Source organism: Colwellia marinimaniae (assembly GCF_002207865.1).
Classification (GTDB): Bacteria; Pseudomonadota; Gammaproteobacteria; order Enterobacterales; family Alteromonadaceae; genus Colwellia; species Colwellia marinimaniae.
Genome location: NZ_BDQM01000005.1, coordinates 1 through 57,671 on the forward strand (window position 1 = coordinate 1; position 57,671 = coordinate 57,671).

The 57,671-nt window shown below is 39.8% G+C and carries 46 protein-coding genes and 1 tRNA gene (1 of these 47 running past the window's edge); 22 read left to right on the forward strand and 25 right to left on the reverse strand.

From position 1 onward, the window contains the following. Nucleotides 1-71, forward strand: a tRNA-Met gene (locus MTCD1_RS04495). Between the two features lie 303 nt (nt 72-374). Here MTCD1_RS04495 and MTCD1_RS04500 read toward each other — a convergent pair. Further along, on the reverse strand, nt 375-1,568 hold the full coding sequence (locus MTCD1_RS04500; protein ID WP_057181567.1) for an FAD-dependent oxidoreductase: 1,194 nt from the start codon (nt 1,566-1,568) through the stop codon (nt 375-377). A gap of 482 nt (nt 1,569-2,050) precedes the next feature. Here MTCD1_RS04500 and MTCD1_RS04505 point away from each other — a divergent pair, with 482 nt between their 5' ends. The 7 genes from MTCD1_RS04505 to lnt all read left to right on the forward strand — a co-directional run bounded on the left by MTCD1_RS04505 (nt 2,051) and on the right by lnt (nt 11,084). Continuing rightward, complete coding sequence (locus MTCD1_RS04505) at nt 2,051-2,530, forward strand: hypothetical protein (RefSeq protein WP_057181568.1); 480 nt, start codon at nt 2,051-2,053, stop codon at nt 2,528-2,530. Then, nucleotides 2,493-5,294, forward strand: a complete 2,802-nt coding sequence (locus tag MTCD1_RS04510) for a ligand-binding sensor domain-containing protein (RefSeq protein ID WP_231733050.1) — start codon at nt 2,493-2,495, stop codon at nt 5,292-5,294. The genes MTCD1_RS04505 and MTCD1_RS04510 overlap by 38 nt, the downstream gene beginning before the upstream one ends. 161 nt (nt 5,295-5,455) lie before the next feature. Beyond that, nucleotides 5,456-6,898 carry a tRNA (N6-isopentenyl adenosine(37)-C2)-methylthiotransferase MiaB gene (gene miaB / locus MTCD1_RS04515; RefSeq protein WP_057181569.1) on the forward strand — a complete coding sequence of 481 codons (1,443 nt, stop codon included), beginning with the start codon at nt 5,456-5,458 and terminating at the stop codon, nt 6,896-6,898. A 45-nt stretch (nt 6,899-6,943) separates the two neighbouring features. Then, complete coding sequence (locus MTCD1_RS04520; protein WP_057181570.1) at nt 6,944-8,059, forward strand: PhoH family protein; 1,116 nt, start codon at nt 6,944-6,946, stop codon at nt 8,057-8,059. Further along, on the forward strand, nt 8,059-8,517 hold the full coding sequence (gene ybeY, locus MTCD1_RS04525) for an rRNA maturation RNase YbeY (protein ID WP_057181571.1): 459 nt from the start codon (nt 8,059-8,061) through the stop codon (nt 8,515-8,517). The genes MTCD1_RS04520 and ybeY overlap by 1 nt, the downstream gene beginning before the upstream one ends. Nucleotides 8,518-8,614: 97 nt before the next feature. Then, nucleotides 8,615-9,493 (forward strand): CorC family transporter, encoded by an 879-nt coding sequence (locus MTCD1_RS04530; protein ID WP_057181572.1) that lies wholly within the window; start codon nt 8,615-8,617, stop codon nt 9,491-9,493. Beyond that, entirely contained in the window at nt 9,486-11,084 is a 1,599-nt protein-coding gene (gene lnt, locus MTCD1_RS04535; RefSeq protein ID WP_057181573.1) for an apolipoprotein N-acyltransferase, read from the forward strand. The genes MTCD1_RS04530 and lnt overlap by 8 nt, the downstream gene beginning before the upstream one ends. 41 nt (nt 11,085-11,125) lie before the next feature. Here the strand turns inward: lnt and MTCD1_RS04540 are convergent, their stop codons facing one another. Both MTCD1_RS04540 and MTCD1_RS04545 read right to left on the reverse strand, forming a co-directional pair. Then, the gene (locus MTCD1_RS04540; RefSeq protein ID WP_057181574.1) at nt 11,126-12,094 is read right to left on the reverse strand and encodes a GGDEF domain-containing protein; all 969 of its coding nucleotides are present in this window, start codon (nt 12,092-12,094) and stop codon (nt 11,126-11,128) included. Between the two features lie 89 nt (nt 12,095-12,183). Continuing rightward, a complete protein-coding gene (locus MTCD1_RS04545) occupies nt 12,184-13,299 on the reverse strand; it encodes a response regulator (RefSeq protein ID WP_057181575.1) in 1,116 nt (371 codons plus the stop codon). A 172-nt stretch (nt 13,300-13,471) separates the two neighbouring features. On the opposite strand from MTCD1_RS04545, the gene tpx reads away from it, so the two are divergent. After that, entirely contained in the window at nt 13,472-14,143 is a 672-nt protein-coding gene (gene tpx, locus MTCD1_RS04550) for a thiol peroxidase (protein ID WP_057181576.1), read from the forward strand. Nucleotides 14,144-14,433: 290 nt separating this feature from the next. After that, a complete protein-coding gene (locus tag MTCD1_RS04555) occupies nt 14,434-14,904 on the forward strand; it encodes an Hsp20 family protein (RefSeq protein WP_057181577.1) in 471 nt (156 codons plus the stop codon). Between the two features lie 89 nt (nt 14,905-14,993). On the opposite strand, the gene MTCD1_RS04560 is transcribed toward MTCD1_RS04555, so the two are convergent. Continuing rightward, complete coding sequence (locus tag MTCD1_RS04560) at nt 14,994-15,347, reverse strand: MGMT family protein (protein WP_057181578.1); 354 nt, start codon at nt 15,345-15,347, stop codon at nt 14,994-14,996. A 107-nt stretch (nt 15,348-15,454) separates the two neighbouring features. Between MTCD1_RS04560 and MTCD1_RS04565 the strand changes: the two genes are divergently transcribed. Next, nucleotides 15,455-15,910 (forward strand): YaiI/YqxD family protein, encoded by a 456-nt coding sequence (locus MTCD1_RS04565; protein WP_057181579.1) that lies wholly within the window; start codon nt 15,455-15,457, stop codon nt 15,908-15,910. A 103-nt stretch (nt 15,911-16,013) separates the two neighbouring features. On the opposite strand, the gene MTCD1_RS04570 is transcribed toward MTCD1_RS04565, so the two are convergent. Next, the gene (locus MTCD1_RS04570; RefSeq protein ID WP_057181580.1) at nt 16,014-16,838 is read right to left on the reverse strand and encodes an ion transporter; all 825 of its coding nucleotides are present in this window, start codon (nt 16,836-16,838) and stop codon (nt 16,014-16,016) included. After that, the gene (locus tag MTCD1_RS04575) at nt 16,835-17,497 is read right to left on the reverse strand and encodes an MBL fold metallo-hydrolase (RefSeq protein ID WP_057181711.1); all 663 of its coding nucleotides are present in this window, start codon (nt 17,495-17,497) and stop codon (nt 16,835-16,837) included. The genes MTCD1_RS04570 and MTCD1_RS04575 overlap by 4 nt, the downstream gene beginning before the upstream one ends. 166 nt (nt 17,498-17,663) lie before the next feature. Between MTCD1_RS04575 and MTCD1_RS04580 the strand changes: the two genes are divergently transcribed. Beyond that, the gene (locus tag MTCD1_RS04580) at nt 17,664-19,001 is read left to right on the forward strand and encodes a sodium-dependent transporter (RefSeq protein ID WP_057181712.1); all 1,338 of its coding nucleotides are present in this window, start codon (nt 17,664-17,666) and stop codon (nt 18,999-19,001) included. Nucleotides 19,002-19,211: 210 nt separating this feature from the next. Here the strand turns inward: MTCD1_RS04580 and MTCD1_RS04585 are convergent, their stop codons facing one another. Both MTCD1_RS04585 and MTCD1_RS04590 read right to left on the reverse strand, forming a co-directional pair. Further along, nucleotides 19,212-20,528 (reverse strand): DNA recombination protein RmuC, encoded by a 1,317-nt coding sequence (locus MTCD1_RS04585; RefSeq protein WP_057181581.1) that lies wholly within the window; start codon nt 20,526-20,528, stop codon nt 19,212-19,214. A gap of 380 nt (nt 20,529-20,908) precedes the next feature. Continuing rightward, on the reverse strand, nt 20,909-22,357 hold the full coding sequence (locus tag MTCD1_RS04590) for a hypothetical protein (protein ID WP_057181582.1): 1,449 nt from the start codon (nt 22,355-22,357) through the stop codon (nt 20,909-20,911). Nucleotides 22,358-23,038: 681 nt separating this feature from the next. Here MTCD1_RS04590 and MTCD1_RS04595 point away from each other — a divergent pair. Beyond that, nucleotides 23,039-23,314, forward strand: coding sequence for a hypothetical protein (locus MTCD1_RS04595; protein ID WP_231733051.1), 276 nt, complete (start codon nt 23,039-23,041; stop codon nt 23,312-23,314). Between the two features lie 232 nt (nt 23,315-23,546). Here the strand turns inward: MTCD1_RS04595 and nudC are convergent, their stop codons facing one another. The 11 genes from nudC to MTCD1_RS04650 all read right to left on the reverse strand — a co-directional run bounded on the left by nudC (nt 23,547) and on the right by MTCD1_RS04650 (nt 36,354). Beyond that, nucleotides 23,547-24,539 carry an NAD(+) diphosphatase gene (gene nudC / locus MTCD1_RS04600; RefSeq protein WP_057181583.1) on the reverse strand — a complete coding sequence of 331 codons (993 nt, stop codon included), beginning with the start codon at nt 24,537-24,539 and terminating at the stop codon, nt 23,547-23,549. Nucleotides 24,540-24,695: 156 nt separating this feature from the next. Beyond that, a complete protein-coding gene (locus tag MTCD1_RS21675; protein WP_231733052.1) occupies nt 24,696-24,875 on the reverse strand; it encodes a hypothetical protein in 180 nt (59 codons plus the stop codon). A 142-nt stretch (nt 24,876-25,017) separates the two neighbouring features. Further along, complete coding sequence (locus MTCD1_RS04610) at nt 25,018-26,997, reverse strand: PAS domain-containing sensor histidine kinase (protein ID WP_057181584.1); 1,980 nt, start codon at nt 26,995-26,997, stop codon at nt 25,018-25,020. Between the two features lie 48 nt (nt 26,998-27,045). Then, on the reverse strand, nt 27,046-27,654 hold the full coding sequence (locus MTCD1_RS04615; protein ID WP_057181585.1) for a hypothetical protein: 609 nt from the start codon (nt 27,652-27,654) through the stop codon (nt 27,046-27,048). Between the two features lies 1 nt (nt 27,655). Beyond that, entirely contained in the window at nt 27,656-28,657 is a 1,002-nt protein-coding gene (locus MTCD1_RS04620) for a putative porin (protein ID WP_057181586.1), read from the reverse strand. A 53-nt stretch (nt 28,658-28,710) separates the two neighbouring features. Beyond that, on the reverse strand, nt 28,711-29,679 hold the full coding sequence (locus MTCD1_RS04625) for a response regulator (RefSeq protein WP_231733053.1): 969 nt from the start codon (nt 29,677-29,679) through the stop codon (nt 28,711-28,713). Between the two features lie 334 nt (nt 29,680-30,013). Further along, complete coding sequence (locus tag MTCD1_RS04630; protein WP_057181587.1) at nt 30,014-30,727, reverse strand: glutamine amidotransferase-related protein; 714 nt, start codon at nt 30,725-30,727, stop codon at nt 30,014-30,016. Between the two features lie 78 nt (nt 30,728-30,805). Further along, a complete protein-coding gene (locus MTCD1_RS04635; protein WP_197410282.1) occupies nt 30,806-32,029 on the reverse strand; it encodes an iron-containing alcohol dehydrogenase in 1,224 nt (407 codons plus the stop codon). After that, entirely contained in the window at nt 32,029-33,426 is a 1,398-nt protein-coding gene (locus MTCD1_RS04640) for an aldehyde dehydrogenase family protein (RefSeq protein ID WP_057181588.1), read from the reverse strand. Before MTCD1_RS04640 ends, MTCD1_RS04635 begins: the two co-directional genes overlap by 1 nt. A gap of 76 nt (nt 33,427-33,502) precedes the next feature. After that, a complete protein-coding gene (locus tag MTCD1_RS04645) occupies nt 33,503-34,873 on the reverse strand; it encodes a glutamine synthetase family protein (protein WP_057181589.1) in 1,371 nt (456 codons plus the stop codon). A 272-nt stretch (nt 34,874-35,145) separates the two neighbouring features. Then, the gene (locus MTCD1_RS04650; protein WP_082606543.1) at nt 35,146-36,354 is read right to left on the reverse strand and encodes an MFS transporter; all 1,209 of its coding nucleotides are present in this window, start codon (nt 36,352-36,354) and stop codon (nt 35,146-35,148) included. A gap of 164 nt (nt 36,355-36,518) precedes the next feature. Between MTCD1_RS04650 and MTCD1_RS21680 the strand changes: the two genes are divergently transcribed. The 3 genes from MTCD1_RS21680 to MTCD1_RS21690 all read left to right on the forward strand — a co-directional run bounded on the left by MTCD1_RS21680 (nt 36,519) and on the right by MTCD1_RS21690 (nt 37,324). Further along, a complete protein-coding gene (locus tag MTCD1_RS21680) occupies nt 36,519-36,752 on the forward strand; it encodes a cupin domain-containing protein (RefSeq protein ID WP_231733054.1) in 234 nt (77 codons plus the stop codon). Between the two features lie 75 nt (nt 36,753-36,827). Next, nucleotides 36,828-37,037: a hypothetical protein gene (locus MTCD1_RS21685; RefSeq protein ID WP_231733055.1), complete on the forward strand. Its 210-nt coding sequence runs from the start codon at nt 36,828-36,830 to the stop codon at nt 37,035-37,037. Beyond that, nucleotides 37,001-37,324 (forward strand): helix-turn-helix domain-containing protein, encoded by a 324-nt coding sequence (locus tag MTCD1_RS21690; protein ID WP_231733056.1) that lies wholly within the window; start codon nt 37,001-37,003, stop codon nt 37,322-37,324. The genes MTCD1_RS21685 and MTCD1_RS21690 overlap by 37 nt, the downstream gene beginning before the upstream one ends. Before the next feature lie 51 nt (nt 37,325-37,375). On the opposite strand, the gene MTCD1_RS04660 is transcribed toward MTCD1_RS21690, so the two are convergent. Both MTCD1_RS04660 and MTCD1_RS22105 read right to left on the reverse strand, forming a co-directional pair. Beyond that, entirely contained in the window at nt 37,376-39,070 is a 1,695-nt protein-coding gene (locus MTCD1_RS04660; protein WP_057181590.1) for a methyl-accepting chemotaxis protein, read from the reverse strand. Nucleotides 39,071-39,384: 314 nt separating this feature from the next. Next, on the reverse strand, nt 39,385-39,516 hold the full coding sequence (locus MTCD1_RS22105; RefSeq protein WP_268807344.1) for a hypothetical protein: 132 nt from the start codon (nt 39,514-39,516) through the stop codon (nt 39,385-39,387). Nucleotides 39,517-39,653: 137 nt separating this feature from the next. Here MTCD1_RS22105 and MTCD1_RS04665 point away from each other — a divergent pair, with 137 nt between their 5' ends. Then, nucleotides 39,654-40,571, forward strand: coding sequence for a glutaminase (locus MTCD1_RS04665; RefSeq protein WP_197410283.1), 918 nt, complete (start codon nt 39,654-39,656; stop codon nt 40,569-40,571). Between the two features lie 227 nt (nt 40,572-40,798). Here MTCD1_RS04665 and MTCD1_RS04670 read toward each other — a convergent pair whose 3' ends face one another. After that, nucleotides 40,799-43,168, reverse strand: coding sequence for a S8 family serine peptidase (locus MTCD1_RS04670; protein ID WP_057181592.1), 2,370 nt, complete (start codon nt 43,166-43,168; stop codon nt 40,799-40,801). Between the two features lie 675 nt (nt 43,169-43,843). Here MTCD1_RS04670 and MTCD1_RS04680 point away from each other — a divergent pair. Further along, nucleotides 43,844-44,776 (forward strand): cation transporter, encoded by a 933-nt coding sequence (locus MTCD1_RS04680; RefSeq protein ID WP_057181594.1) that lies wholly within the window; start codon nt 43,844-43,846, stop codon nt 44,774-44,776. 63 nt (nt 44,777-44,839) lie between these two features. Here the strand turns inward: MTCD1_RS04680 and MTCD1_RS04685 are convergent, their stop codons facing one another. Further along, nucleotides 44,840-46,363, reverse strand: coding sequence for a fumarate hydratase (locus tag MTCD1_RS04685; protein ID WP_057181595.1), 1,524 nt, complete (start codon nt 46,361-46,363; stop codon nt 44,840-44,842). A 376-nt stretch (nt 46,364-46,739) separates the two neighbouring features. Between MTCD1_RS04685 and pabB the strand changes: the two genes are divergently transcribed. The 3 genes from pabB to MTCD1_RS04700 all read left to right on the forward strand — a co-directional run bounded on the left by pabB (nt 46,740) and on the right by MTCD1_RS04700 (nt 50,497). Beyond that, nucleotides 46,740-48,137 carry an aminodeoxychorismate synthase component I gene (pabB, locus tag MTCD1_RS04690; protein WP_231733066.1) on the forward strand — a complete coding sequence of 466 codons (1,398 nt, stop codon included), beginning with the start codon at nt 46,740-46,742 and terminating at the stop codon, nt 48,135-48,137. 94 nt (nt 48,138-48,231) lie between these two features. Next, nucleotides 48,232-48,801 (forward strand): CoA pyrophosphatase, encoded by a 570-nt coding sequence (locus tag MTCD1_RS04695; protein ID WP_057181596.1) that lies wholly within the window; start codon nt 48,232-48,234, stop codon nt 48,799-48,801. Nucleotides 48,802-49,120: 319 nt separating this feature from the next. Continuing rightward, entirely contained in the window at nt 49,121-50,497 is a 1,377-nt protein-coding gene (locus MTCD1_RS04700; protein ID WP_057181597.1) for an L-serine ammonia-lyase, read from the forward strand. A 125-nt stretch (nt 50,498-50,622) separates the two neighbouring features. Here the strand turns inward: MTCD1_RS04700 and MTCD1_RS04705 are convergent, their stop codons facing one another. Beyond that, the gene (locus MTCD1_RS04705; protein WP_057181598.1) at nt 50,623-52,812 is read right to left on the reverse strand and encodes a TonB-dependent receptor family protein; all 2,190 of its coding nucleotides are present in this window, start codon (nt 52,810-52,812) and stop codon (nt 50,623-50,625) included. Between the two features lie 315 nt (nt 52,813-53,127). Between MTCD1_RS04705 and MTCD1_RS04710 the strand changes: the two genes are divergently transcribed. Then, nucleotides 53,128-54,906: a hypothetical protein gene (locus MTCD1_RS04710; RefSeq protein ID WP_057181599.1), complete on the forward strand. Its 1,779-nt coding sequence runs from the start codon at nt 53,128-53,130 to the stop codon at nt 54,904-54,906. Between the two features lie 735 nt (nt 54,907-55,641). On the opposite strand, the gene MTCD1_RS04715 is transcribed toward MTCD1_RS04710, so the two are convergent. Beyond that, on the reverse strand, nt 55,642-57,671 hold the 3' portion of the coding sequence (locus MTCD1_RS04715) for a cobaltochelatase subunit CobN (RefSeq protein WP_082606545.1). It continues 2,122 nt past the right edge of the window; 2,030 of the gene's 4,152 nt are visible here — the last part of the coding sequence; its start codon lies off the right edge, out of view — the gene reads right to left on this strand; the stop codon is at nt 55,642-55,644.

A 57,671-nucleotide genomic window follows, 5' to 3' on the forward strand; every position in this document is an offset into this window, starting at 1 on the left:
ATAGCTCAGTTGGTTAGAGCACATCACTCATAATGATGGGGTCCCAGGTTCAAATCCCGGTGTAGCCACCATTTTACCGCGATAAAAATGAGAATTTCTTATTGCTGTAAGAAAGTAAATAAATATCCTACCCTTTAGAAAAATTCTCTATATTTAAATTCCTACTGCACTATCCTTTGACAAATAACCTCTAACTTTAAAATAAAAATTTCATCGTGTTGTAGCCTAATATCTGCCGTCTACTATGGTACTCTTTTGAGTCTCTATCACCGTTTACCCGTATGTTATTTTCGACCTCATTAATGTGAGGGTTCAACTCCCCCCCTCGAAAGAAATAGAGAAAGAGTTAAACCTTTAACTGTCAATCACAGCCGCTATAAACCACAAGCATAAGCCAAGGCTTTATTTTTTATCGTGCTGTTGAGGAAGGGCACTTTATTAACGGCGAGTAGTGCTAAATTACGTGCCGCCTTAATCACTGGCGAAGGATGGCTAAAGCCTGCATATAAGGCATCCATGGTTGTCATCATCAGTAAGTTCTCTTTGCGCCGTTTTTTCTCATATCGAGCTAACACAGCTTCATCATGCCAAGTTTCACCATTAGCAATAGCGTCAGCAATAACGTGTTGTAAAGCAATAACGTCTTTAAAGCCTAAATTGACTCCCTGCCCTGCCATGGGGTTAATAGTATGGGCAGCATCGCCTAATAACAGCACCCGCTTATGTTGATAAGTATTAGCATGCCTGCGTGTTAGCGGAAAAGCACCTTTAGCAAGTACTTTGATTTCACCTAAGCGTTTAGGGAAATGTTTAAGAATTTCTTGTTGTAACAGGCTATTGGATAACGATGCTAAGCGAGTGATCTCATCACGTTGGTGATACCAAACTAATGCAGCATAACCACCTAACGAACTTTCTCCGGCTAAGGGTAATAAAGCGACCGGGCCCGTTGGGAAAAATTGTTGCCAAGTAATATCTTGTTGACTCTGTGAGGTTTCAATATTAATCAACATGGCAGACTGTTGATAATCCCAGCCAGTCACACCAATAGCTGACATTTCCCTAACTTTTGATTGTGCGCCATCAGCGCCAATGACGAGTGTTGCCGTTAATGCGCTATTGGTGAGTGTTAAGCTTGCCTTGTCGTGCTCTTGGGTTAAAGAGACTAAACTATCAGGGCAAAAAGTACGGATATTACTCATAGCACTAATTTCCTGCCAGAGCGCCAGTTGAATTAATCGATTTTCAACGATATGACCTAGGTGCGTTTGTTTAATGTCTTGAGCATTAAACTCAGTATAAGCACTTTCATGCTCCCAAACACCGAGGCGTTTATATGGACAGACACGCCACTGCTTAATTTGTTGCCATGCTCCCAGCTGATTAAGTAAATTTTCAGAGGCCAGCGATATAGCCGATACACGTAAATCAAGCGCTTGTTGAACAGCATAATTCTTGGGCTGGTACTGTTCAACCAACGCTACTTTTAAACCAAGTTGAGCTAAGGACAGTGCACTTGCTGCACCAACCATACCACCACCAATAACTACACAATCAAAATGTTCCATGCTTAAAAATTCACAACAATATTGTAATATACCTTTATTTTACCCAAGCCTAGCGCTATTTTCGACTGCTTTATTACATTAAACACCCATGTTCATCACTTTAACCCTCTCCACTTAGGCGAAGTAGCGAGTTGCTGGCCTAAAATATTCAACAAAGGCGGTAAATAAAGTGTTAATAGTGCACGAATACTAGATTCACCCGCAAATTTGTTGAACATAAATAGGGGTGTCCTGATGTTACTAAAGGAAGCAGCGAGGGGTACTAACATAAGCTGAAAATGCAATGCTTTTGATCTCATGGTAGTTAGACAAAGCTTGTTTGTCAGTAAAATTCAGTTATAGTGAATTGTCGACTTTGGCGGTTCATGGGGAATATGTGCCGTCTAATTAAGGCAAGAATTACTTAAAAATTAAGTTGTTGCCGTTAAAGGTATATTATGAGTAATAATAAAAACTATATAACTGAATGATAAGGATGCACTATGTCAGCATTAGCAAAAACAAACATCTCAGGACAAAATACTGAAGAAAAACGACTCGCGAAAGATATCAATTTAATTTATGATTTTACTGAAAAACCTAACCGCACTCAGTTAAAAGCAAAGAGCGATCGCGCCGTTGTTGCCAAACTAAGAGCAGATTTAGTTTTACCGAACAACAAAATATTAACTGTTGATATAGATTTTGATAGTACAAGCGGATACCATAACAACACTATGTTGGTTATGGATGACTTTGGTGTTGACATGCTAGTCACCGCTTTCGCAGTAAAGTACGGACAGTCATTTGCTGATAAAATAACTAAAGCTTGGGCAGAAAAGAAACAACACGATGACCCTAGAAAACCCACTTACTTGTTGGTACAAAAACCCATTAGGGATGGCGATCTGCCAAAAGTATTTGCCGCCTGCGGTGATAAAATACATGACAATGACAACAAAACACCACAAAGTATCGTTTAGTATTTTCTCTGCTAAAGTATTTCAGGCTAAGTGCTATTCACTAATAGCGCTTAGCCTGTTGATTTTCAGTTTTGCCAGCCACGCCGATAATATCGCCTCGATAAATACCCTCAGTAATGTCACAAAAATGCTGCAAGATAAACATGGTTTTATCTGGTTATCGAGTCAACAAGGGCTAACTCGGCTTGATGGCAGCAATAACATCACTTTCTCGCTCAATAACCAAGAGTGGCCGCTGCCCTACTCTTGGATCAATGATATAAGTCTCATTGATGATAAGCTATTAATCGCCTCAGAAAGGGATGGTTTATGGCTCTTTGATACCAATAACGGTGTCGCTAAAAAGCTAGCCGTTGATATTCCAAGGCAAAGCCACTATCACTCAGTGTGGTTTAAAGACCAGTATTATATCAATGCACCCAATAAGCTTTATCGTTTCAATCCAAGTACAAAAACAACCCAGTTGCTTGATGACAATATCGCCATCAAGCACCTTGTTCATAATAAAGAGCAGCTTTATGTCGCAAACAGTGACGGCTTATATCAATTACAAGATGACCAACTTCAACAGATCCTTAGTGAGCCTATCACTGCCTTAACCGCCCTGTCTGATGCGGTAATAGCCATTACGGCCAATAAAATCTACCGTTTAAGTAATGAGGGTGATATATCAAGTATCAAACATAATGAAAAACTTTATGCCTTAACAAAAGCCTTTGCTAGTGATAACTTTTTTACCGTCAGCAATGCCGGTAAGATAAGTAAATATAATGGTACAAGCTTATTGCCACTGTCGCACAATTATGGCAGTAGTACTCCGGTACGCCTAACCTCACTGTTTCACGATGCATCAGGTGGATTATGGTTAATCAGCAGCCATGGCGTTGAACAGCTTAATGAGACTTACGTTACCAATCATAAAGTTATTTTTGATATTCCAATCAATGCCAATGAAATAACATTATTTGATAATGAAATTATTATTGGCAGCTATGGGGCGGGTTTACAAAATTTCTTAAAACCGGTATTTAAGCAAGATATTAATAGCGCTTTCACTAAAAATGGCTTGAAGATATTTGACCTGCTAGAGATAAATAAAGACCTATACATCGCCAGTTATGATGGTTTATGGCGCTATGATAACAGCACAAAACAAGTGGAAAAACTTGATGTTGTTGCTGATAAACTGATTTTAAAGCTAGAACATAAAAACAACTTACTTTATATCGCCACTAATTATTACGGCCTCTATATCTATGATTTGAGTGCTAACAAAATAATTAAACATCTTGATATTATTGATGGTTTACCCAGCACGGAAATTATTGATGTACTGCCTTTAGACTCAGGAAAACTATGGATAGCATCGAGTAATAACATTAGCATTTATCAGCCAACCCTTAATAAACTCATCACCTTAACCACGCCAAATAAGAGTAAAGTGATCTCTTTTGTTTATGCCGATAACAAAATTTTTGCTTCAACCTTAGGTGATGGGATTTTGGTTTTTAATCAACAAGGTGGCTTATTAGCCCAACTTTCTAAAGGTCATAGTTTCACCGAAATGTTATTGATTAATGACACCATATGGGCCTCAGGTAAACCTGGGTTATATCGAATATCACCAAAAAACTATCAAGTAACCATGATAGAGAATAGCCAGCAGTATTCTTTTGTCAGCAGCATGTTAGTCAAAGATGACACGCTATATGCCATCCATTACAGTGGCGTACTGGCACTCAATTTATCTGCAAAAAAACAATTTAACCCCAATGTTATTATTAGTAAAACCACCATCTCAGGTAAAGCCTATTTACTCAATAAAACCATCGAAATAGCAAGTGGTAACGATGTTATCACCCTTGATTTAGCCAGTTTAGACTATCGTCCTGGCCTAGCAAAAGAGTATCAATATCGTATTAACAACAACCAATGGCAGAAAATAAATAATAACCAGTTAACCTTAACAGGACTAGCTTCTGGTCGTTACAATATTGAAATCATGGCCACCAATAGTTTAGGGCAATGGAGTGATATCATAGCGTATACCGAGATTGATGTTGCCTATCCGTGGTACTGGACAATAGAGCTGAGAATCTTCTATGCAGTATTGGTTTTATTTATCGTGTTATTGACCTCATGGCTACTTTTTTTACGGACAAAGTCAATTAAACATATTCACACCTTGCTCAAAGATGATATGCGAAATTACGGTAGGCTGATGAATACTTTGCAACGCAATTTACAACTAACCGCGACATCATTAGCAAATAATGATGTAGAGCAAGGTAAGCAACTCATTGAGAAGAGTATATTAGTACTTAAAGATAACATTAATAGCCAAGAGCCTGACAACCTTGCCGGAAAAACCTTAGCCCTGGCAATTCCCTTTTTAGCGGACTATGTCCAGAGCAAGTACGAAGTTAAATTGCACTTCACCTTAGATGATAAGGTGGATAAGCTTAAATATGAACTAAGGGCCGATATCTACAAAGTGATATTTGAAGCCATTATGTCAGCTATATTCAAGAGTGAAGCACAAAATTTCAGTCTGAGCTTAAAAGAGGTTAAACAAAAATTATGGCTTACTGTTAATAGCGATAAAAACTCTTTTAGCCAACTTAATAGTAAAATTAACTTTGACCTCGCTAGCTATACTATTCGTCAGATCACCACTAAACATCAAGCGTCACTTAATATTTTTGCTAATGATGACGGCAGTAGTCAGTTGGTAATTAGCGTGCCATTAATGGCCTTAAATTAGTTTATAATTTACCCAGCTAGCAAAAAAAATACAGACATTTACAACTAGTTGTCTTATTCATTCGAAATTAGTCCTTAATTGGTATAAAATATGCCTCCTTTTATCTTTACTGGCTTTGCTTAGGTAAATTCCAGTGAAATTTGTGTGTGAAGAGTGAAGTAATGAGTAAGAAGCTATATATCAAAACTTGGGGCTGTCAGATGAACGAGTATGACTCGCAAAAGATGGCAGAATTGTTGGACTCAACCCATGGTTATACCTTGGTTGATGAAGCGGAACAAGCCGATGTTATTTTGCTTAATACTTGCTCTATACGCGAAAAAGCACAAGAGAAAGTCTTTCATCAATTAGGTCGTTGGAAACGTTTAAAAGAGACTAAGCCTGATTTACTTATTGGTGTTGGTGGCTGTGTTGCCTCACAAGAAGGTGATGCTATACGTAAACGTGCACCTTTTGTCGATATGATTTTTGGTCCACAAACCCTACACCGCTTACCTGAAATGATTAATCAAGTACAGAAGACAAAGAGTCCGGTTGTTGATGTCAGCTTTCCAGAGATTGAAAAGTTTGATCGCCTACCTGAGCCTAAAGCTGATGGTGCCAGTGCTTTTGTTTCTATTATGGAAGGTTGTAGTAAATATTGTACTTTCTGCGTAGTGCCCTACACCCGTGGTGAAGAAGTTAGCCGTCCCCTTGATGATGTGCTCTATGAAATTGCCCAACTTGCTAAGCAAGGCGTACGTGAAGTAAACCTACTGGGTCAAAATGTTAATGCTTATCGTGGTCCAACCCACGATGGCAGCATTTGTCGCTTTGCTGATCTGCTACGTTTGGTCGCTACTATAGATGGCATCGATCGTATTCGTTATACCACCTCACATCCAGTTGAATTTACTGATGATCTTATCGAAGTTTATGCGGATGTACCTGAACTAGTAAACCACCTGCATCTGCCGGTACAAAGTGGCTCCGATCGCATTCTAACGCAAATGAAACGTGGTCATACAGTGCTTGAATATAAGTCTAAAATTCGCCGTTTGAAGAAAGTTCGCCCTGACTTGAGCATGTCTTCAGACTTTATTATCGGTTTTCCCGGTGAAACCGATGAAGACTTTATGGCAACCATGGACTTAATTAAGGCCATTGATTTTGATTTAAGCTTCAGCTTTATCTACAGTGCTCGCCCTGGTACACCGGCAGCCGATTTACCCGATAATATTAGCGATGAAACCAAGAAAAAACGCTTAAAGCTGTTACAAGACCGTATTACCCAACAAGCATTACGTATTGCCAGACAAATGTTAAATACCGAGCAGCGCGTTCTCGTTGAAGGCCCTTCGAGGAAAAACCCAATGGAATTACGGGGTAAAACAGAAAATAACCGTACGGTTAACTTTGTTGCCCCACATACCGTTATTGGCCAATTTGTCGATATCAAAATTACTGATGTAGTTGCCAACTCTTTACGCGGCGAATTAGTAAGAGAAGAAAAAGACATGGGTATGCGCATTGCCCATTCACCAGCAGATATTTTAGCCAATAATCACCACACGGCCACGCCAAGTAACCTTGACGATATAGGTGTAAGTACTTTTACCCCATAGCAGCCCTTTGGGCAGTATTAAGCACTTTAATTTAACAAAGCGGAAATGAATTTGACCACATCAACGACTAAGTCACTTAAGTTAACCCGAAAAGTTTTCAGTTTAACGCCTGTAGACAACCATAGGCAGGCAAACTTATGTGGCCCTATGGACGATAACTTAAAGACTATCGAACGCCGTCTAGGCGTAGAAATAAGTTACCGAGGCCAAGAGTTTACTATCATGGGTAAGCCGTCAAATTGCCAAGCAGTGGTTAAAGTTTTACAAGAGCTATATCTTGAAAGCCAAGAAGTTAAGGGCAAAAGTAAGATAATCTCCCCTGAAATGGTGCATTTAGCTATTTTAGAGTCTGGCTGTCTTGAGCAAGAACAGCCACAAGCAAACAGTCAAATAGCCTCAGAGTTAGGTAATCAATTAGATAAAAAATACGATGATATCGTCACCATAAAAACCAAACGTGGGGTCGTAAAACCGCGTAATGGTAACCAACAATCCTATGTACAAAATATAAGGACAAACGATATCAGCTTTGGTGTCGGTGTGGCGGGTACAGGTAAAACCTATTTAGCTGTCGCCTGTGCGATAGAGGCATTAGAGCGCCAAGAAGTGCGTCGTATTATACTGACCAGACCAGCAGTAGAAGCGGGGGAAAAGCTAGGTTTTTTACCCGGGGATTTATCACAAAAAATAGACCCTTATTTAAGGCCACTTTATGACGCGCTTTTTGAAATGCTTGGCTTTGAAAGGGTCGAGAAACTTATCGAACGCAAAGTCATTGAAGTTGCGCCACTTGCTTATATGCGTGGCAGAACCTTGAATGATGCCTTCATCATATTAGATGAAAGTCAAAATACTACGGTTGAACAAATGAAGATGTTTTTAACCCGTATTGGCTTTAATTCTCGTGCTGTGATCACCGGTGATATAACCCAAGTTGACTTACCTCGTCATCAAATGTCAGGGCTACGCCATGGTATTGAAGTGCTGCAAGATATCCCGGGCATTAGTTTCAATTTCTTTCAGTCTAAGGATGTTGTTCGCCATCCCGTTGTCGCCAGAATTGTTGACGCTTATGATAATCATGAACAAAAAACAAACCGAGAAAAACAAGAAAAAAAGCAGGCACAACAAAAAAACAATGATAAGAGCACGCTAAGCTAATGGCTCATGTCATCGATCTACAAATTGCTTGTAAAGCAACCGAATTACCCACTAAAGCGCAATTTCAACTATGGGTTGATACGGCTTTGGCAGAAGTCACTAGTAAGCCAGAGCAGGAATTTGAACTCACCATTCGCTTAGTTAATAGTGACGAAAGCCAGCAACTAAATAGTCAATATAGAGGCCAAGATAAAGCAACGAATGTGTTATCTTTTCCTTTTGAGGTACCTGACGGCATAGAGCTTAACTTATTAGGCGACTTAATTATTTGCATAGAAGTCATGAAGCTAGAAGCACAAGCACAAAACAAAGCCCTCTTTGATCATTGGGCACATCTTGTTATACATGGTTGCTTGCATTTAGTTGGTTTTGATCATATAAGTGACAGTGATGCTGTTGAAATGGAAACTATCGAGATTGCCATTTTAGCGAAATTAGGCATTAGCAACCCTTATTGATAGCCGTACCCCTGTGATATGCAGGATTTCACTGGCAGTTAACATGGGTTAACAAATAACATTTTCAATAACATAATAAAGGAAGAATAATAGCTCTATGAGCGATGACACCCCCCACTCTAGAACCGGTTCAGCCAATAAGTCTTTTTTTCATAAAGTTATGCAAATACTAATACCTGAGCCGAAAAACAAAAATCAATTGGTAGATGCATTAGATAATGCGCAAGAAATAGACTTGATCAATCCTGAAACTAAACAAATGCTCAAAGGTGTTTTAGACGTTTCTAAATTGCGCGTTCGAGAAATAATGATCCCACGCTCGCAAATGGTTACTATCGATATTAACCATAGTCTTGACGAATTCCTGCCTATTATCCTAGAGTCTGGTCATTCACGTTTTCCCGTTGTTAATGAAAATATTGATCACATTGAGGGTATTTTATTAGCAAAAGATCTACTCGCCTTTGGTTTTAGCTCTCAAAAGGATGATTTTAGCCTAAGGGATATCATTCGCCCTGCCATTATTATCCCCGAAAGTAAAAAAGTTGAACCCTTATTAAAAGAGTTTCGTTCTAATCGCTATCATATGGCTATTGTTGTTGATGAGTATGGCGGTGTTTCAGGTGTTATCACCATTGAAGATATTTTAGAACAAATTGTCGGTGAAATAGAAGATGAAACCGATGATGAAAACGAAGACGAAATCAAGAGATTAGCCGGCAATGTCTACTTAGTAAAAGCGCTTACTGAGCTGAGTAACTTTAATCACTACTTTAATTGCAACTTTAATGAAAGCGATGCGGTTACCATTGGCGGCATTGTTTTACGTCAGTTTAACCACTTGCCACAAAAAGATGAACTTATAAACATAGGGAATTTTGAATTTAAAGTACTGGCTGCTGATAATAGACGCATACAAGTGCTACAAGTCAGTGTTGACAAAGGTCATGAAATTAACGGTAGAATGAGTGACTAATATCACCAAGGGCGTTATTTTTTCAGCGATATTAAGCAAACTCACAAACAAACAAAATTGGCTGTGCTTTTTTAGTGGCTTTTTCTTGGTGTTTGCTTATGCGCCATTTTCCTATTGGTGGCTAGCATTAATTTTACCTAGCATAATACTACACCAAGTCAGCCATGCTTCGCCTAAACTAGCCGCTAAAAAAATGGCTCTGTTTGCCTTTGGTTGGTTTAGTAGTGGTATTAGCTGGGTCCATGTCAGTATTGATCAATTTGGTGGTTTGCCACTGATAGTGTCTTTACTGTTAATGCTAGCTTTATGTTCCTACCTCGCACTATTTCCGGCACTTGCCGGCTATTTAACCGCTCTTTTATCTAAAAACAAACAAGTTAACTTGTGGTTATTACCCTCTATTTGGCTTTTTTGTGAATATTTACGTTCAGTAGTGCTGACCGGATTTCCTTGGCTATCACTTGGCTATAGTCAAATTGACAGCCCCTTAGCTAACTTTGCCCCGGTTATTGGTGAAGTCGGGCTAACGGCTATTATCCTGTTAGTAAACATTTGCTGGGTCAAAATATATAATATCTTGTCGGCCTTATTTAAAAATAAGAACCAAGACACTAATACACACATATCTAGCAAAGACTTAATATTCCCTATGGCTTTAGCAGCAAGTATTCTTGTTACTAGTTTGGCTTTAAGTCTGGTTAGTTGGACTGAGTTAACGGGAAAAAGCGCTAAAGTTGCCCTTATCCAAGGTAATATTGCCCAGTCGATCAAATGGCAACCCGAGCAAGAATGGCCAACGATGCTTAAATACCTCGACTTAACACGGGTAAACTATGATGCCGACTTAATTGTTTGGCCTGAATCAGCTATTCCGGCACTGGAGCCAGCAGTTCAGGACTTTTTAAGCACAGTGAACCGTTCAGCCATTTTAAATAACAGCGCTGTTATTACCGGGATAATTAATTATAACTTTGAAAGTAAAGAGTATTATAATGCCTTATTGGTTTTAGGTAAGAAAACCACAGAGGATGAACAAGGCTATTATTACAATCACAGCAATAGGTATTATAAAAGCCACTTACTACCCATTGGTGAATTTATTCCCTTTCAAGAATGGTTGCGTCCTCTAGCCCCCTTATTTAACTTACCTATGTCGTCCTTCACCGCAGGTAATTATGTCCAACCAAATTTAGTGGCCAATAATTTTCATATTTTACCGCTAAACTGCTTCGAGGTTGCTTTCCCACTCCAGGTAGCCGCCAATTTTACCGATAAAACAGAATTGCTACTGACCGTCAGTAATGATGCCTGGTTTGGCGACTCTCATGGTCCACATCAGCATTTTGAAATTGCCCGAATGCGCGCGTTAGAATTTGGCCGGCCCTTAATACGCTCAACAAATAATGGTGTTACCGGCATTGTTAATCATTTGGGTGAAATTACTGCCATAGCACCACAATTCGTAGAAGTGGTACTTAGAGGTAAGATTGAGTTGGTCAGTGGTTATACGCCATACAGCCAATGGCCGAATTTAATATTGTTTTTGATGGTATTCATGCCATTGGTTTTGTTGAAACTTTTTAAGTTTTAACAGTCAATAAAAAGTGGCCTGAACAGCCACTGTTCTATAAATCACTTTGTTTGCTTGGGGTGTAGAGACGTTTTATTACGACCCGTTTCTTTGGAACGATACAAGGCAGCATCGGCGCATTCAATCCATACTTCATGGGTTTCAATACTTTCATCAACTTCAGCTATGCCCATACTAATGGTGTACTTAACATTGATATCGTTATAAGTGACAATAGCCTCACTGACCTCTTTACGCAGTCGTTCAGCAAAAATGAAGGCATTTTCAAGATTAGTATCCGACAATAAAATAGCGAATTCCTCACCACCATAACGACCACAAACATCGGTTTCCCTGACATGATGGCGAATTAAGCCGGAAATGTGACGAATGACTTTATCACCTACAACATGACCATAACTATCGTTAATATTCTTAAAATGGTCAATATCAATCATCACTAAAGAACTTGGGTTCTGGCTACGACTCCAGCGCTTATGCTCGGCTAATAAACATTGCTCCCAGTGGCTACGATTAAATAATTGGGTTAAGCCATCGGTTTGACTTAATAGGGCTAATTCTGCGTTAGCTTTTTTCAAGCTTAGTTTATGCACTGCTGTATCGGTGACATCATAAACAATTAAACATAAATGGCTTACTTCACCCGTTGCAGAGAGCAGCGGAATAAAAGTAGTATTTTGATACATCAATTCTTCACTACCCGTTACCGGACGATAACTATCGAACTTGAACAAGTAAGGTCTTTGCTCCCATATAGTAAAGGCTTTATTTTTCAGTAAAAAGACTGATTCAGCTTTACGGGTAAACCACTCTCTAGGTATCTCTGGAAACAGATCAAATATCAGCTTACCTTTTACCTCACGGGGAAATAAACCGCTATGATTTTCCATAAAACCATTAAATATTTGTATAGTGAACTCTTTATCGAGCACAACGAGACCAACGTCGATGTTGTGCAACATTTCCATTATCCAATGCAGTTCATGTAATTGTGATTTTTCTAACGTCATAAACCATTCCTGTCATCACTTTCCAGCGCGAACTTGTGTCACTTGTTAATAACAACAAGCTAATGTATTAACTGCGATTAACTCAGTAATTAATCCATCAAATAAGCCAACTTATTGTTAAGTGTTTTCATTGATTTTTCAGTGAAAAGCAACAACAAATCACACTTAATTGGGTAGTTTTCTATGCCATAGCTTATTTCAATGGCTAAGGTTCTTTTCCATTTATTGGCATTATTAGCAATTAAATCAGATATTTTTCTATGTTGTCCCAATACCTCAGGATGTCCTTGGCTGAACTGGATATCAAGTTGCTCTGCCACCCCTTTTAAGCAAGCACCAATAAGTACATTAGCCAAATCCATTAATAACTCTAATTCAGTGCCCATATCAGCATCATATTGATAGTTCATCAGTGAGGCGACATCTTTAAAGCTTGAATCATTTAGAATTAATAAAGCCTCTCCTGAAATACCTGCGCTAATAAAACCTTGGCAAATACCTGAAGTACTTTCATGATTTTCAATATCTTTTAACGCCATGCGAAGTTCACTCACTTCAATGAAGTTAACATTCGGAATCGGTAACACCACAAAAACATTGAGTAAACGTGCCAGTAAATCACCCGCCCGCCCCATAGCAACATTGGCGAGTTCTTGATAACAATCACGCATTTCAGCCGATAAAGTCATCTCTGGTTCAGCAGTCAAAGGGGTACTGTCAACGGTAGAGACATCAAGCTGGCTAGAAAGGCGATCTTCCTGGCTATCAAATTCTGCCACAGGAAGTTTAATCGGCGCAACTTTTATCGCTGCTGCTGGCTCAGTGGTAGCGACTTCCTTTGAGAATACGCCATAAGACGATAATACCTTGGTAAGAATATCTTTATTAACGGGTTTTTGAATAAAATCTAGCGCACCTAAACGAGTAACACGTTGATGAGCTTCGGGTTGAATATCACCCGATATCACTATGGTAAGTGTGGGTAAATCTTCTGCTAAAATGGTTTCAAGCACTTGATAACCATCCATCTCTGGCATATTAAGATCAAGTAAAAGCACATCGCCTTTGCCTGCCTTTATCGCCTCAATACATTCTAAACCATTGGCCGCAAAACTTATTTCTACATCCCAACCATCGGGTAATGAACGCGCCACCTGTTTTCGCGCCATATTAGAATCATCACAAATTAATAATTTAGTGGTCATATTAATCTTGGGCCTTACATAAACGATAACAACGGCCGGGTAAAAACATCTCTAGCCTCTATTGATAACCATAGAGTATCCAATATAAAACACAATGATAAAGTTCTATTTATAGAACTTTTATCGCTAAACGGCTAATATCGGTTCACCTTAACCATTATTTTAATACTTCATGAAATTTCCTACTTCAAACATCACCTTATGTGCTTTCTTTATCGCCAGTTTTACCCTGGCTTTTAACTGTCAGGCTTACTCTTTTGATCTGGATAAGCTAAAACAAAGCAATAATCTGGTTAAAGCTGGCGACAAATATGTCACCCTTTTAGGGCAACAAGTTAAGGTTGGCGAACAAGCGCCGCCGTTTACAGTGGTTGATAAAAACTTCGCGCCAGTATCACTGAAAGACTTCCAAGGGCAAACCTTACTTATTTCTGTTGTACCTAGTTTAGATACGGGCGTTTGCTCTATTCAAACCAAACGTTTTAATGAAGAAGCGGCCAAGTTACCTAAAAACATCACTGTTTTAACTATCAGTAATGATCTGCCATTTGCCCAAAAGCGTTTTTGTGATGTTGAAAAAATCGATAGTATTAAAGTACTATCAGATTCAGTGTGGCGTGAGTTTGGTACTAACTATGGTCTATTAATTAAAGATATGGGCTTGCTTACCCGAGCGATATTCGTCATTGATAATCAAGGCAAGATTGTTTACAAAGAGCTTGTTGCCAACATATCACAGCAGCCTAATTATGATAAAGCGTTAGCAAAGGTAAGATATACGGCCCCCGTTATTGTTGTTAATGCGGTAGCAGCTAAAGAAGCAGCTAAAAAAACAGAAAAATAATCAACTTAAAACACCAATAAAAACAAAGAACTAACAATTAAACTTTAACTTATTGCAATTATATTCTTGAAAAACAAATAAACAATCCCATCTCTAATTGTGTAGTCGCCGCAAGGGGCTACACCAAGAAATTGCCTGTTCATTGTGAAAGGCAGCATTATTTAAAATGACCCGCGTATTCGCGCAGTAATTTACTAGGCAATATTGCTTTGCTAGTGAGTTGCTCAATAGCTGAACGCCAACATTGAAAATAATAATCATTTTATTGCTATATATTAGGATAACTTATTATGCGTAACTCTACCGATTTCAGTCCACTATACCGCTCTTTTATTGGCTTTGACCACTTAGCTGGTTTAATCGATAAAGCCTCACGAGCTGACAAACAATCATCATACCCGCCTTTTAACATCGAGTTATTAGCGGAAGATCAATACCGCATTACCATGGCTGTGGCTGGGTTTAGCGAAGACGATATTGATATCGAATCAAAAGAAAGTAGCTTAACGATTGTTGGCACCAAGCAAGTCAGAGATAAACCAAAAGTTGAGGCAGGTAAAACTCCCCGACAGTTTCTCCACCAAGGCATTGCCGAACGCAATTTTGAGCGAAAGTTCCAACTTGGCGAGCACGTAAAAGTTATTGGCGCCTTTATGGAAAACGGCTTATTGCACGTTGATTTAGAAAGAGAGGTTCCTGAAGCATTAAAACCTCGTAAGATAGCCATTAACGGCAAAAGTTTATTACCTAGTAACGCTTAATTCTTAACTGTTTCTCCCTTTGTTTTTGCCCTGTCTTTGACTGGGCTTTTTTGTTTTAATGAAGCAAGTTAAATGTCTGCCCACACCTATTAAAACTCCAGTGAAAACAATATTTCTGCTAAATCTGGTTGCCATTGAAAATCGTTTAGCTGTACTCGGCTACCAAGCACCACTATCTGTTCATCTTGTAAATGCTGCTTTTGCTTAACAAAATATTCACTGCCGAGCGGAAAAGATATTTTTCCTTGTGAATTAATAACTCGAAACCATGGCACACGTCGCCCTTGCCATCCCTCTTTTGGCACCTTACCTAACGCTTTACCCACCAGACGAGCACGACCAGGCAACCCGGCAAAATCAGCAATTTGTCCATAACAAGCAACTCGGCCATGAGGAATTAACTGCACTGTTTGCCATATTTGTTGGTAATGTGGGTATATCATTTTTCTACGTCCTGCGCTATCAAGCGTTGATTAGCCCATTTTTTATTGACCAGTGAATACGCTATCATAGCAGCACAAACATCAATTACACTATGCTAAGGAAAAACATGAAAATTTGGGTGGATGCTGATGCCTGTCCAGTGGTAATTAAAGATATTTTATTTAAAGCCGCTGATAGAGCCAAAATAGCCACGACCTTGATAGCAAACCATAATATTCGAATACCGCCATCACCTTTTATCAAATTTATACAGGTAAGCAGTGGCTTTGATATTGCTGACGATGAGATCGTTAAACGTGTTGAGCCCCATGACTTGGTTATTACCAGTGATATTCCACTGGCGGATGAAGTAATAACAAAGTCTGGTATTGCCCTTAGCCCCCGCGGCGAACTTTTTACCAAAGAGAATATTAAATCACGGCTCAATATTCGTGATTTTATGGACACTATGCGTGCTAGTGGTGTGCACACTGGTGGGCCACCGGCATTAAATCAAACCGATAGACAAAACTTCGCCAATCACCTTGACCGTATTATTACTCAGTTTAAAAAATCTCAATAAACAGTGCCAACATACGACTCAATAAACCCAAAGAGGCCGATACTCAAACGAGTATCGGCCTCTTTTCTCTCAACTGGCTTATTTTTAAATTACGTTCTTTCAGCTACTTATTTTCAAGTAAAAGCACTTTAATTTCTTGCAACTGTTTTTCTAAGTTATCTATTTGCGCACGACTTGCTGGTTCACCACCTTCTGCACTTTCACCGTGTTGCTCAGCACGAAATTTTTCATGCTCTTGGCTCATCACTTCTAATACCGTACCTACCATCATATTTAAAAAGATAAAAGCGGTTAAGAAAATAAAGGTCAAATAGTAAATCCAACTTAATGGATACACAATCATTGTTTCGTACATCACATCGGTCCAATCTTCAAAGGTGGCGATACGAAATAAGGTCAACATTGAAATAGATACATCGCCCCATAATACTTCATTAATTTCATGGAAAAACATACTACCTACGGCAGCGTAAATGTAGAAGATAACAAACATCAGTAGCGCGATATAGCCCATACGAGGTATGGCTTTAAGTAAGGCATTAATCAACAAACGCAGCTCTGGCACTATAGATATTAAGCGTAAAACACGAAACACCCTTAATAAACGAGCCAATAAAATCCCTGACCCGCCCGATGGCACTAGGCTACCAATGACAATGACAGTATCAAAAATATTCCAGCCACTTTTGAAAAAGTATTTTTTTTCAGGGCAAGCAAAAAAACGAATAGATAATTCTATGGCAAAAAACACCGTAACCGCTACATCCATAAGTAATAATACTGCAATAGCATTAGCGGACAAGTTATGAGTTTTAGCGCCAATCAATAACGCGGATAATAAAATAACGGCAATAACAATGCCTTGAAAAATTTTACTATCGTCTATGTTACTTAATTGGCGCTGAGCACTTAAGATCAAACGACTCATTTACTCACGCCCATCACAGCATCACTGACATGCTGATTGCTGCGACGCTCTTGTCCAAAAGTGCTCATTGGACCATGACCCGGAATAAATCGCACATCATCTCCGAGTGGAAAAAGAGTGTTACGAATAGAATGAATTAAGGTGGCGTGATCGCCACGGGGAAAATCAGTACGGCCAATGGAACCGCTAAATAAAACATCACCCACTTGGGCAAGTTTTGACTCTCGATGAAAAAACACTATATGACCTGGGGTATGACCGGGGCAAAAATAAACTTCTAAGGTAATATTGCCAAAACTTACGCTATCGTTTTGTTGTAAAAAACGCGTAGGTGTGAATTTTTCTGCATAGTTAAATGCCTCACCAAACATTTGCTTTTGCTGTTCGAGAGCATCTATCCAAAACTGATCTTCTTTATGTGGACCTTCAATAATAACATCATAATCTATCGCTAAGGCGTGGGTCGCACCGGCATGGTCAAGATGAGCATGAGTAATTAATATTTTTGCTAACGTTAAGCCATGTTTAGTGATAGCCGCTTTGATTTTGTCAATATCACCACCGGGATCAACTACCGCAGCCTGTTGGGTTTCACTGCACCAAAATAGCGTACAGTTTTGCTCAAAAGGCGTTACCGGGATAATTTCATGTTTTAACATAACTCGCTCTTCAATCATTACTATTTACAAAATGGCGGCATTATATCATAAGTTCCAAGGGTATATTGATGACAAAAAGGTAACAAAAGCCATGAATAACACTTCCCCTAAGCGTGTTAACTCGGTAAGCTTTGCGCAACTAATATTAACGATTAACTATCTCTCTATGACCACCGTTTCTTCCCGTGATTCCTTTCATTCTCGTCTTGGTTTTGTTTTAGCTGCAGCAGGTGCTGCCATAGGGTTAGGCAATATTTGGGGATTTCCCACACAAGTGGCAAATAACGGTGGTGGCGCCTTTTTAGTAGTCTACTTAATTGTAACTTTTTTACTCGCCCTGCCGGCTCTTTATGCAGAAGTTTACATCGGCAATCAAGCACAAACGAACCCTGTAGCCGCATTAGCATCGGCTTGTGGTAAACGCTTTAAAAAACTCGGTCATATCGCCGGCATTATTGGCATTATTGGCGCCATGATGATGTTAAGTTTTTATACCATAGTGGCAGGTTGGATGTTGGCTCATGCGCTGGCATCTTTGGCTGAATTAGTTGGTTTAATGTCATTATCGCAATGGTTATCCACGTCAAGCACCTGGCGCAACGTTATTTTCACCCCTATTTTCATCGTACTTGGCGCAGCCATAGTACACCAAGGTGTGCACAGCGGCATTGAACGTTGGTCGGCACGCTTAATGCCAATGTTACTCGTTATGCTAGGTGGTTTAGTTATTTATATCCTGCAACAAGATGGCGCTATGGAAGGATTAACGCTTTATTTAGTCCCTGATTTTTCACAAGTGACCGAGCCCAAACTTATTATTTCAGCCATGGGACAAGCATTTTTCTCACTGGCCATAGGTGTTGGTGCCATGATGGCTTATGGCTCGTATATGCCTAAAGGAGAGAGTGTTGGCAAGTTAGTACTTTCGATAACCTTACTTGATACCTTTATTGCTTTTATCGCCGGCTTACTTATTATCCCAGCACTTTTTGTTGCCCAACATGCAGGACAAGAAGTATTTATTGACGGTCATTTAATTGGTGAAGGTCAGCTTATTTTTAACATTCTGCCAACCCTATTTAGCTCCATGGGCACTGTCGGTTTAATTGTCTCTTTTGCTTTTTTTGCGCTGCTTTCAATTGCTGCCCTCACCTCAACCATTTCTTCAACAGAAGTCCCTGTGGCTTATTTAATTGAAGATAAAGCCATGACACGAAAAAATGCTACCTGGTTAGTATCTGGATTAGTTTTAGTTGCCAGCATGTTACTTATTGCCTTTTTTGAGCAACTCTTTGCTTTAGTCATCCAATTACTCACTACTGTGCTGCAACCACTGATGTCGCTGTTTTATTTTATTGTTATAGGATGGTTGTGGAAGCGTGGTAATCAACTAACCGACATAGCAACATTAGCGCAAGATAAATCATTAAGACTGCTTGGTTTTTACTTACGCTTTATTTGCCCAGCATTGTTATTGGTCGTCTTTGTTAATGTGGCCTTTTAAAACCCTTAGTTAAACAACTCGCTAATTAGCCAGAGCCTGCTTACCACCCGTAGGCTCTGACTAATGCTGTTGTGATATAAAAACAGCAGGCCATAATGACCTTATCAATGACCTGTCATCTTAATAGCTGAACTACTAAATGGGCATAGCCTTTAGCCGTAAAGAGGCTGTTGGCATTTGATGTTAAGCTACTCTCCGCCACCACCAACTTTATTTATCCAGTAACGCCACATCTTCCTCAGTCAAGTCCACTTGCTCTATTTTCTCAAAACGTATTGATATTTTATCTGCCGAGGTATGAATTTGTTTAACATCGGTTGCCGCTTGGTCTATATGTTTGGCAAGGTTAGCAAAACGGCCTTTAAAGCGATTAAAGTCTTGTGCTAAGTCAGACAAATGTGCCTGAATGATATGGATTTGCTGACGAGTCGCTTCATCTTTAAGGACCGAGCGCGCGGTTGTTAATATCGCCATCAAGGTGGTGGGTGATGCCAACCAAACACGTTTCCTATGAGCATATTCAACTAAGTCACTTTGATGCCCATGGATCTCAGCAAAAACAGCTTCCGCTGGAATAAACATAATAGCGCCGTCGGCAGTTTCGTTATCAATGAGGTACTTATCACTAATATCATTAATATGTTTTTTAATATCGATTTTGAACTGACGCATAGCTGATTTCCTCTCAGATTCAGGGGCTTCAAAGTCCATCATTTTACGGTAATTTTCTAAGGGAAATTTTGAATCTACTACAACATTACCGGTCGGTTTAGGTAAAAACAGTATACAATCGGCTATTTTTCCGTTTGATAAGGTATGCTGCAGTTTAAAGCTTTGCTCTGGTAGCACATTTCTGATCAGGCTATTTAATTGCACTTCGCCAAAGGCCCCTCGTGAGCGCTTATCATTAAGTATGGCTTGTAAGCTGACCACGTTGGTAGATAACTCGGTGATTTTCTTCTGAGCATCATCTATTAATGCCAAACGCTGTAAGATATCACTAAAGGTTTTAGTGGTTTTTTCAAAGCCTTCGCTCAGACGCCTTTCGACCTGACCACTGATCTCTTGTAAACGTTTATCGGTAGAGTCCGTTAAAGCATCAATACGCTTGGTCATTTGATCGCTGCTTTGCGCTAATGTTTTCGACAACTCCTCCCGATTGCTAAAGGCCGTGGCATTTAAATGTTTAATAAGTTGATCGAGTGACTGATTTTGATTTTGATTTAATTGCGCTTGCAGCTCATTAAATTGCCTTAATAATTTAATCCGTAAATCAGCCATTTGCTGCTCAAAGCTATTAGCTAACTGCAATTGCTGCTTTTCTTGTAATTGGCTAAGCTGCTGTAAAAATTGTTGCTCAGTTTGTTTTGCTAACTGACTAAACAAGTCAATATTGTGTACTTGTAAACGTTTTTCTTGCTTTGCTAACCGCACTAGCACCAGTATTAATAGCAAGGCCAACACCACAAAAGCCAGTACAGGCAACCAAGTCGATAGCAACTGCTGTTGCTCTAGGGTAAAAGTCATTTTCTCAATCTCAATAAGGTGCCAAACGCACTACACTGTAAATATTACCAGTATCTTTCTGAAAGGCAAGCACAAAGGCAAGAACTGTGGCTTTGTGTGGGTTCCAGTTTATTTCTAAATTTTGTCCAGAGTGATTAAACTCTGTAACAGGGCCGTTTATTAAATAATGATAAAGATAAAGATAACCCTAGGATATAGAGTTAATTTAATAAGCTGAGTAATCACCTATAAATAGGCTTAGATGTGAGAATTAGGTCTATTTATACCACATTGCTGACATTAGCATTTAACCTGTAGTGTAGATTTGGATTAGATTTTGTATCGATAACGCCTCGTTAAAAGGACAAAAGCCAACTGTTTTTGTCCTTTTAAACGATTTGTTAGCTTTCAGTGTCGATTGCTCTATTTTCTTGTTCTTCTTTAATTTCAGTATCTCTTTCGTAATCAGGAATGTAGTCATTTCCATATACCAGCTTATATGCTTCTTTAAATTCAATAGTTTCACGAAAGAACCTAAATACCGGCCATGTTCGAAGCCCTTCTTTTCCTACACTTGATTTGATTTCTTCACTCTGCATTAACTGGGCTGCTTCACTGTACTCTTCCCTTATTACATGAATTGAAAGGGCATATTTAGTGTGAAATACCTGCCAAGGGTCCTGCGATAAACCTTTTTCGAAATCCTTATCTTGAAATTTTTGGGATACAGCTCTATTAATTTTTGCAAAATATAAGTATTCGGAATCAGTGGACCGCAGTTTACTTGGTATAGCAATATCAAAATCAGTTATGATTTCAGCTAAGGAGTATTCTGCTAAATTCATAAATTTAACTGCAATATTATTTAATGCTTGATCAGCTGATTTCAACTCATTAGTAAATATTCTTCTATATGATGCTTGTCCTATGCGTAAGCCTATTTCAAAGTAAGTCAAAAAAGCTTTATTAAAATATTCACTATCGGAAGTTAACTGTTCATTTACTGCATAGGGTACTTTACATCCAAATCCATTACATTTATCTATGTACTGATTTGAAACAACGCCTCCTGTGTGAACGAAAAGGTTGCGTCTTTCAGCTACCTCTAAAAACTCATTTAATTTTGTGAAATTTGATTCAATTCCAATTTTTAATTTTTCATCAATATACTGAATCTGTTTTTCATGAGAATCTCGAAGGAGATCTTCAACTTCTTTGTAGATGATACCTTCAATTGCTTTGTCTAACGACTTGAGTGCAATAAGATCTTTATATGTAATAGTCTTATCTGATGAAATTACCCATTCAGGGTTTTGCTCTAGAACTAACTTTAGAACCTGACCTAAAAACTCATCAAACCTAGAAACCAATGTAACAATCAATTGTTTTTCAAAAAGTTTTTCGGCTTTTTCCATTTTTTTAAAATTTGCGACTAAATAGTCCATATCTATAGTTTTAAATTTTAGTGTTAGTTTCTTTTTATTTTCTTTATCTTCTAAAGATGATTCAGCATCTGATTCAGCATCTGATTCAGCATCTGATTTAGCATCTGATTCAGCATCTGATTTAGCATCTGATTCAGCATCTGATTTAGCCGCTGATTCAGCATCTGATTCAGCCTCTGATTCAGCATCTGATTTAGCCGCTGATTCAGCCTCTCCTATAGCTAGTTTGATAATTTTATCTAATTCATCTTTTCTTTGTTTATCTTGATCTTGTAAAAAAGGAACTACACTAGAGTGCATCTCTCTCAAGCATTCCAGATCGACTAAATACTCATCAATTATTGATAGTAGAAGTTTATGTTTTGGTTTGTCTTTTGCTTTTCCTGTGTTTTTTTTATTCGACATCTAGAGATACTTTTCCTATTGAAAGATAATGCTTATTATGGAGACTTCTCAATAATGCATGTCCCATAACTCTAATTTAATTCGTATTAATATCCCATACTTTCAGTATCTTATAAACTAAAAATATTACATTTCTGTTAGGACTGAGGTATTACTGAGACTTCTCAGTAATACATCACCAATGATTCATTATAAAATATATAGAAAACTTCGTATAGCTAACGTCAGCAAAGCGCACTAAGTGATCTTTAGCTCTAATTCATTTAAAGACCGCTTTAGGCTCCTAGTTTCCCCTAGTAACTCAAAAAAAATGTCTGTTTTGAGGTACCAGTTAACATACTGGCCTAATAAAAACCGCATGATTAAATTGTATGACTTTTGCTCGTTTTAGCTTCCGTGAAAATCCACCATGTTCTGATATTCTTCAATAATGAGCCCTAGAGCTGCCTATATAATTGAGATATTCAATTCCCATGAAATGCCAATTTCATGTTAACGCGATTTTATCCGCTCAATTTACCGTTAATATGAATTTAAAAAAAAAGACTATCAGGATTTCGACCTCTAAGCTTTTGATTTCATTATGCCGCCAATTTCACTTTAAACTGGATCTCACATAACTGCACTTATAACAATCCATGTCTATACTCAATTTACTTTCTAATTGTCAGAGCCATTAACATGAAGAAAAATACTAACCCTTTGCATAAAACAATGAATATTATTTCTTATTTAGCCTTACCTTTAATGGTCATAACATTAGTCAGTTGCTCTAAAGCACCGCCAGTAGCCGTAAGTGAATGTAGCACTGTGGTCAGTCATGTGAAAAAAGTATTAAAAGACCATGCCCCGAGTAAGACCAAAATGCTTAAACAGTGCAAAGCCGCTACAGATGAAGCTAGGGGTTGTATCATGGCCGCAGATAAACCGATGAAAATACTGCAATGTGACTTTTAGTTTTTTAGCCAAAAACTATTTCAGCGGAAAAATTGATAATGCTGGCATATATAACTGTCAGCAAGGGCTGTTTCATCGTTTGTACTACCGTAAGAAATACTACTACATAACGTTGTTAGCACATACTCTATGCCAGCAAGCACAGAAAACATTTAAGCGAAAAAAGGGGCCAACGAATCAATGGTTAGCTGGCCCCTTTTGATTTTATGCCTTTTTACTTTATCACTTATAATTAATACTGCCCTATTTCCTTATTCAACCACGCGGTGATTAAATAAGAAGAAATAGAGTCGCTACTACTCATTCTATATTGCAGAGTCTCAGGGTTAGCCGCCACATCAGTCACGGAACTATTCAAGGCAAACTTACTCAGTTGCTCACGTGAAAACCACTGAGCATCTTCTAAATCATCTTGGCTAATATCAATTTGCTCAGAAGTGGCAATAGCGGTAAAAGCTAACATTATCGAGGCGGGAAAGGGCCAGGGTTGAGACGCTATATATTGTGGTTTTTCCACGACAATAGCGGTTTCCTCCACCACCTCTCTGCTCACCGCTTGCTCAAGAGTCTCACCTGGGTCAACAAAGCCCGCTAGCGTTGAATACATACCTTTAGCCCAACTAGCCTGCCGACCTAACAAGCAACGTGGAGTACCATCAGCAAACATTTTTTCTACCAGCATAATGACCGCAGGATCGGTGCGTGGAAAACTCATATTTCGACAATCTGAGCAGCGTCGGGCATGCCCGGCTTCAACAGCACCATTAGCATTGCCACAATGGCCACAAAATTGATGACTTATATGCCAATGCACTAACCCCTTAGCTAACGCTAAGATTGACGCATCAATAGCTGATAAATTAGCGGTGACTTGTCTAATCCCTTGCCATTGCCCCAGCTCAGTTAACGCTTGCTGAGTAGAAAAACGCAATTTATTATAATCGATAGCAAAGATGGCAGCAGTTGCGGGCTGATTTTTTCCACCACCCTGATGTTCTGCTCTGCCTTTCCCTAAGTATATACAGCTATTAAGATTAACCGTTGGCAGTTGTGTTTTATTAAGATAAATGGGAATAAATTCGGCCGCCTTTTCAAAAAGACTCATGCCTTCATGAATGACACAAAACAAAGTATCTTGGTGGTTAAACTCAGCCACTAACCAGCGTTTATTCTTTCGCTGGTTAGTGCCTCTATCTAACGGCATACTGCCATAGGCTAATATCATATTTTGCTTTCGTCCTTAAGTGCTGGTGTCCACTGAGCAGACCAACATCCAAAGGAGAAATAATTTAAAATAAGTCTACGCCTTGGGAGGATAATTGATAACCACTTTTTTGGCTGTCAATAAGCTGCAGTGTTTTGAGTTCTTTTAATCGAGTATTTAACAAGGTAGGGAGAATTTTTCACAGCGTTGTTGCAACGCTCTAAATGTTGCTGGGCCAGTACGTAAATGCCAAATAATACCTAATGCCCATGTTCGCCCAAGTAAATCGAGTAAAGCCATACTAGGCTTACCGGTTGCAGAGCCGCGTACTTGTCTGCCAGGTAGTGGCAGTGTCATAATTACAAGATAAAATGCAATGATAAAAGCACCATGATAAAAGCACCATGCTACATTATTGGTAGCGCAGATACTATAGCAAGCCGCCCTGCAAGAGCAAGAGAGTAACGCTCACTGCCAATGAGTATTTAGCAGTTAAGTGTTAACTAATTAATTGCTTAACACTTAATTTCTTTGCCGCTAATTCATCATAATGAATAGGTAAAAAAATATCAAATTTACTGCCTTGACCTACCTTTGAGCTGACCTCAATACGGCCATGATGATCTTCAATAATAGACCTGACAATATGAAGCCCTAAACCTGTGCCCTTACCCACTGGCTTAGTGGTAAAAAAGGGGTCAAAAATATTTTTCAAGTTCTCTTGGCTAATACCAGCGCCATCATCTTCGAAACGGACATTAATTTCTTGTTCAACGACATGTGACGAAATACAAATACAGCCTTTAGTTTCAATGGCATGAGAGGCATTTACCAATATATTAATAAACACTTGTAATAACTTTTGCGGAAACCCGATAACATTAACATTGGCTGCAAGGTCTTTGCTTATTTCAACTTTGTATTTAAGCTCATTAGCGACTAAGGTAAGGCTTTTTTCAATTAATTCATCAATGGCTATCGCTTCAGGAAGTTTTTCGTCAATATGAGCATAATTACCTAAATCTGTGATGATTTTACTGACTCTGGCAGCTCCTTCCAACGTTGAAGCGATTAAAGGTTCAATATCCTCAAGAATAAAATCTAAATCCTCTCGTTGATATAACTCTTGTGCAGCTTTTTTATTAGCAGAATTTTTAGTTAGATCTACATTTGTTAATGCTATATAAGCAAGCAGTGGCTTAAAATAGTCATTAAGTACATCCAAATTACTGCGAATATAACCAACGGGGTTATTAATTTCATGAGCTATACCTGCAGATAGTTGGCCAATAGAGGCAAGCTTTTCTGCCTGTATTAACTGTTCATTTAATGAAGACAAGGCCTTTTGGCTATGTTTTCTTTCATTAATATCATTTAAGGTGATTAAATAATTAATGGCTCCCATAATAACTATTTTCCGGCCGGTAAATTCAATATGTGGATTTTCAAAACCGGGGGCAAGTAAAGATTCTTCCATATTTTTTAACGCTATATCCTTATCGAACTGACCATCTAAGGTTGCCAAAGCAGGGACAAAATTAGCTACTGGTTTATCGATGATATGCTCTTTATCTCTTAGTAATAATTTTTCAGTTTCTATATTGCACTCTTTTATCAGCCCTTGTTCGTCTACTAAGAGTACCGAACAAGGTATGGTATCCATAATGATATTGGCTTTGTCATTTGCTCGAATAACATTGCAGCGCTCTTGCTCTGCTCGCTGTTTTTCAATGGTAATATGTTGAGTAAACTGCTGAATAGCAATTGATAAGTCAATTATTTCAGTGGCAGCCCTCGTTTGTATAAACTCAACACTAGCCCCTGCGGATGTCCGCTGCAGAGCTAAGGCGGTAATATTTTCAATGGGCTTTACTATGTATTTACTAAAGAAACTGACCGTGCATAAAATAAAACCTAAATAGAGAGAAACCACCAAAAATGACAGTTTAGTAAAGTTGCTTTTAGATCTCTTAGCCTGCTCACTCCAGAAATGATTATCACGCATAACTTGAGCCGATAATTGCTCTAAGTTACTGACATACATTGTTGTTATCTGGTCAGAGTCAGCAATCCTAGCTTGCCAATAGGTGTTTTTTCGTCTTGAAATCTGGGAGAATAAATTGACAATAACATCATTTTGTTCAGTCGCGACAATGAGTTTTAACACCAGATCATTACCGTCCTTATTGACTAGTTTTCCTTTAACACTCATCAGGGTTTGCCTGAGTTGTGCTGATTGCTCATTAATCCCTTTTGCTAAATACGTTTGCCGACCAGAAAAGAGTAAATCTTGTGTGGTTAGCCAAAGCTGCGACATAGTAAATACATGCTCAATGGTTTGTACTAATAAACGTGACTGATAATGTATCCGTGATATCTGCTCAACCTTTTGGTATTGATGCCAAAGGCTGGCAAAAATAACTACTCCAGAAAGTAACGTCGATATTGCTAATAGCAGATTATAATTAGAAATTTTCATAATTAATTCGCCATTTTTTTGTCAGGGATATGAAAAGCGTTACCATAACTATAGCTTTGCCAATTCATCTCCCCATAATATTTCAGTGAGTAACAGGGTTTTCAATGCACACCTTAATACCACATTGGCTAACTCAGCCGCACCTTGGGCATGACTCAATACGCTTGGCTTCGCCGTAATACCATCAGCACTTAATTGTTGCTTCAATTCTTGATAATTTTTGCCAATAAAAATGTCCTTAAAATCGCTATGTTGAGCAATTTTCTTTTTAGGACTGCGACAGCGTTGAAAAACAAAGTCTCTTATTCTTAAGTCTTTATCAATTGCCCACACTATTTCTACCAAGCCCCAAGCACTTTGCTCTGATCTTACATGGACATAACCTAGAACCTCCTGACCTTTCATCGCGATATACAAGGTATGTCGACCGAGTTCACTAAAGTGTAAGTCATTACTGGGCAGTGCAATTTGCACTTGCGCCCGAATATTATCATCGACCGTTTTAACAATTGAAAGCTGATTAGTTTTTTGTGGATAAAGCTGTGCTATTTGCGCAACGGGATCACGTAAGGAGCAGTAAGCGACTGCATTAACATTGCCAGGTAGCAATAGCAGCATAGCTAAAGTCAGTATTAAGATGATAAAGCGTATGGTCATATCAGTACCTAACCCTTATTTGAACTCTAGCCAATTGCTGTTTTTTACCACTTGCTGGGCTGTTAATTTGTTTTACGCCAGACATACTTAACTCTAACTGGTTATTAAATTGATAACTAAAGCCAATATTTACTAACTTATCCGTACTTGCGTGATCTGTTCTAGCTCTAATAATGAACTGGCTATATAATTTTAATTGCTCATTTATTGAGGTTTTGTTTAGCTCAACTAGGCTGTATTTTTCTTTTTGCCAGCCCTGGTGCTGATTATTATCTTCACCTAGGGCTAACTCCCCTAATATCCCCCATGTTCCCCAATAGTATTGCCAATCAATGGCTAACCTTTTTCGTGAAACCTCATCAATCTTGCCATCAAAAAAAGACAAGCCAAGGACAAAGTCTAGATGACTTAATGAGCCTATTCTCCCAGTGAGGGCGTATGAGCCAGCAAGCGATTTTGCCTGATCTTTCCCCCCTAGGGTGTAACTAACGTTATATTCTATTTGTCTTAGTACTTTGTTAAAGCTAAGCCCCCAATCCAACTTTGTGCCTAAATTTTTTCCATGATAGTAATCAAGTAAGCGGCCATTGGTATCAATGTTTTCTTCTAAGCCAAAAGGTAAGGTAAAATGCCCTACTCGAACATTAGGCAGCCAATTGGGCCCAGCAGTATAATTGAGGTGCGCCTCTCTAATAATAAACTCACTATCATCTTTCGAACTAAATAAGAACGGCACTGGCATATGGTTTACTAACTTGGTGAAATACACCTGTCCTACACCATAACCAATATCCCCAGAAGAATTAGTAAAAACTTTATGAGTATCAATGCCTAAAGCATAAATAGCACTGGTATTATCTAAGGCTTTATTATCATTCAACCGAGCACTGCCATCGATGCTCCATCTGAGATTTTTGCTGAAATTGCCATAACAAGACTCTGAAACAAACACGAAGACAACGCTGATAAAGACTAGTGAAAAAATATAAAGCCAAGGTTTCATTATTCCCCCTACGGGTAAAGTAAGTCTTACCAGTAACATATATAAATAAACCTTTATAAATTGACCGCCAACCTATTAAGGACTAATTCTCCAGTACAGACAGAAGCCGCTAATGAATATTCGGCATTGATAATTAAATCATCGGTAAGTGTATCTTCTAAGTTGGCGATACCTATATTAGGGCGTAACAGGCGAGGACTTTTTTGAGCTAACCAAATGATACGTTTGGCAAGTAAAACGGCATCATCGGCACAGGTTTCAATCAGTAAAATAGCAAAGGTATGCTCAGCCCACTTTATCAAAGGATCAGATGCTCGGCGCTTTAGTAGCGTTATCACTTCCAAGTCTCGGCTTTTAACCCCTTGCTTGTCATCTATTGAGTCAATTTTTACTAAGAGAAAACTTAACGGGTGTTGATAACGCTTAGCTCTGGCAATTTCATAATTTAGCCAACTTTCGACAAAGTAGTTTTTCGATAACACGCCATCACTTTCAGCATAGGAGACAGTTCCCATAGCACCTTGTTTAAATAAGCCTCTTTCAATACGAATAAGTAAGGTTTTTATATCAAAGGGCTTTATGACGTAATCATCTGCGCCCGAGAGTAAACCGGCACTTTCCTCCGCTATTTCACAGGTCAGCATAATGATCATGGTGGCGGCAAATTTGCTATCACTCCTTAAAATACGGCAGGCTTTTAACCCGTCCATGACTGGCATACGTATATCCATAATAATTAAATCCGGAGGGAATCTATGTGCTAACGCTATCGCTTCTTCACCATTAGCGGCCTCGCTAATAGAGACTCGTTGATTGCCTTTATTAAATTGACGGTGAATACCCCTTTTCAAGGTCTCTCTAACACCAGCTTCATCATCAACAATGAGGACACTTTTTTCGCATAACATACGCTCTCCTTGCCCGGTAAATATAAAAGTAAGAAATAAATAGCCGCTTGCTCTTTGGCATAAAGCCGCATAAACACTAAGTAATAATTGAAGTGCAATTGATGTACCAGACATCAAAATAACACCGAAGTTTTTTAAAGCCCTTAGTGCTCTAGGTCATGGTAAGAGTTGGTGTTTTTAGCAAGGTAATGAAGTGGTAATGGGGTATTATCAAAATGACAGTATTTGCAAAATGCAACGCAGGGAAATAATAGCTCGGTTGGCAAGTCTTAGCTTGATATCAAATAAGGTATTATTGGTTAAAGGGTTATGAAACATACCTAAAAAGCCAATATGCTACTGGCTTGAACTTATGCCCAATAAAGAAGAGTCTATTTGGTTTGTTTATCACAAAGAATTAAAGCACAGCGTCCGTATTCAGTGCTGTTATCAGTTTTTAAAAGCGGCACTATCTGGCAATAACCTGCTGTATAAAATTAATAAGCCAGCGCATGACTAATTCCCCATCGCCTTGTTGTGACAATGACTGAAGACCCTGAGTGAAGTTTTTCTCAGCAATAATAGTTTTTCGGTTTTGCATTATCGCCTTAGCATAAGCTCGGCTAAATTCAGGGTGACCTTGTAAACCAATAAAATTATTGCCCACTTGTATCATGGCATAAGGACAAAAGTCATTAGCCATTAATACTTCAGCGTCAGCTGGTAACTGCTCTACTTGCTCTTGATGGCTAACCACGAGTTTAATTTGTTTTTTATGCGGTTGCATCCAAGGTTTATGGCAGTGTACTTTTGTTGTCGCCACGCCCACGCCCCAACCTTTAGCAGAGTAAGCAACTTTACCGCCCAGTATTTTGGCTATAAGTTGATGGCCAAAACATATACCGACAAAGGGCTTCCCCCCGACAAACAATTGCCAAACAAAACGCTCTAACCTAGTAATCCAAGGTAAGTCATCATTTACACTGGCTTTGCTACCACTAGTCATATAAGCATCACAAACATCAATATTGTCAGGGAATTCGCCATCAACAACCCAATAATAATGCAATTCAATGGTACTATCACATTGGCTTAACAACTGAGTAAACATATGGTCAAGGTCAGCAAATTCCTCTTGCAGCGCAGGTTGCACATGGTCACAAAGCAAAATCCCTAACTTCATAATAATACCCCCTCATTAGCATGCAATATCAGCCCATATCAACTCAATAACAATGTTATAGCAAAAATAACTAACTCGTTAACACTCTCCGTGCACTGCTTTTTTGAATATATCGCTATATTGCTGAGCGCTAAAGGCGATAGGGTTGCCGCTGGCACTAGGGTCATTAAATGCCATCATGCCAATTTCATCGGCTCTGCGGGTATCTATGGCTATTTCTTGCAATGAATGAGGAATAGCTAGTTGTTTTCTCAAGGCTAAAATCCAATAAAAAAAACCGTCAAATGTTTGCTGCTCAAGGGCTAAATAACGGCTTAGTCGAGTGATTTTTTTTGCTATAACCTTTTTATTTGCTTTGAGTACATAAGGCATCAATATGGCATTAAGTAAACCATGATGACTATCATAAAGTGCCCCAAGGGGATGTGCTAAGGCGTGCATAGCGCCAAGACCGCGCTGAAAAGCTGTTGCTCCCATAGTGGCAGCGGCCATCACCTGTGCTCGTGCCTCGAGATCATGGCCATTAGCCGTCGCTCTAGGTAAATACTCTTTTATTAAGCGGATGGCCTCAAGAGCAATACCTGCCGCCATGGGATGAAAAGAAGGGGCACAATACGCTTCCAGCGCGTGCGATAATGCGTCCATGCCAGTGGCAGCGGTTAACCCAGCAGGTAAACTAACCGTCAGCTGGGCATCTAAAATCACAATATCCGGTAACATTGCCGGGTGAAAAATAATACGCTTAATATGCGCTTGCTCATCGGTGATAACCGATGCACGCCCTACTTCAGCGCCTGTTCCCGATGTGGTTGGGATAGCAATGACTTTCGCCATTTTATCTGTGTTTACTCGGTGAAAATTGCTCCCTGAATCTTCAAAGTCCCATAAGGGTCTCGTTTGACCAGCCATGAGCGCGATTGCTTTGCCGGCATCTAGGGCTGAGCCACCGCCAAATGCTATAACCCCATCGTGCTTGCCGTGCAAAAAGGCAGTAACACCATCGGTTATATTTTTCTCGCAGGGGTTAGTTTTAATGGCAGAAAAAACCTGACAGTGAATACCTTGTCCAGCAAGATGTGACACCGCTTGTTTTACCATTGGCAGTGCCGCCAAGTCAGCATCTGTGACCAGTAAAGGCGCGTTAAAACTAAGTTCCTGACACGCTGAGGGTAATTCATTGATGCGGCCAATGCCGGCACGAATCGAGGTAGGATAATGCCAATTTCCATAAAATTGCTTCAGCTTTGTCACCGATAACCGCCTTGGTTTTTCAAGTTGAGTTAAGTCAAATTTACCAGTCATTATTCACTGTTAGTCATTTTAATATGAAATGATTTAGCTCGGCTAAGGGCCTGATAACCTAAGCTAGATAAGGTACAGCCTCGCCCTGAATTTTTAACCCCAGTCCAGGGTAAAGCTGGGTCGAGGTAATCACAGCGATTAATAAAAAAGGTGCCGGTAGCTAATTGTTCACCCAGAGCGATGCCTTGCTTAATATTGCGAGTAAAGACGGTCGAGGTTAAACCAAACATTGAGTCATTTATCAAGCTAACGGCCTGTTGATCATCGCTCACTTTCATAATGCCAACCACAGGGCCAAAACTTTCCTCCGTCATTAGTGACATACTGTGGTCAACGTTGGTTAACACTTGCGGCGCGAGATAAGCACTACCTGGCTTATCTAAGGGAAAGTGATGACTGGCAAGGTGTGTTTTGGCGCCAGCAGCAAGTGCTTCGGTTATTTGCTGACGAACAAAGTCCGCATTGGCAGCGTTAACCAAGGGCCCAAGTGTGGTGGCTAGTTCATCCGGCCGCCCTAACTTATAGTCCTGTACTAAGGCGACTAATTGCTCAACAAAGTCATCATAGACCTCGCTGTGCACATAAATGCGTTCAATAGCGCAACAAGATTGCCCTGAGTTAAAAAAAGCACCATCAAGGCAACTTGCCACCGCCTCAGCTATATCAGCATCTGCTCGAACATACGCAGCGTCTTTGCCACCTAACTCTAAACCCACACCAATAAAACGGCCACTGGCGGCGCGTTCGACCATTTCACCGCCGGCCACTGAGCCAGTAAAAGCAACGTATTTAATTAGCGGCTGGCGAATAAGATTTTCGGTCTCATCATGACTTAAGAATAGATTTTGAAAGATGCCCTCGGGTAAGCCCGCTTGCGTAAAAGCGTTAGCAAATTGCTCACCGCATAAGGGGGTTTGCGCCGAATGTTTTAGCAGGACACTATTTCCCGCCATAATGGCTGGCACGATAGAATTAATCGCCGTTAAGTACGGATAGTTCCACGGGGCAATAATAAAAACAACACCTAAGGGTTCGCGTTTAATGTAGCGTATAAAACCCGGTTTTTTGGTTAATTTTATATCTGCTAGGGCATTTTGTGCCTCGGTTATCATAAAGCGAGCACGCTCGGCCATACCACTTACTTCACCCTGGCCATAACGAATGGGCCGTCCCATCATCCAACATAACTGCTCGGCAATTTCATCGGCTTTACTGAGCAAGATATCGACCATGGCATGACAAATAACCGCCCGCTGTGCTAGTGAGCTTTGTCGCCACCTAATTTGTGCGCTATTAGCAAGTGTCAAAGCCCGTTGGACCTCAGCCTGAGTAGCCAATTCACGCTCGACATAAATAGCGTCATCTATAGGTGAACGTGTGGTTTGAATTTTACTCATAGTGAACTCATAAATTACTCATTACTTATCTACCTAGTAACAACGCTACTGCTAAGTGTGGTTAAATTATTTCAGCTTATATAATTTCAAAGTAGCGACTTAACTCCCAATCAGAAACATGCTTACGGTATTCTCGCTCTTCCCATTCCCTACTGGCACTAAAGTGCTCAACAAAGTCATGACCAAACATGGCTATGGCGGCTTTCGATTGCTTAAACCTAGTCGCCGCTGCAAATAAAGTATTGGGCAGTGCTAATTCTGCTGGATGACTTTGTTGATAAGCATTGCCCTTAATTTGTGGCAAGGGCTGCAGTTGCTCTTCTATGCCAATTAAGCCCGAAGCTATGGCCGCGGCTAAGGCTAAATAAGGGTTAGCATCGGCAGCGCCAAGGCGATATTCAATTCGTTGTGATTTTTCTGAGCCAGAAATAACCCGCAGTGCTGTGGTACGATTTTCTACCCCCCAAGTAGCATCAAGTGGCGCCCATAAACCAGGAACCATGCGACTATAGCTATTAACTGTCGGAGCAATCATGGCGATAAACTCAGGCATAAAGCGTTGTTGTCCGGCAAGAAACTGGCGCTGTAATTTACTCATGCCATCCTTATTATCTTGCTGATAAAACACACCATGGCCTTGTGCATCTTTTAATGAGATATGAATATGACCACTTTGCCCTGGCCAATCTGTCGACCACTTAGCCATAAAAGTAGCCATTAAATTATTACGTTGTGCCCAAACCTTGATAAAGGTTTTAAAAAGCGCGGCTTTATCCGCGGCATTAAGTGCTTCATCATGGGCGATTGCGGCTTCTAATACCCCAGGACCTGTCTCTGTGTGTAATCCTTCAAGGGGAAAGTCCATTTGTTCAGCAAGGGCTAAGATTTGATGATGTAAGTCGGCGTGCACCGAGTTACGGATGATCGAATACCCAAAGCAGTCCGGCGACAGTGGTGTTAAGTTTTTATAATTTTTTGCTCGAACAGACTCAGGCGTTTCATTAAAAATAAAAAACTCATATTCTAATGCCGCTATCACTGTAAAACCTTGTTCTTTGGCGCGTTCAAGTACTCGCTTTAGCGTGTTGCGCGGACAAATAGGCGCTGCAGCACCACTAAACTCCGCGATAAATAACAACATATCATCTTCAAAGGGTAAGGCACGGCAGGTTTGCGGGATAATACGAACAGGTGCATCTGGGAAGCCAGTATGCCAGCCAGTATATTTAACATTATCATAAAGCTGATCTTGACAATCCCAGCCCAAAACGACATCACAAAAAGCAAAACCTGAGTCTAATGAGCAGAAGAATTTTTCTTTACTCATGTACTTGCCACGCATAATGCCATCGATATCAAACAAGCCCACTTTCACATGGCTAATGCCTCTTTGCTCGACAATTAACTTAGCGTCAGCAATGGTTTTAACTTCTCTTGGTAATAACATGCACTTTCCTCTTTAGCGGTATTACCTTACCTAGAAATCAGCTAGAGATTACCTAGAAATGATCTAGAATATTGATAACTCGAAGGATAATTAAAATTTGTACTTACCTTTACAGTAAAGCTCAACAAAGGAGATTTTTCAAAATAACTCAATATTGATTGAGTTATTTTCAGAAGAGTACACAACTAAGCAGGCGTAAAAAAGCCAGTCGAATGACTGGCTACTGATAGCATGGTATTAATACATGGTACAAATGTATGGTGTAAGTAAGCTTAACTGCTAGGTGCCAGCTTAGCCGTGTTAACAAACTGACTGGCGGCTAAAGAAAGTAAGGCGAAAAAGGCACCAGCATAAAATACTAAGGAATGATCATAAAGCCAAATTAAGCCAAAGGTCGCTGGTATAACCACAGCGGCAATATGATTAATACTAAAACTTACCCCAGCAGTTGCAGCAATATCTTTTGGGTCCGCTATTTTTTGAAAATAGGTCTTTAAGGCGATGGCCATAGCAAAAAATAAATGATCAATAACATACAGCACGGCGGCAACATCGGCCGACTCAACCAGCGCATAACCGATAAAGACGGTAATTAAGCCCAAATACTCTAAGGTTAAGGCTTTACGCTCCCCGACTTTGGCAATCCAAGCACCTATTTTAGGCGCTAAAAAAAAGTTAATTAGATGATTAATCATATACAAAAGCGTAATTTCTTGGACACTGTAACCAAATTTTTCCACCATAAGGAAGCCGGCAAAGACAACAAATATTTGTCGACGTGCTCCCGCTAAAAAAGTGAGTAAGTAATACAAACTATAACGTTTTCTTAGAATTATTTTTTTATGTTGCACATGTTCCATTGGAAATTTAGGCATAGCAACGGCTAAGCAAATCGTTAGTAATAAGCCACTAAGACCAAAAAATATATACATCACTTGATAGCTAGCAGAAAAAACACTAAAACCCAGCCAAATTAAGCCATAACAGATAAGTGATGCCGCTGACTTTATTGACATTAGTTGACCAAGTTTTACTGGCGCCTCTGCTTTTTTAAACCACTGCAAGCTTAATGACGTATTTATGGTTTCATAATAATGAAAACCAATAGACATCAACACCGTTGTGGCATAAAGCCCGTAGATACTAGGAAACAGCCCAGTAATGGCAACACCAATAGATAACAGACACAAAGAAATCAAGGCAAAGACTTGCTCGGTAAACACTAATAACACAAATATCGCGGTAAACGCTAAGAAGCCAGGGATTTCCCGTAAAGATTGCAATATGCCTATTTCAGCGCCAGTAAAGGCTGCTTGCTCAATAACAAAGTTATTGAGCATTGCCATCCAACCGGCAAAAGTAACTGACATGACAATGCTGGCAATCGCTAAGAAAACAAAAGGACTTTGCCAACTTTTACCTTGCTCGGTAACAAGTGTTGTTCTTGCTGTTGCTTGCGTTGCTTTGCTTAATTCTTTCATACAACTCCTTGTTATACATAACTGACACTAAATAACTGACACTATTTAACTTACCCGAAGTAATGAGTGCCAAAGACATAGCAGGTAAACGCTCTACCAAGGATAAGCTTGTCTCGCTAAAGAGGCCATTATATGATGATTTAACATGACTAATAGCGACAATTATGACAGTTAGTTTATCAATTCAGACAAAATCGTCTGGCATAAACAAAGCCCGAGCCGACTTTACCCAAGCTTACCCCCGAACTGTATTACCTACGTCTGCCGAATTTAAGCCCATGACGCAGATTGTTAGCCATACTCATCCGTGGTCGCAGCTTTCCTATTCTTGTATTGGTGTTATGCCTATTGAAACCGATGTGGGTATTTTTGTTATTCCCCCCGAGCAAGCATTGTGATTACCCCAGGTATAGCGCATCAACATTTTTGTAAGAACAAGGTAAGCTACCGTAGCTTATATATCGCCCCCTGTTTTGAGTGAAGTGCTTGGTAATAAAGTACGGCCGTTAACGGTTGACCCCTTATTAAAATTATTGATATTGGAGATTTCAAGCTGGCCAGAAGATTATAAAGAAACAGCGCAAACACAGCGTTTTATTTTAGTGTTGTTAGATCGCCTAGCCATGGCGAAAGTAACCCGTTGTTTATGCCAACTATTCAAGATAAAAGACTATTACCGATAATTGAAACCCTCAACCAAGAGCCCGCTAATAAATTAACCATAGAGCAATGGTCACTTAAAGTTGGTGCCTCAAGCAGGACACTAAATCGATTATTTAATCAAAATTACGGCATGGGTTTTAGCAAATGGCAACAAAAACTAAGAATATTAAAATCGTTAGAATTACTGAACAGCAATACCCCACTGATAGATATTGCCTTTGAGCTAGGCTATGAATCAACTTCAGCATTTATCACCGGCTTTAAAAAACAACTTGGTTGCCCACCTAAAAAGTACCTCGCTAAGTAACCTTTTCTTTAGGGCAACTTACTAGCCTTTAACAGTAACTAATACGTATCACTATTTTTTTTCAAGTTTAAATTCACTCATTTCCTCATGTAATTCATGGGAGGTAGACTGTAAGTGAGTGGTTGCTTCAACGGCCCGATCAATCTCCAACTTGTTCTCATGCGAGGCATCATTAACTTGCGTGATATTGTTATTTATTTCTTCAACCACACAGTGTTGCTCTTCTGCAGCGGTCGCCACTTGGGTGGACATATCATTAACACTACTAATAGCTTCATTAACATCGGCCATTAAAGCATTTGAGCGTTCAGAGAACTCTATGGTTTTGGCACTCAGCTCTCGGCTATGATCCATAGCCACCACAGCGTTATGTGCGCCCGAACGATATTGCTCAATCATTTGTTCAATTTCTTTAGTTGACTCTTGTGTACGTTGCGCTAAGTTTCTCACTTCATCGGCAACAACAGCAAAACCTCGGCCTTGCTCCCCGGCTCTGGCTGCTTCTATCGCGGCATTAAGCGCGAGAAGGTTGGTTTGCTCGGCAATACCTTTGATGACTTCCAATACTGATTCTATTTTTTCACTGTTTTTTTCTAGCTTAGTAAGCGCCTCGCCACTGTCTGATAAACTTTCCACCAGTTGCCTAATTTGCTCCATAGCCTGTAAATTCACCTGCTGACTTTGCTGAGAACTAGATGATGCGGCTTCTGTTAACTCTAGGGTACTGTTGGTGTTTTTTGCCACTTCTTGTGCGGTTGAAGACAACTCGTTAATTGCTGTAGCCACCAAATCAATTTGTTGAAATTGATTGACTAAATTTTCTTGCACCTTGTTATTTGCTTGGGCTAATACTTGAGCAGTTTGTTGCACATCATTGGTAGAGTCATTGACCTTGGTTAAAATAGCACAAACACTAGCGCGCATTGTCTCCATATGTTCAAGCATCTGCCCTACTTCTCCTGGTTCATCTACTGCTACATGTTCATCAAAATTTCCATGAGCAATATTCTCTAACGAATGTACTGCCTTTTTCAAGCCAGCTTGCACGGCATTAATGACCAGCCAAGCGCTAATAATATTAACGAATACACTCACAACTACTGCAGCTATGGCAATAAACTCAAGCTTGATAGCTTCTTCATCAATTTTTATTACCGCCTCTTCGGTAAAACGCTCAATTTCAGCTAAAACACCTTCAACATGCTCAGTTAGCGCTAAGGCCTCATTTTCAACCGTTTCGCTTAATAGCTCAGCATGATGAAACTTATGCTGTGCTAACGCCACAAAAACTTCTTTCGCGTGTTTCGACCATTTTTTATGCTGACGTTCTAGTTGTTTGACATCAGTTAAAAGCTGCGAAAATTCATCTCTGTCAACCTGCTCTTCAGCATGATTTTTTGCTTGAGCAAGTGACTGCTCTATTGCCTTTAATTCGTGTGCAATCTTTTTATTTAAACTTTCAAAGTGCTCAACCGCTGCCTTATAATGCGCGTTTGCTGAAGGCTCAGTAGCCGTTGCTAAAGCAAAGCGAAAAGCCTGTTCAAAATATATTTCTTGCTCTAACTGATGCTCTGTTAACGAAGTGACCGCTTTGGTTATGGGAATATCGGTATTGGCAACAGCTTCAATATGATGTTCAATGGTGATTAATTGCGTTAGTATTATGGCGGTGGCAATAACCTGGACCGCAACGGCTAGCACAACCATAGCGATAATGCGTTGCTTGATGGATAAATCAACTTTCATCTTAATTACTCCTCAACCTTTTTAGAATGCTTTTGAAAATACTTTTTAGAGTACTTTTTAGAGTGCTTTTGCAAATATTTTTGCCCATTATCACGCATTCTATGTATAAATTTAAAGCCTAGATTAAAAGTGTAGCTCATTTTTTGTATGGATATTAAAAAGCTAGCGCTTATACATTTTATGATGTTATGACATACAATAAAAAACAGTTGGAGATAATTGTCTTAGAGAGCTGGATAGTATTCACCAAAACAAAATAAACCACCTAAAGAGTTGATAAAATTAAACTTTTAATAAATTATAAATTAAAAACTTTAACGATTAACTTTTGCGATATCTGTTAACGCAGCGGCTAAATCATATTCAATAGTGGTATGTAAAAAGAACACGTTTACTCCTCGATAAAGTGCCTTGCTAAGGTATTTTACTTGCCGCTTAACTATCACTAAGCTTGCTCGACACAATTTTGTCTTGTCAATGCAGTGATTTTAGCGATATAAAGGGCAACGACAGTGACTACAGTGACGCAAACTGCTCCATAGCACTTTTTATTAATGATATTTTATAGGCTTTATTTATGAAACTGATGGAGGTATTAAATGAGATACATCAGCAAGTGCTCCCTTCCCTTGGGCAAGGCAAGGTTGCGACATATATTCCCGCTTTAGCGAATGTTGATCCGATGCAGTTTGGTATGGCGATCACCTTAAATGATGGCCAGTATTATGGCGTCGGTTCATACCGGACCCCTTTTTCTATTCAGAGTATTTCTAAAGTATTTAGCTATACCCTAGCGCTACGAACTTATCAAGATGGCTTATATAAGCGTGTTTGGCGAGAGCCTTCCGGTAACCCTTTTAATTCTTTGGTACAGTTAGAGTATGAAGCAGGTATTCCTCGCAACCCTTTTATTAATGCCGGCGCCATCGTGGTGTGCGATAGTTTGGTGTCTCATTTTAATGACCATGAAAGAGCCTTTAATGAAATTCTTGGGTTTATTCATCAGTGTAGCGGTGATAACAGCATAACCATAGATGAAGTGGTCGCTAAGTCTGAAATGGCACATGGCTTTAGAAATATTGCTTTAGCCAATTTGATGAAAAGCTTTGATAACTTTGATAATGATGTCAATACAGTCTTGCAAACTTACTTTAAACATTGCTCTATTGTGATGAATGCCCAGCAACTATCGCGCTCTATGCTGTACTTAGCGAACAACGGCACTGATCCTATCTCAAAGAAACAGTTGATTAACGCTACTCAAGCAAAGCGTATTAATTCATTAATGTTAACGTGTGGCCATTATGATGCGTCTGGCGATTTTGCTTTTCGCGTTGGCTTACCGGGTAAAAGTGGCGTGGGCGGCGGTATTGTCGCGGTTGTGCCGGGGAAAATGGCTATCGCGGTCTATTCACCGGCATTGAATGAATACGGTAATTCATTAGTTGGCACAAAAGCACTAGAGCTATTTACTACTAAAACAGGACTTTCTATTTTTTAAGCTTAACTTAAACCGCCTTACGCCAAAGGCATGATATTGAGTTTGAGTTATAAAGTAGTTAATTACAATGTTAACAAGCCCAGCTCTGTCGCCGTTACTATCACATTCAGCCTTGATCAAAGTTTACCCTCGGGTTAAGCCAAGTACTGCGGTGGAAAAACAGATAAAAAAGGTCGCTTCCGAGTAAATAAGAAGCGGCCAGTAAAATAAACATTGTACCTAGCTATTTAGAATTCCACTATTTTTTCATCTGAACAGATAGGGCTATTTAACTCACACACTTTATAAGTGAATGTTCCGCCACCGCCAAAGGAGTCTATATAAAAACCATCATTGTCGGTGGTTAATTTCTTCATTTTCTTTTTAACTTTATAGATATGTACTTCATCTCCATTGGCATTGTCCCATGTTAACTCGACAAATTTAGTGCCTTTAACTTTATAGCCATAGAGCGACAAGCTGATTTTTACATCTGCCGGCGGCGCTGCAGCAGGCGGATCTGTTGGGGCAACCTCTCCAGTGCTAAAATTGCTGGTGCCAAGGTTATCAGTCACAGTTAACTTGACTTCATAAGTACCGTCAGCATCATAACTATGAACAGCGTTTACCCCACTAGCGGTATTGCTATTTGAACTGTTTTCACCAAAAACCCAAGCATATGAAAATATACTGCCCTCAGTATATTTACTGGCGCTAGCACTGGCATTAAAGTTACAATCAAGATAGCTACAACTGGCGGTAAATGATGCTGTAGGTCTAGTATCAACAACAGTGACTTCTTGCTCGCTGTAATGGCTAGCACTGGCATCATCAGTCACAGTTAACCCAATATCATAAGTAGCATCAGCATCAAAGCTATGAGCAGCGTTTACCCCAGTTGCGCTGCCTTCACCGCCAAAATCCCAACTATATGAAACCACTTTTTGATCATCGCCATCACTATCGTAACTAGTACTACCATCAAAGCTACAACTTAAATCAGTGCAGTTGACCGTAAATAAACTTACCGGCGGGACATTAGCTATCGTTTCTTCAAAATTACCGCTAAGTGACAGCCCTGAGAAATTTGAATAGGCTCTTATCATCACATAATAAGTACCCGTTTGTGGACTGGCAACACTACAGCTTTCATTACTACTTTCTTGATAGGGACGACAGTCATAACTGGTTATACTGGGTTGTGAGCCATATTTTACATATAAATCAGCATCACCACTGTCACCTGAAATAGTAAAAGCTAAGTTAATGGCACCTGCTGGAATACTCATTTGATACATCAACTCATCGCCACTAGCTCCAGAGAGATTATTAACTGAAGCCCCATTCACTAAATGAGTAGGCTCTGGTGCTAGTGGAAACTCACCAACTTCACAGAATTTTTCAGGTGATTCAGGTAAAGGTAAGTAATGTTCAGAGATAAAATCATACATAGCTTTAGCTTTGACTATGCCGTAACCGTAGTTATTATCTCTGCCAGCACTGCCTCGATCTTCCGCCGACTGCGCCATGGCGATACGCATTTGATGATTGCTACACTCTGGGTAATAGTTCCAAACTAGCGCGGCAACACCTGCTACATGGGGCGTTGCCATGGAAGTACCAGTCCATGCCGCGTAGCTATTATGTGGTAAGGTAGACATAACCTCTACCCCAGGTGCGGCAATTTCTACCTGAGTATTATATTGGGAGAAACTAGCTTTATTGCCTGATGAATCCACCGCAGCAACAGAGACCACAGAGTCATAAGAGGCCGGATAGGACATACCGCTACTACTATCATTGCCAGCCGCAGCAATTGACAGTATGCCACTGTCATAAGCGGCCTGAAAAGCATTGCTCTCAGCCATACTAGAGCCAGAGCCGCCAAGACTCATACTGATGACATTTGCCCCTGCCGCCATACATTGATCGATCGCGACAATTAAATCTGAGCCATAGGCCCAAGAGCCACTGCTATTAAAAACCTTGACCATATGAATTTTTAAATTATTATTTGGATTAACGCCGACAACACCAATCTCATTATTCCCTAAAGCGGCAATAGTGCCCGAAACATGGGTACCATGGCCATGACCGTCTTCATCCCAATTTCCGGAATCATAATTGTTATAACCATCACTGCCGGTTACACCTGAACTAGGTAAATCGTAATGACCAAGATCATAACCAGTATCCATAATACAAACGGTCATATTGCTATTTGAATTACCAATAATAAATGGCCCTTGTTCTTGTCCTAGAACTTCATGCTCAGCTTCAACCATAGTTATGCCATAAGGCGTTTCTTCAGCGGTATTTTCAGCAAGCAAGTAGCGTTTAGGATCAAGTTCCACTAACTCAACATCATGGCGTTTTTTGAATTGCTTGGCTGCTTGGGCGGGTAAATTAACGGCGATGATTCGATGTTTATCGATTTCAAGCTGAATTTTTCCGTGATGGCTATTAATCAACGTTATTATTGAGGCTTTACTGCCGGGTTTGAACTTAACAATATAGCGTTCATTTTCGGCATTAAAATCTTTTTTTGTGGCGGCTAGCGATGGCATAAACATCATTGCCACGATTGCGACAACAAGGGGGGTATATTTAATATTCATATCAGCTCTTCCTATCATTATTATTGATGTTAGAGCTAACACTAAGCAAGCCGACATCGCTAACATTGAGGTTGCTTTCTACCTTTATTAAATATAGTTGTTGTTATCGCTAAAAAATAGTAACTGTTAAGGTATTTTATTAACGGCACGCGTGTTAAAAAGTATCTGGCGAACAGAATTAACCTCGTTAAAAGCAAATATCTCAGCAGCTGTATTGTCAGTGGTGAGTTTATTCTCCTGTAAGTAGCTCACCATAGAGTGACAGTAGCTGATAGCGACATGTTTAACTTTGCCATTTTTCTTATGCTGGCTCGGTGCAGGTTAAGCCAATTAATTATTTTCCTTGCGTAATGCACGTTATCGCTTAGTAACAGAGCGCCGTGTATTTTCTGGTCAAAAAGCAACAACAAAGCCAACAACTCAACTTTTGCCAGTAGAACCACCATAGATATTGTTCGTTTAGCGCTAGGTGAGTCCATTAACTTTTCATCAAGCCCATCAAAGCAGTACGGGTATAGATAACAACATAGATCTTAACTTCACTTTGCTACCAGCTCTAGATTCATTAATATCACCCTGAGAAACTTATTAAGTTAATATTCGCCACTCACATATAAAGATGAAACTAAAATATTAACAGTAAGTGTTAAGCCGCTAAGTAAAGTGAAGGTTAAAATGAGTAATATAGTGCGTGAAAAGGTAAGTAAGCAATTGATTGAAAAAAAAACGTTAATGGTCGGTGCCGCAACTAATTTATTTATGGCTTTTGCAGGTTGGTTAGCTTACTACTTATCAAACTCGCAAGCCTTGGCTCTCGATGGTAACTTCTCTTTTGTTGCCTTTATCACTGTAATACTCGCTTTACGCGTGTCGGCTATCAAGCTAAACAAATCCACCACCTTCCCTTTTGGCCAATTCGCCTATGAGTCACTTTTTTCAATGGTTAAAGGTTTGATGATAATCGGCATGTTGCTGATGGCACTTATTGTCAATATTGAGCGAGTATTTCATTATTTAGCGGGTGAGCCTGCGAATATTTTAGATACCGATGTTATTTTTATTTATAGCGTGATGATGGTTTTTCTTTGTTTCTCTTTGGCTTTTTATTATAAACGACAAAATAAGAGACTATCTAATGCCAGCACCTTATTACTGGCTGAATACACCGGGGTAAAACTCGATGGTTTAATGTCATTGGGCATAGGTATCACTTTAGTGAGTATTCGATTTATTGATATTGAAGGCTATTTCGGCTTTCTTCATTATATAGGTGATGCTTTACTGATTATTGCGCTGGTATTTCTTTTTGGTAAAGAGCCTCTCACTCTGGTGCGGCATTCCTTTATTGAATTGGCTGGTGGTACTTTGCAAAACACTAAGCAAAAACAGCACATTGAATCGATTATAGCTAAGCACTTAAGCGAGGATGGCTTATTAGTCGACAGCTACATATCAAAAACAGGCAGTTGCTATTTAGTTGTCGCCTACATAAGTATAACTAAGCTAGAGACTATTGATGGTAAGGCGATAACAGCAACCAAAGCTGCTATCGAAGCTGAGCTTAATCAACACTACCCTCACTCAATGCTCGAACTATCGTTAAAATAGCAGGCATAAAAAAGAGCGCTGTAAGCGCTCTTCATTAATTGTCTCTTTAAAATAAAGAGTCGATTAAGCTTTTGCTTTGTTTTCCGCTTCTTGGATTTTAACTTTCCAAATTTCAGGGCCGGTGACATGAACAGACTCACCTGTGCTATCTACCGCAACCGTTACTGGCATATCTTCTACCTCAAATTCGTAGATAGCCTCCATACCCATATCTTCAAAGGCAACCACTTTCGCTTTTTTGATTGCTTTAGAAACAAGGTATGCCGCGCCACCAACCGCCATTAAGTACACTGACTTATGGTCTTTAATGGTTTGACACGTTGCCGCACCACGTTCAGCTTTACCAATCGTGCCTAATAGGCCAGTTTCTGCTAACATCATCTCAGTAAATTTATCCATACGTGTTGCCGTAGTAGGGCCAGCTGGACCAACTGCTTCATCACCAACAGCGTCCACTGGACCAACGTAATAAATAAACTTATTGGTGAAGTCTACCGGCAGTTTTTCACCTTTCGCTAACATGTCTTGAATACGTTTATGTGCGGCATCACGACCGGTTAAAATAGTACCGCTCAGCAATACCGTTTCACCCGTTTTCCACTCGCTAATATCGGCTTTGCTTAATTCATCAACATTAACGCGACGAACATTCTCACCTACTTCCCAGGTAATTTCTGGCCACTCATCCAGCTTAGGTGGCGTTAATACTGCTGGGCCTGAGCCATCAAGATGGAAGTGTATATGACGGGTAGCGGCACAATTTGGGATCATCACTACCGGTTTAGATGCGGCATGGGTCGGCATTGAGTTGATTTTTACATCAACCACTGTGGTTAAACCGCCTAAACCTTGTGCGCCAATACCAAGTTTATTGACACGTTCAAAAATTTCTAAACGTAATTCCTCTTCAGCATTTTCTGGGCCACGTTCAATTAAATCTTGAATGTTTACCGGCTCCATTAAGCTTTCTTTGGCTAAAACTGCCGCTTTTTCAGCGGTACCACCAATACCTATACCTAACATTCCTGGTGGACACCAACCCGCGCCCATCGTCGGTAAGGTTTTCACTACCCAATCAGCAATCGAGTCTGATGGATTTAACATCACCATTTTAGTTTTGTTTTCACTGCCGCCGCCTTTAGCCGCAATCATAATATCAAGACCCGCGCCTTCGACCATATCAATATGGACCACCGCTGGGGTATTGTCCTTAGTATTTATACGTGCTCCGGCAGGATCTGCAACGATAGAAGCACGTAAGGGGTTATCCGGATTTAAATATGCACGACGGGTACCTTCATCAACCATTTGTTGTACGGTCATGTCTGTTTTATCCCACTGCACCGCCATACCTATTTTAACAAAACAGGTGACGATACCAGTATCTTGACAGATTGGACGTTTACCCTGGGCTGACATACGTGAGTTAATCAAAATTTGTGCTATTGCGTCTTTCGCCGCCTTTGATTCTTCTTTGTGATACGCTTTTTCTAATGCCTGAATAAAATCAATCGGATGATAATAAGAAATATATTGCAGTGCATCTTCAATACTGTCGATTAAGTCTTGTTGTTTAATGATGGCCATAGTGCTCTCTATTAGCTATAGGGCGATTGTCCTTTGCTGATTATGTTTACAGCATGAAAGTTCAAAAAACCCTAATATTCTTTAATATTGTTAAGTGGAAAGTTATAATAAAACTACTGCGTATAATAACCTGCTATTGAAAGTGCTACCAGTCCCTTATGACTGATAATAACTATTTAACTAGCAAATACTTAAGTGAAGCAAAACCTTGTTTAATACCACTGACATCAAATTTACCACAACACTTAACGCGGCAATTAAGGCCGCACTTAATACCCAGGAAAGCGCCGTGACTCTTGCCGCTAAAATACTGCCCGTTAAAAGTGGTACCACAGCAGAGGCTATTTTTAGCCCTATTGCTCATCAACCTTGGGCGATGTGGTTAGACTCGGGTAATAGCGACCATGTTGATAGTCGCTTTGATATTATAGTGTGGCAGCCCATTGCCACCCTAACCACACGGGGTAATAACACTGATATCTGCTTTCCTAAAAACGTATCTCAAAACTTAGCGAATAAGAGTTACCTTGAAAAAAGCAGTGATGATCCACTGTTACTGCTTAAACAACTGCAAGCACAATTATTTACCATGCCAAAGAGTCCTCATGAATTTTTGCCTTTTTTAGGTGGCGCCTTAGGATATTTCTCCTATGATCTAGGTCGTCGATTTGAGCAACTACCTAGTATTGCTAAACAAGACATTCACTTACCTGACATGGCTGTGGGTTTATATAACAAAGCGGTTATTTTTGATAAAAACTCAGCGACTTTTTACCTAGTGTGCCCCGATGCTGAGCGTATTGAGCTTGAAAAATCATTGCTTAACTCGGCTATTAACGCCACGCTTGGCGTAAGTGCACACGAAAAAGTTGCCAGCAAAACCAGTGATCAAGCTTTCCACTTAACCAGTCCCTGGCAAGCCAATATGGATAAAGCCAGTTACATTGAAAAATTTAATAAAGTACAAGCTTACTTATTAAGCGGAGATTGTTACCAAATTAATTTAGCACAGCGCTTTAGTGCCCAGTATCAGGGTGATGAATTTGAGGCTTATTTAGCCCTAAAAGCAGCAAACAAAGCACCATTTTCGGCTTTTATTCGCTTAGACAATGCCGCTATTTTAAGTGTTTCTCCTGAGCGTTTTTTACGGTTAAAGCAAGGTAAGGTACAAAGTAAGCCCATTAAAGGCACCATGCCGCGCAGCAGTGATAAAGTACAAGATGCTAAGAATGCCGAAATTTTAAGACACTCAAGTAAAGATATTGCCGAAAATTTAATGATTGTTGATCTACTGCGAAATGACCTCAGTAGAAGTTGCCAAGCGGGCTCAGTAAAAGTGCCTAAACTTTTTGATATTGAGAGTTTTCCGGCGGTACATCACTTAGTCAGTACCGTTGAAGGTATACTCTCTAGCGATAAACATGCCACTGACTTACTGCGCGGTGCCTTTCCTGGCGGCTCTATTACCGGTGCGCCGAAAATACGCGCCATGGAAATTATAGAAGAGCTAGAGCCACACCGCCGCAGTGTTTATTGTGGCTCTATTGGTTATCTGTCAAATTGTGGCACTATGGATACCAGCATAACGATTCGCACCTTAATTTGTCAGCCAAGTGACAGCTCAGTCAATACCGTTTTAAAAGGGGAAAAGAGCATTTATTGCTGGGCTGGTGGTGGGCTTGTCGCTGATTCAACCGCTGAAAGCGAATATCAAGAGACCTTTGATAAGGTCAATTGTATTTTACCAGTATTATCAAAGCTCAATCAGGTGTAGGCTTAAGTTTAAACCTAAGTTAATGTTTAAGTTAAGTCTTTTAGAAACCAGCATAAAAATAACAGTTCCTAAATAAGTAGTAAGGGTAACGCCAATGGACAAAAATGAATTTTTATTACGCTTTAATTTATTACAATTGCCTGAGTCTGAGCATAATTATCAACATCATTTACCACTTCGTTCTGCTGCGGTACTCATCCCTTTGGTCGAATCCGCTGAGGGTTTACAAGTATTATTAACCAAACGAGCCAGCCATTTAAAACATCACCCATCCCAAGTCAGTTTCCCCGGCGGTAAAGTAGAGCCAACAGATAAGTCATTAATAGATACGGCACTGCGAGAGACTTTTGAAGAAATTGGTTTATCTCGCCAAGCCATCACTGTTGTTGGACAATTACAGCCTTATCAAACCATTAGCGGTTTTCATGTTACCCCAATTGTTGCCATAGTCGCCCGCGCACAACGCTATAAAATGGATAAAAATGAAGTCGCTGAAATATTTCAAGTACCACTACAACATTTTTTGACCACCAAGGATCATCATGTCTTTGTTGCCAGTAAAAATGGCAAACAACATAATGTGCATTTTTTACCCTATAAACACTACCATATATGGGGTGCTACCGCGGTAATGATCAAAGATTTAGTCGCTCACATAAACTAGTGCCTCGGTTATTACGCCACTAAAAAAAAGCCCCCTAGTACATTTAGTTATCAATTAGTCGATTATTTTGTTTCTTTATTTAATAACTTTCAGCTAGAATTACCACTAACAAAAATTAACCGACAATAATTCCACTATTCCGACAAAAAGCAGTGATAATTCGGAAAAATAGCACAAACGCCATACTTTATATTGCACAGAACCTTTAACACCGAGCTTTAGCTTGAGTGCTCTTGGGTCTATAATTAAAGAATAGTGTGAATTAAACCAAGTAGATTATTCCACTTGGTATTAAATAAGCAGAGCAAAGGTAAAAAGTATGATCAGTGTATTTGATATGTTTTCTATTGGTATAGGTCCATCAAGCTCACATACCGTGGGGCCAATGAAAGCGGCAAAACTTTTCGTTGATGCATTAGTTAAGCAAGAATTATTAACTAAGGTCGACCGAGTTAAATGTGAACTGTTTGGCTCATTAGGGCAAACAGGTATTGGCCATGGTACAGGTAAAGCGGTTATTTTAGGCTTCACCGGGCAAACGCCTGAAGGCATTCCGGTTGAATCAATAGAAACTATTTTAGCGGAAGTCGTTAGCAGCCAAAAAATCTCACTCAATGGTAGCCATGAAGTCAACTTCCCTAAAGATGACGCCATTATTTATCACCGCAGAAAAACGCTACCTGCTCATGCTAACGCCATGACCTTATATGCTTATCAAAATGATAGTTTATTATTAGAGCAAACTTATTACTCCATTGGTGGTGGTTTTATTGTTGAAGCCTGTGATTTTGAAAAAGAAAAAGATAAAGCGCTCTCTTTACACACCAATATTAAACGACCACATGTTTTCAGCTCAGGTGATGAATTATTAGCCTTGGCAAGTACTAAGGGGCTAAGTTTTAGTACTATCATGATGGATAATGAAAAGTGCTTAAACGATGAAAAAGTAATTCGCACTAAGCTGGTCACTATTTGGCAAGCAATGAAAGACAGTATCGAACGTGGTATGAACACCGAAGGTATTCTGCCAGGCGGTTTAAAATTAGCTCGCCGTGCCCCTGCGCTATATCGCACTTTGTTGGTAGAAAAATCTACCGACCCTTTAATTGCAATGGACTGGGTCAATTTATTCGCTATGGCGGTAAATGAAGAAAATGCCGCGGGTAGCCGAGTAGTTACCGCACCTACCAACGGTGCCGCAGGTATTATTCCAGCAGTGCTTAGCTACTACGATAAGTTTGTCAAGCCGGTTTCCGATGAAGACTGTGTTCGCTATTTATTAACCGCTGCCGCTATTGGTATTTTATATAAAACCAATGCCTCTATTTCTGGCGCTGAAGTAGGTTGTCAGGGTGAAGTAGGTGTTGCTTGTTCAATGGCCGCAGGCGCATTAACTGAAATTATGGGTGGCACGCCACCACAAGTAGAGAATGCCGCTGAAATAGGTATGGAACACAACCTAGGTTTAACCTGTGACCCTGTTGGCGGCTTAGTACAGGTACCTTGTATTGAACGTAATGCTATGGGATCAGTCAAAGCGATTAACGCTTCACGCCTAGCGCTACGCGGTACTGGCACACAAAAAGTTTCTTTAGATAAAGTTATCAAAACCATGTGGGAAACAGGTAATGATATGAAAACCAAGTACAAAGAAACATCACGCGGTGGTTTAGCGGTAAATATTATCGAATGTTAAGCGAATTTTAGTCGAGTGATAGTTGAATGTTAGTCTCTTTATAATTAACAATATCCACTAAAAAAGCCCCAACAAGTCAGTCTTGTTGGGGCTTTTCTTTAGCTATCACTTTAATCTTTTAGCGTCTAAAAATTATACTGATAACCAACCGATACCGTTAATGGTTTACCGACCATAACAGAGCCATGCATACGGGTAGCCATGTAAGTTTCATTGAGTAAGTTATCGATGCTAAAACGTACTTGCTGATTGTTAGCAATATCATAACTGGCAACAAAATCTATCACGGTACGGGCGTCAATATTCTCATCACTTGCGCCAAGCCCTGCTTCACTGCGCATTTCACCGGTATAACGCACAAGTATGTTGCTGCGCCATTTTTCACCCGCTAAACCAACAACAAATTGCAGCTGATTGGTCGGTACATAAGGGAATTCATAACCTGAATCCACATCACCCCAAAAGTCCGATTCAAAGCTATTTAAAAATTCAGTTTGGGTATGAGTAAAAGTTAAATCAATTGGCATAGAAATATCGCCAAAATCAAAAACATAACCGGCTTTAAATTCAAGACCAGTGATCTTCACTGCGCCGGCATTATATTGCTCACCAATCTTATCATCATCACAATTTTGGCTCGCAGTACAGTTGCCATGCATATTGTCATAATCAGAGTAGAAAACTAACGCTTCTCCGTTGAAAGCACCTTTAGCGTATCTCGCACCTAACTCATAGTTAATGCTTTCTTCATTTTTGGCATCTGCATTACCCGGTGATGGTGGCGCAAAGCCTTTTTGTACACCGCCCAGTAACACTAAATCATCACTTAAATGATAAGTAAGCGCTAACGAAGGTAACACTACATCGACGCTGTTTTTTGTAGTTTCAGGGGCCATTTGACGATCTACATCATTTTTGCCCCAATCTTGGCGCTCGATGACCATATTTTCATAACGCAGGCCGGCATTCACAATAAACTTACCGACAGTCCATTCATCGTGAACAAATAACGCTAAAGCGCTGGCACTATCAATACGATTTGAGTCTGTACCTGGAATACCGGCTTCAGTAAGGTTCATATTGTAAGATGAGTCGAGTTCATATTTATCAACCCATTGATATCTGTCCATTTCATCTTTATGGTAACGGATACCAAATTTTACTTGGTGGCTGTTAAAGTCCGCATCTAATACCGTTTGAATACCTTGCGATAAGTAAGCACGATTATTGGCTTTAACATCAACATCAATTGCACCAGCTGCCACTTTGTCATGCTCTGCTGCGATTTCAATACCACCATCACCTAAGCTTTTACCATTAACCTTACTGGTTTTATACCAGTTACGGCTAAAGTCATTATGATAAACGGTCGTGCCTAAATTAAAGCGACTTGATAGCGCTATCACATGGCTTAGTTGTAACTGCAGGTGCTCGTTAGACATATTATCTTTTTGAGAAGCTGAATAACGGCTGTAAGGAGCAGAGTTAAAATCGCCGGCCGTTAAACCCATATAGGTATCATCAGACTCTTCATCTGAGTACTTAATTTTAAATTCAAGCTCTTGATAGAAAGTGGCATTATCATCAGTGTTATAACGAACTTTAGCTAGAATATCATTTTTGACAAAACCTGTGTCTTGCTCACTATGATTGATATCTTTAAAACCATCAGCTTGGTAACGAAAAACTTCAAATACCGAGCTAATATTTTCGCCCTTGCCACCAACAAAAGCATGCACTTTAGCAAAACCATCTTGCCCTGCTTGTACACTGACCTGCCCCGCTAACTCTTCATCTGGAATTTGACGAGAAATCATATTAATCACGCCACCGGTAGTGCGCGGACCATACATGGCACTTGAAGTACCTTTAAGTACTTCCACTTGTTGCATACGACCGGCTGTTGGAAAGTAATAAGCCGCTGGCGAGGAGTATGGTGCCGGAGCTGCCAATACACCATCTTCCATTATGGTCACCTTTTCACTACGGTTTTGGCCAGTACCACGCATACCAATGTTGGCGCGCAAACCATAACCATCTTCTTCTAAAACATACACCCCAGGGATAGACGTCAAGGTACGCATAATGTCGGTGTAATCGAATTTTTCTAAATCAGCTTGTGATAATTGATGAGCACTGCCGGGAGTATTATTCACCGCGTTACTGTTACCAAAAATAGTAAATTGATCATCTACCGAAGTATCTTTGACCGTATCATCGGCAAGAGCATTACTGGTCACAGTACAAGAGAGGGCACTGGCAATAACCACGCTTAATAGCTTAGGTTTAAATAGATTAAATGATTTAATTGACACTTTTTGACTCCAAATATTTATTGAATACTGTATTGAATTTGGTGTTGAATACAGTCTTTATACTTATATTGCGCGCATTAAATCACGACCAATAATACGAATCAATACTATTTAGATCAGTGTTAACAATCTATTACAAATACCGGTCATGAACTTAGCCGTTAATACATAGACATACCTAGATGAATGGTATGCAGTATAGCCATCAAGGGTAATTAAGCAGCATTAGTAAACATTGTTAGCTATGCTGATAGTTAAGTTAGCAGGGATAAAATTATAACTGAAGGCACTTCAAACTTGATACTAAGACTTGTAATGTATTTAAATAAAAACAAGGCCGCCAAAGACATGATTAGATATTTCACTTCCCCGACAAGCTATGTTCTTCAAGCTATACTGATAATAGGCTTATCCGGCTGCCATAATGACAAAAAAAAACCAGCTCCCTCGATTATTAATAATATTGCACCACTTGCTAGTGATGTGACCATCATCACCCCAACTCAACCCAATAAAGACATAACTGCCAGTTATACTTATTTTGATGAACATGATCTTGAAGGCAGTAGCTTATATAGCTGGTTAATTGACGATATTGTTATAGCTAACTCACTCAGTTTTACCTTGCCAAATGATAGTGAAGGGAAATATTTAACTTTTTGTATTACACCTATAGCGACTACAGGAGAGATAACCCAAGGATTAGAGGTCTGTGAAACACAGGTAATTACCGGGCAATACACAAAACCGACTATTGATGCCTTAGTACTGACTAGCTCCATAACAACGGGTATTGAGGTTTCGGCAACTTACCTGTTTGTAGATGAAAACGAACGGCTTGAAGGTGATAGTGTTTTCAACTGGAAAATAAACGACAGTGATTACAGTGCACAAAAAATCATTACCTTCGGGGTAGAGCACCAAGGCAGTTTCCTTATATTATGCCTAACCCCCATCGCAATCTCCGGTGAAAATGCTACGGGTGATACTATTTGTAGTGACGAAATACTTATAGCAGCTAAGGAAGGTGACGCCCCGTCAATAGAAAACCTACAATTAGCCAATTTTGCCAAAGCAACGAATGAGGTTTCGGTATCATATGACTATGTTGATAGTGATGGTGATTTAGAATTTGATAGCACAACTGTTTGGTCTATTGATGGCGCAGAAGTTAGCCAAATGCCCGATTATATACTGCCTTATGATAGCGCCGGAAAACTGCTATCGGTATGTGTTACCCCTATTGCTATAAGTGGCTCCCCCGCAGAAGGAGCCACTAGCTGCGTAGCAGAATATATCGCGGATATTGTTATCACCGGTAAATTAGAACTATACCAGACCATTAGCTTAGCGATTACCGGTTATAGTTTTAATAGCGTCACTTGGCGCATACTGCACCCAAGCTACTCGTCCATAAGATCTACCGACAGTAGCTCTTTCATCATTACTGGCACGAGTCCAACAGAAGAAGCTAACTGGTTAATTGGTCATGATCTTGAAGTTTGTATTGATACTATCGAATCTGGGGAAATATGTTTATTCGCTTCTGAGCAACCAATCACTGAGATTACTGGCGGTTTACCGACAGAATTAGATACCGACAATAATATCAGCAAGCGCGTTATTGCACCGGTAAGCTTTATTGATTTAACCATTTCAGGTACCAGCAAAAGGTTACATAGACCTCTAAATGTAGTCGAATCAATACTTGCCAATGCTAATAGCGCGGGCAGTGTGCCACTGCATGATGGTCAATACCTAGATATAAATACTGGCCTTGTTTGGGCGATTTACGAACAACAAACTGCCATAGATAGTTGTAGTAATCGCAGCATGATACTGCCCGTGCAAGGAGAAAGTGATACCTCTGATGCCTTTGGCTTGCATCAATTTTACAGTCAAATAGCCAGTAATTATTCGCAATTCATCGGTGCATACATAGTTAGAGCTATGGGCTGGCCTGGGGTCTATTATCGCTCTTCATCATTTCACTCGGTAGGTTACCATTACGATTATTACTTAATTGGCGGCTTTGGCGATTATATCAAGGATGAGACTACCGAGGCTGCAGCTTGTTTAACAACGCTGCCCTAGCCTGAAATACGCCTTGATAGATAAAAGATATCTTCCTACTAACTTGCCTGTTTATACCCAAACCACATGAAGATGCAGCTTCAAGTAGTTTGGGTATATATCGCGTTATTAAGCTCAGAGCTTTTCTTTTGTGAACTCGTTGGATAAGTAAATAGTACTCAAAGCTTAGCTTTGAGTACTGTTGCATAAAAGTTATTTTAAAGAGATGACTTCACTAATGAAAGCTACTAAAGAAGGGATTATTTGATTGCATTTGACCAATAATTCAGTAGCAGTAAGCACCATTTTTTTCAGTGTTTGATATTAAGTGAGGTGCTACATAGGCAGTTAAGCGAATATAGCCTTGATGAGCAGATACCGGCCCTTTGCCAATAAGGCGATAGTAAATATGAGTATTAATTGCAGTAATAATTTACTCTTCGAAAACTATTTTTCCGATAGAAATTTGACGAATAGCACCTGTACCACCAAGTAACTCACCGTTATTTTGTGTTTTTATTAATTTAAATTAGGCCTTAAAAAACCGATCTAATTGTGCATGATCTAATAACACATGGCTTATTATCTCTGCTGGCGCCACTATCTTCTGTGTCACTGCACTAGTAATCATAAATATCACCCGATAATTCATACAAGTGTAAATTTTCTCCGTTCATTAATTAGATAAGGCACATGAAAAAGCACCAACAAGTTTCCTTGTTGGTGCTTAATTTTCAGTATAGTGACTAAAGCTAATTACGCAGCTTTTTCTAACACTGATTTTACAGCTTTAGCATTTGGCTTAAGCCAGACTACTTTCTTATCTGGTCGAACAAAGTGACTAACCAGGCCAATAAAGAATATAGCCAGTAACCAATAAAGCGTAGTGTGATCCATTTCTACCGGCTCAGCTTTGCTCTGTTCTACCAATTTTTGCCCTGTAACTTGCTGGGTTTGTTTGGCTTGACTTGCTGACGCTGGAGGTACTTTCGGCTGTGCTGGAGCTTGTGCCAATGCCTCTGCTAATGCCTTAGATAGGGGCATTAAACCAAAACCAACGGCGGCACTGTCCATATACTCATTGAATTTTACATTGTCAGTAACAACATCAAATTTTGTCGCAAGTTCTGAGTAAGTTGCTACCATTGTCTTGATAGTTGCTTCATCAGCTTGCCAGTAGCCTTTACGCACAGCTTCAAGCATACGCTCGATAATTTGCGCTAAACTTTCGGCATTATGCTCTTCAAAAAATTCACGCATATCCATTTGGTATTTATCTTCAACATAGACTTCAAAGAACTCTTGCCATTGATCATCACGTATCGCCTCAGGCGTCATGACTTCCCAACCCCACATGTTATTCATGCGGTCTAAAATGACCGTAGCGCCAGCATAACCAGAGTCTTGCATGGCTTTAATCCAACGTGGATGGAAATAGCGGCTACGCATTTCTTGATTAATAAATTCAGCCAGGGTTTGTACCTTTAACTGATCTTTTTTACGCAAGTTAGAAACATACATTTCCGGAGTTTTACCATCTAGATGGCGTATTGCTAAGCCGATACCACCAAAATATTGGAACGGATCATCATTGGTCAGTAAGGCATAAAGATTGGTTGAACGGGAGAAAATCACGCCCTGAGTACCTGAAAGCACTTTTGCATATAAACCTTGGCCTGCCCCTAAAGCATTAGCAACATTTTCACTCCAACGTTTTTCGTCGCTGCCATAAGCAAAGCCCATGCGATCAAGATAAAGGTTAGCTAATTTATCATCGGTTTCCCAAGTATCCGAGGCTAATGAGCTACCCGCTAAACCAGTACCATAGTTACCGGTTTCATTAGAGAAAATACGAATAGATGATAAATAATCAGCATCTTCTGCTGATGTTCCTTGGGCAAGTAACTCAGCTTTTAAAGCTGTTGCGTGGCGATAGACAAAGTTATTGTCTTCTTTCATTTTAGCCACTTTATCAATGGCTTTTGCTAACCATAACATCACATTAGGAAAGGCATCTCGGTATAAACCTGTGGTAGAGATAACCACATCAATACGTGGACGTTTTAATTCGCTATAAGGAATAACCTCCGTACCGACCACATGTCCCTGATGATTCCACTTAGGTTTTACACCTAGGGCATGGAGTATTTGCGCTTCTAAGGCACCTTGATGACGCATCGTTTCTAATGACCACAAGGAGAAGGCTAACTTTTGTGGGAACTTACCATGCTTTTCAACATAAGCCGCTATGGTTTGGTCCATCAGAGTAACACCGGCATCGTAGGCTTCTTTTGAAGGTACTTTAGCTGGATTAACACCAATAAGATTACGGCCGGTTGGTACGGCTTCAGGGTTACGAATGGGGTCACCACCATAACTGGTTTTGATGTAGTTACCTTCTAGCGCAAGTAATAAGTTTTGTGTTTCAGCTATGGCTTGGAAGTTATACCAATAAGTTTTGGCTACCTTTAGGTCAGCAACTAATTGCTCATCTAAATCAGATAAAGTCTCAGACGTACCTTTTAAAGAGCCGATATAGGCTTTTAATAACTGAAAACCATCAAGTGCCGGTAGCTTTTTAACATTTCGTTGATCAAACTGCTCTGCTTTGGCAATAGTCATGTTATGCGCTTGCTCATATTCTGCCGCGCGCTTCGTGAAGTCATCACCTAACATTTGCAACATGGTAGTAAATAAATGCGCATCTTTTGGCAAATCGCCAAAAACATGCACCCCTAATGGTTGGCTCATTTGCGCCAAGGCATTTAAGTGGTCTTGTAATTTAG

What these genes read in the sequence shown, in the direction of transcription:
- MTCD1_RS04500 (WP_057181567.1), bottom strand. Translation starts at nt 1,568, where the DNA reads ATGGAACATTTTGATTGTGTAGTTATTGGTGGTGGTATGGTTGGTGCA.
- MTCD1_RS04505 (WP_057181568.1), top strand. Translation starts at nt 2,051, where the DNA reads ATGTCAGCATTAGCAAAAACAAACATCTCAGGACAAAATACTGAAGAA.
- MTCD1_RS04510 (WP_231733050.1), top strand. Translation starts at nt 2,493, where the DNA reads ATGACAATGACAACAAAACACCACAAAGTATCGTTTAGTATTTTCTCT.
- miaB (WP_057181569.1), top strand. Translation starts at nt 5,456, where the DNA reads ATGAGTAAGAAGCTATATATCAAAACTTGGGGCTGTCAGATGAACGAG.
- MTCD1_RS04520 (WP_057181570.1), top strand. Translation starts at nt 6,944, where the DNA reads ATGAATTTGACCACATCAACGACTAAGTCACTTAAGTTAACCCGAAAA.
- ybeY (WP_057181571.1), top strand. Translation starts at nt 8,059, where the DNA reads ATGGCTCATGTCATCGATCTACAAATTGCTTGTAAAGCAACCGAATTA.
- MTCD1_RS04530 (WP_057181572.1), top strand. Translation starts at nt 8,615, where the DNA reads ATGAGCGATGACACCCCCCACTCTAGAACCGGTTCAGCCAATAAGTCT.
- MTCD1_RS04540 (WP_057181574.1), bottom strand. Translation starts at nt 12,094, where the DNA reads ATGACGTTAGAAAAATCACAATTACATGAACTGCATTGGATAATGGAA.
- MTCD1_RS04545 (WP_057181575.1), bottom strand. Translation starts at nt 13,299, where the DNA reads ATGACCACTAAATTATTAATTTGTGATGATTCTAATATGGCGCGAAAA.
- tpx (WP_057181576.1), top strand. Translation starts at nt 13,472, where the DNA reads ATGAAATTTCCTACTTCAAACATCACCTTATGTGCTTTCTTTATCGCC.
- MTCD1_RS04555 (WP_057181577.1), top strand. Translation starts at nt 14,434, where the DNA reads ATGCGTAACTCTACCGATTTCAGTCCACTATACCGCTCTTTTATTGGC.
- MTCD1_RS04560 (WP_057181578.1), bottom strand. Translation starts at nt 15,347, where the DNA reads ATGATATACCCACATTACCAACAAATATGGCAAACAGTGCAGTTAATT.
- MTCD1_RS04565 (WP_057181579.1), top strand. Translation starts at nt 15,455, where the DNA reads ATGAAAATTTGGGTGGATGCTGATGCCTGTCCAGTGGTAATTAAAGAT.
- MTCD1_RS04570 (WP_057181580.1), bottom strand. Translation starts at nt 16,838, where the DNA reads ATGAGTCGTTTGATCTTAAGTGCTCAGCGCCAATTAAGTAACATAGAC.
- MTCD1_RS04575 (WP_057181711.1), bottom strand. Translation starts at nt 17,497, where the DNA reads ATGTTAAAACATGAAATTATCCCGGTAACGCCTTTTGAGCAAAACTGT.
- MTCD1_RS04580 (WP_057181712.1), top strand. Translation starts at nt 17,664, where the DNA reads ATGACCACCGTTTCTTCCCGTGATTCCTTTCATTCTCGTCTTGGTTTT.
- MTCD1_RS04585 (WP_057181581.1), bottom strand. Translation starts at nt 20,528, where the DNA reads ATGACTTTTACCCTAGAGCAACAGCAGTTGCTATCGACTTGGTTGCCT.
- MTCD1_RS04590 (WP_057181582.1), bottom strand. Translation starts at nt 22,357, where the DNA reads ATGTCGAATAAAAAAAACACAGGAAAAGCAAAAGACAAACCAAAACAT.
- MTCD1_RS04595 (WP_231733051.1), top strand. Translation starts at nt 23,039, where the DNA reads ATGAAGAAAAATACTAACCCTTTGCATAAAACAATGAATATTATTTCT.
- nudC (WP_057181583.1), bottom strand. Translation starts at nt 24,539, where the DNA reads ATGATATTAGCCTATGGCAGTATGCCGTTAGATAGAGGCACTAACCAG.
- MTCD1_RS21675 (WP_231733052.1), bottom strand. Translation starts at nt 24,875, where the DNA reads ATGACACTGCCACTACCTGGCAGACAAGTACGCGGCTCTGCAACCGGT.
- MTCD1_RS04610 (WP_057181584.1), bottom strand. Translation starts at nt 26,997, where the DNA reads ATGAAAATTTCTAATTATAATCTGCTATTAGCAATATCGACGTTACTT.
- MTCD1_RS04615 (WP_057181585.1), bottom strand. Translation starts at nt 27,654, where the DNA reads ATGACCATACGCTTTATCATCTTAATACTGACTTTAGCTATGCTGCTA.
- MTCD1_RS04620 (WP_057181586.1), bottom strand. Translation starts at nt 28,657, where the DNA reads ATGAAACCTTGGCTTTATATTTTTTCACTAGTCTTTATCAGCGTTGTC.
- MTCD1_RS04625 (WP_231733053.1), bottom strand. Translation starts at nt 29,679, where the DNA reads ATGTCTGGTACATCAATTGCACTTCAATTATTACTTAGTGTTTATGCG.
- MTCD1_RS04630 (WP_057181587.1), bottom strand. Translation starts at nt 30,727, where the DNA reads ATGAAGTTAGGGATTTTGCTTTGTGACCATGTGCAACCTGCGCTGCAA.
- MTCD1_RS04635 (WP_197410282.1), bottom strand. Translation starts at nt 32,029, where the DNA reads ATGACTGGTAAATTTGACTTAACTCAACTTGAAAAACCAAGGCGGTTA.
- MTCD1_RS04640 (WP_057181588.1), bottom strand. Translation starts at nt 33,426, where the DNA reads ATGAGTAAAATTCAAACCACACGTTCACCTATAGATGACGCTATTTAT.
- MTCD1_RS04645 (WP_057181589.1), bottom strand. Translation starts at nt 34,873, where the DNA reads ATGTTATTACCAAGAGAAGTTAAAACCATTGCTGACGCTAAGTTAATT.
- MTCD1_RS04650 (WP_082606543.1), bottom strand. Translation starts at nt 36,354, where the DNA reads ATGAAAGAATTAAGCAAAGCAACGCAAGCAACAGCAAGAACAACACTT.
- MTCD1_RS21680 (WP_231733054.1), top strand. Translation starts at nt 36,519, where the DNA reads ATGACAGTTAGTTTATCAATTCAGACAAAATCGTCTGGCATAAACAAA.
- MTCD1_RS21690 (WP_231733056.1), top strand. Translation starts at nt 37,001, where the DNA reads ATGCCAACTATTCAAGATAAAAGACTATTACCGATAATTGAAACCCTC.
- MTCD1_RS04660 (WP_057181590.1), bottom strand. Translation starts at nt 39,070, where the DNA reads ATGAAAGTTGATTTATCCATCAAGCAACGCATTATCGCTATGGTTGTG.
- MTCD1_RS04670 (WP_057181592.1), bottom strand. Translation starts at nt 43,168, where the DNA reads ATGAATATTAAATATACCCCCCTTGTTGTCGCAATCGTGGCAATGATG.
- MTCD1_RS04680 (WP_057181594.1), top strand. Translation starts at nt 43,844, where the DNA reads ATGAGTAATATAGTGCGTGAAAAGGTAAGTAAGCAATTGATTGAAAAA.
- MTCD1_RS04685 (WP_057181595.1), bottom strand. Translation starts at nt 46,363, where the DNA reads ATGGCCATCATTAAACAACAAGACTTAATCGACAGTATTGAAGATGCA.
- pabB (WP_231733066.1), top strand. Translation starts at nt 46,740, where the DNA reads ATGTGGTTAGACTCGGGTAATAGCGACCATGTTGATAGTCGCTTTGAT.
- MTCD1_RS04695 (WP_057181596.1), top strand. Translation starts at nt 48,232, where the DNA reads ATGGACAAAAATGAATTTTTATTACGCTTTAATTTATTACAATTGCCT.
- MTCD1_RS04700 (WP_057181597.1), top strand. Translation starts at nt 49,121, where the DNA reads ATGATCAGTGTATTTGATATGTTTTCTATTGGTATAGGTCCATCAAGC.
- MTCD1_RS04710 (WP_057181599.1), top strand. Translation starts at nt 53,128, where the DNA reads ATGTATTTAAATAAAAACAAGGCCGCCAAAGACATGATTAGATATTTC.